This window comes from Geomonas limicola, from assembly GCF_014193675.1.
Classification (GTDB): domain Bacteria; phylum Desulfobacterota; class Desulfuromonadia; order Geobacterales; family Geobacteraceae; genus Geomonas; species Geomonas limicola.
This window is the reverse complement of the sequence record NZ_BLXZ01000004.1, coordinates 230,687-288,146: the sequence shown is the minus strand read 5'-3', so window position 1 is coordinate 288,146 and position 57,460 is coordinate 230,687. Positions and strand designations below refer to the sequence as shown.

Sequence of the window (57,460 nt, the reverse complement as noted above, 5' to 3'; positions counted from 1 at the left end):
AGGAAGCTCGAGGCGACGAAGAACAGGGCGAGCTGTACGTGCCACATGCGCGAGAGGTTGTAGGGGAGGTAGTTCCCGAGCGAGAGGCCGTAAAAGCCGGCGCTCTCCACGTGGTAGTGCGCGTTCACCCCGCCCAAAAGCCCCTGCAACAGAAAGAGCCCCGACACCACCAGGAAGTACCAGGCCACGGTGCGCTGCGACGGGGTAAGCGGCACCTCCTCGGGCGGCGGGCCGGCGGCGGAGTACTGGTCCGCGCTGTGCCAGCCGAGCCACTCGTAGCGCCCAAAGACGAAGAGGATGATCCCGGTGCCGCACAAAAGTCCCACCACGCTCAAGACGCTCCACATCAGGGCACCCGGCGTAGGGGTGTTGCCGGCCAGGTCGTCGGGTGGCCAGTTGTTGGTATAGGAGTGGTTGCTGTAGGGGCGCCGGGCCGCGGTTACCCAGGAGGCCCAGGAGAAGTAGGAGGTCAGCTGGCGCACCTCCTCGGGGTTCGAGAGGTAGGGACGCTTGAGCCCCTGCTGTTGCTCTTGCGGGCCGAACCAGCCGCGGTAGTAACCGATCATGTCGCGGTAGGCACTCGCCTGGGCCGGCGTGTAGACCAGGTCCCCCATGGCGGTGTTGTAGCCGTTCTGCTTCGCCTCGCTGCGCACCCGATCGGCTGCCATCGCCCGCGGCATCCCCTGCAGGGAATAGAAGATGAGCGCCTTCTCCCCTGCGATACGCAGGTACTGCGCGGTGAAGTCCGGCCCCAGGTAGGCGCCGTGGCCGAACAGGGTGCCGTACTGCATCAGCCCGTACTTCTGGAACAGCTGCTGCCCTGCCATGATGTCCGCCCCGGTGAAAAGGACGCTTCCGTCGGCGGAGCGCACCTCCCGCGGCACGGGGGGCTTGTCGGTCACGTTGCGTAGCGCCAGGTAGCCCAGGATCGAGAAACCGACCAGGAACGTCACCACGGCCGTGAGTAACCAGCCGGGTGAGAGGATCATGTCACGTCGCGTCGTCTGCATGGCAGCCTCCTTGGGTGCTGAGTTCAGCAGATAAGATAGATTACATTCCACTTATGTCAAAGAGTAACGAGGTTTTTTCCCGGAGGCATCCCTGCAGCTTTCAACCGCAGGCGAGTAGTGCAGCAACAGTTCTTACAGGTTGGCGGTGAACCGGAGGATCGCCGGGTTAAAATTCGACAAAGACCGGTAGATCGCTGGCACAGACAGGGTGAGGACTGACAGTGAGACAGGCGAGCCAAGGTAGCGCGAAGGTTTTTGATAGAGAAAATCACTTGCAATGACTGGGGAGCCGCTTATAATAACTTTATACGTCACTTACTTCCACAAGCGGAGGCACGTCATGAAAGGAATAGCACTTAAAATTACGCTCGTGATCGCAGCTTCCCTGATCGCGGCGCTGCCGGTTTTGGCAGCCGATATGGGAAGCGGGACGATGGGGCAGGATAATCAAAACAGCAAGGACGAGTGCCTGCTGATGGCGAGAAACTGCGGAGACCAATCCGATACCATCCAACAGAGGATCCAGCGGATCAACCGCGAGCTCAATAAGGGGAGCGCCGTCTACAGCACCGACGAGTTGAGGCACCTGCAAAACCAGCTCGACGATGCGAACCACATGATGGAAATCCTTAACGAAAACAGCGGCGCCTGATCCCCCCCAGGGAGAGCCGCTCACCGGGGGCCTGCAAGAAGTGCAGGCCCTCTTTTTTGTCAGGTTCCCTCCCCGGCAGCGTCCCTCCAGAAAATCCCTCATTTTACCAGGATTCCTGCCGATAAGCTCCCCAGTCAGGTCATTCACCCCGAGGGGAGCCATGTCCCAGCCACGCATCCTGGTCGTCGACGACCAGCAAATCATCCTGTTCCTGCTGGAAACCCACCTGCGCCAGGGGGGCTACCAGCCGCTTTTGGCCGCAAGTGGCCGGGAGGCACTCGCCCTTTTGGAAAAGCAGTCGGTGGACCTCATGATCACCGACCTTATCATGCCCGAAATGGGGGGGCTGGAGCTCATGGAGCGGGTGCGCGAGCACTTCCCCGAGCTCCCCATCGTCGTCATCACCACCAACGGCAGCGTGGAAGGCGCCGTCGAGGCGATGCGACGCGGCGCCTACGACTACCTCGAGAAACCGTACAACCCCGACGATTTGCACCTCACCATCAAGCGCGCCCTGGACTACCACCACGTGGTGCGGGAAAACGAGCAGATCCGCGGACTGCTCAAGGAACGTTTCAGCTTCCAGAGCATCGTCACGGTAAACCCGGCCATGAAGGAGGTGCTGCGCCTCGCCTCCAAGGTGGTGCCGGCCCGGCAGACCACGGTGGCGATCTACGGGGAGAGCGGCACGGGTAAGGAGGTGCTGGCCCGGGCCATCCACTTCGCCGGCAAGGGGCTCCCCAACTCCTTCGTGGCGGTGAACTGCGCCGCCATCCCCGACCACCTCCTGGAAAGCGAGCTCTTCGGCCACCTGCGCGGCTCTTTCACCGGCGCAGACCGGGACCGGGAAGGGAAGTTCAGCCTGGCCCGCGGCGGCACCCTGCTCCTGGACGAGATAGGCGACATGCCCCTGGCCCTGCAGACCAAGCTCTTGCGGGTACTGCAGGAGCGGGTGTTCGAAAGGATCGGCTCCAACGAGCAGATCAGCACCACCTGCCGGGTCATCGTGGCGACCAACCGCAACCTCGCGGAACTGGTCGCCGCCGGGAAGTTCCGCGAAGACCTCTACCATCGGATCAACGTGTTCCCCCTGACGCTCCCCCCCCTGCGCGAACGCACCGAAGACATCCCGATCCTGTGCGAACATGTTTTCGAGCAGTTGCGCCAGCACCTGGGCAAGCCCCTGGCCGGCATCTCCCCGGGAGCCATGCGCCTTCTGATGGAATACCCCTGGCCCGGCAACGTGCGTGAGCTGCGCAACTTCCTGGAACGCGCCGCTATCCTCACCGAGGACGGGCAGATCGAGGCGGAGCAGGTCGCCATGGCTGGCCAAACTTCGGTAGCCCCCCTGAAGACGGACGCCCCCTCCCCCGCAGGGGTGCAGCTCGCGGCCGACTCGGTAAGCTACACGCTCACCCTGCCGCTTGCGGAGCTCTCGCTGGAGGCCCTGAACGAGCGGATACTGGCGCTCACCCTGGAGCGCTGCGGCGGGAACAAGTCCAAGGCCTCCCAGATGCTGAAGATCGGACGCAAGGCATTCTACCGCTAGCCTGAGCGTCTCCTCGGCACCCCTTTAGCCGTTCCCCAAAACGTACCTGCAGACGTAAGCCTCGCGCGGTCATCCGACTGCGGGAGCCATCCCTACCCCTGTTCCTCACCCAAAGAGACTGTACCCAACCGGCACACCTGTTTCCAGCTGTCCCAAACCGCAGCGTTTCGTTTCCGCTAACTACCAGATATCACATGGCCCTCGTGTCTGGCACAGCGGATGCTACCTAAGGGCATACGGCACTGACGCCGTACCCAAACGATACAAATGGAGATACCACCATGAAAGCCTTTCATGATCTCAAAGTTGGCACCAAGCTGATCGCCGGTTTCGTACTGGTCGCGCTGGTTGCAACGGCGGTAGGGGCGGTCGGGATCAGCAAAATAAAACAAATAGACGCAGCAGACACCAAACTCTACGAGAAAGTGACGGTACCGCTTGGCGACCTGGCCACCATGGCTGTTTTGTTCCAGCGCATCCGGATCAACGTTCGTGATGCTCTCGAGGCGGAAACCCCGGCAGACCGCGAGGTGTACCAAGCGACCATACTGAAACTGCGCCAGCAGATAACCGAGAAGTCCGAGCACTTCGAGAAGAACATCATCTCCGGCCAGGCCCGCACCACCTTTCAGTCGTACAAAGAGTCCCGTTCCAACTATATTCGGTTAAGTAACCAGATGCTGAATCTCGTCCAGTCCGGGCACAAAGCAGAGGCACAGGCCCTGCTCAAGGGGGACGGTAAAGTCGCAGCCACACAGACTCACGAGCTTCTCGACCAGTTGCTGCGTTCCAAGGAAGAACAGGGGAAATTAACCTCGGATGAAAATACCCGGGTTGCCGACCGTGCCTCCACCGTGATGGCCCTCCTGGTGGTACTGGGTGCCGCCCTGGCGGTAGGACTCGGCATCATCATCGCTCGCACCATCACCGTTCCGCTCAGCCAGGCGGTCCAGGTGGCCAACCGGCTCGCCGCGGGCGACCTGACCGCCCAGGTAGAGGTCCGTTCCAAGGACGAGACCGGTCAACTCATGAACGCCCTGAACGAGATGGTGCACAGCCTCAGAAGCCTGGTCGCCCAGACGGTACAGATCTCGGCCAGCATCGCCTCGGCGTCCACCCAGCTGCACGCCACCAGCGACCAGATCGCCACCGGTGCCGAAGAAGTGGCGGCGCAGGTCGGTTCGGTTGCCACCGCCAGTGAAGAGATGGCCGCAACCAGCGCCGACATCGCCCGCAATTGCACCATGGCCGCCGACGCCTCGAAGAAATCGACCGACTCCGCCACCAGCGGCGCCGGCATCGTCCAGGAAACCATCGCCGGGATGGCCCTGATCGCCGAGCGGGTACGCCAGACCTCGACTACCGTGCAGGCGCTGGGAACCAGTTCGGAGCAGATCGGCGAGATCGTCGGGACCATCGAGGACATCGCCGATCAGACCAACCTCTTGGCACTCAATGCGGCGATCGAAGCGGCCCGTGCCGGCGACCAGGGACGCGGCTTTGCGGTAGTGGCCGACGAGGTGCGCAACCTGGCCGAGCGGACCACGAGGGCCACCAAGGAGATCGCCGGGATGATCAAGTCCATCCAGAAGGAGACCGCCGCGGCCGTCGCCGCCATGGAGGAAGGGGTACACGAGGTAGAGAAGGGGAGCAAAGCCGCCCAGCGCTCCGGCGCAGCCCTGGAGGACATCCTGACCCGGATCAACGAGGCCGCCCTCCAGGTGAGCCAGATCGCCACCGCTGCCGAAGAACAGACAGCGACCACCGGTGAAGTCACCGGCAACATCCAGCAGATCACCGATGTGGTGGTGCAGACCGCCCGGGGAGCCGAAGAAACGGCGGACGCCGCCGCACAGCTTGCGGCCCAGGCCACCGACCTGCAGTCCCTGGTTGGCCGTTTCCGCCTCTCTGCCTGAGGCACCAACCAAGCCGCACCAGTGGGGCCGGCTGCCCGCCGGCCCCGCCTCGATCGCACGCTAACAACGTCCTCCTCTTTTGCACCTGGAGTCCGCCATGACTGGCAACCTCAAGAAAACCATTACTCTGGGCATCACGATCCTGGCACTTTTCGGCCTGGTCGTTGTACTTCTTACGGTGCCCTTCCCGCTGAGCGGGTCCCGGGATCTCGACACGCGAGACCTGGCCCGCACGGACCACGCGGGGGTCAGCATCGCCACCGCCTCGCCAGGCCACCAGTCCCTCGCCACCGTACCTCCAGCGTCCGGCAGCCAGCCCTTCCCGTCGGCAGGCTCTCCGGCCGAAAAAGCCGCTAGCGGTTCCGCGTTGGCACGGCTACCGCTGGCCCTGGGGTGCACCGCGTTACTGTTCCTCGCCCTGCTGCTCGGCTTGTGGCACCTGAAAGTGAGGGTGCTGCGGCGCGCCCAAGCCGATGACGAGCGCGACCAGCTCCGGGAAACGGCGCGCGAGCAAGCTGCCGGCATCGAGCGACGCTACCAAGACGAGCTGCAGCTCAAAGTGGACGAGCACGAGGCCACCAGGCGCCAGCTTCACGAAGTCCTGGAGCAGGTGAGCCAGCTCGCGCAACAGTCAGGACAGGCAAGCGCGGCCCGGAGCCGGTTCCTGGCCAGCGTGGCGCAGGAACTCCACGCGCCGCTCCAGGGGATTCTCGCTTCCTCTCATCAGCTGGAAGGGACCCGCCTGGCCACCAGGCAGGCCGGGTACCTGCAGCACCTCGCTGCCTGCAGCGAAACCCTGATGCGCACCGTTAACGACATCCTCGATTTCTCCCAGCTCGAGGCGGGGCACCTGGGGCTCGCCAGCGAGGAGTTCAGCGTCGCCGACCTGATCAGGGGGCTCAGCGACCGTTTCCAGCCGCAGGCCAAGGAAAAGGGGCTCAAGCTTCAGGTACGCATCGACCCGGCACTTCCCGAGCGGCTTCTGGGGGACCCGCTCAGGCTCGCCCAGGTACTGGGACACCTGCTCTCGAACGCCGTGAAATTTACCCGGCACGGCTCGGTATCCCTGGAGGCGACGCTGGAGCAACCGGGCGCCGACCATCCTGGGTACCTCCTCTTCGCCGTTCGTGACACCGGTCTCGGGATCGCGGACCGGGAACACCCCCTGCGTTCTTCACCCTTCGAGCAACCAGACGACCCGTCGCGCCCCAGCCTGGGCGAGAGCGGCCTCGGGCTCACCATAAGCCGCGAGCTCAGCACACTCATGGGGGGTGAGGTCCGCGGCGAGAGTATCCCCGGAGTCGGCAGCTGCTTCACCCTGCAGCTTCCCCTCACTCCAGCCGACGGCGAGACGCCGGTCGGGGAGTCGCCGGCGCCGGCGTACCGCTTCGACGGCGAACGGGTACTGGTTGTGGAAGATAACCAGGTCAACAGGACCATCATGCAACAGGTGCTGCAGGGAGCAGGTCTTACGGTGACCCTCGCCGTGAACGGCGCCGAGGCGCTGGCCTTGTGGGAGGAGGGGTTCGACCTGGTGCTGATGGACAGCCAGATGCCGGTTCTGGACGGCCTGAGTGCGACCCGGCACATCAGGGGCACCGAGCGGGCCGGCGAGCCTCTGGTCCCGATCATAGCGGTCACCGCCAACGCCCTCGAGCACGAGGTGCAGGCCTGCCTCGCGGCGGGCGCCGACGAGGTATTGGCGAAGCCCTTCACGCCAGCGCAACTGCTCAATCGCGTTAAGTACTGGCTCGGCGAGCGCTGTCTCTGCCAGGCATCCGCCGGACGCACGGCTGCAGCGAACCAGCACCCTGCAGCACTCGACCTGGTCCTGGGGATCCACCAGATAGGTGGCAGCCGGGAGCTCTACACCGATCTTTTGCATCGTTTCGTCGAGGAGTACCGTGACAGTGCCGACCGTTTGCGGGCGGAACGGGAGCGCGGGGACGTAGCCGGAGCGGCACTCATCGCCCACTCGGTTAAGGGGGTGGCAGGCGTCCTGGCAGCAGTGCCGCTGCAGCGTGCCGCCGGCTGCCTCGAGCGGGCCCTGACCCAGGGGACGCCGGAACTCTCCGGCTATCTGGAGCATTTCGAGAGGGAGCTCGAGGAGGTCCTGCTGGAGGTTCCCAAGGTGATTTCCAAAGTGGCCTGAGACAGGACCGGACAAGCGAGGCTGAGTGCAGGAGGGGAAGGAAGGAACCGAGTGTAGACGGGACAGGCGAAGAAGCACCAACCATCTGAAGGCTTCCGCACAGTCAGTGCGGGAGCCTTTTTTTACGGACACTGGCAAAATGAAAGGCCCGCCAGTTTCGGCGGGCCTCTGTTGCTGTTGGTACGGCTTCCCTTTTCAAGGGTGGTTCCGGTGTCCTCAGACACCGGCGCTGGACAGCTCTTAGGTTTTAAGAATCCTGTTCGGTGGAGTTACCTCGATGTTGATTTACCTCCTTTTTCCCAGATTCTTACTCAGCTAGCTAGCTGGTGTAAATATAGCACCTGTCGCACATTTTTACAGGCTGTTGCAAAATTTTTTTTTGAGCTATACTGCAGCGGTTAATCAGGAGTGAATCCCTCGCCTTCCTGTGTCAGTCCTCCCTGGAACCGTCACCAGTTGTCCTCCCTGCTGTGCCTTCTTTGTCAGAAACAGAACTACGGCTCGTGACAGGTCTCACCGTGCCGGGTGCCCCAGTCAGTCCGAAGTTGTCCCCAAAAAAAACGGGACGACACCTGGCCGGTGCGTCCCGCTTCATCTTCATTTCACGATGCGGTTCTAGGACTTTTGCTTCTTCGGGTGGCACTGCAGGCAGGTTGTCGGTCCTTTGTCTTCCAACTCGTGGCAGGCGATGCAAACCTTGTGAGCGGTGTCCTTGCCCCAGCGATCGATCTTGCCGATCTTGGTGTTGTGGCAGTGGTAGCACTCCTGGTTCAGGCTCTTCTGATGCTTCCAATGTTGGAAAGGAAGTTCCATATCACCCATCTTAAGCCGAATGACTTCCGGACCGGGATCTTTCGGAGTAGTGGCCACCGCAGCAGCAGATACGCCTGCGATTGACAGTAATCCCAGTGCCAGTACAAGTCGCTTCATCATTTGCATGCTCCCTTTCAGAATTTTTGCGTACGAATGTAACAGACTTATACTCTTTGTCCAGTGAAAAATGCTCCAGACCCTTGACACAGCAGGGGAAATTGAATAGCCCGCCTGCTTTAACCGCAGCGTGACAAGCTTAACTACCCCGGAAGTTCCTCAAGCTGAGCCATCCCCACCGCTCGTGCGCAATCCCTGCCGCTCCCCGGCCACCCGGCAAGGGGTATCGCCCCCTAAACGGCAGCGTCTCCCCCGGGTTCCCGAGTACCTTTTCTGTGGTCTCCCCGCCGCCAGCACCGGGTGACCACGGCGTCTCCGCAACTGCGCCAAAAACTCACAACTTACTGAAATTAAAGAAGCAATGGTACGGTGGGGGTCACTTTACAACGCAGGGAGGGGTGTTACAATCCGGTGGTGCCGCGAGAAGCGGCCTGCGACACCTGGAGCGGCGCCGAATGCGCCTGCTGCAGGCCTTCCTGAGGGACCGGAGCAAGCCGGTCGACGGGGGTGAACCATGAAAACGTCTGTTATCGTCGCAGTAATCCTGCTGGTGGTACTGCTGGGAGTCGGAGTCTACTATTTCCGGGACCTGAACGGTCCGACCCTGAGCCTGGTGCCGGACCGGGGACCCGTTTCCGCCCACCGCGATATTGCCCTGAGCCTTGGCGACCCGGGCTCGGGGTTGCGCAGCGTAACTATCGAGGCGCTGCAGGGCGACAAGAGTATTCCGGTGCTCACCAAGCAGTATCCAGCCGGGATCCACCAGGCGCGGGAGACCTTCCGGCTCCCCGCAGGGCTCAAGGAGGGGACCTTCCGGCTGCAGGTAAGCGCAACCGACCGCTCCCCCATGCGCTTCGGCGCCGGCAACCTCACCCGGCAGCTGCCGAGCTTCGACCTGCAGAACAAGCCCCCTTCCGTTGCGGTGCTCAGCGTCGCGCACAACATCACCCGTGGCGGTGCGGCGCTGGTGGTCTACACGGTGAACCGGGAGGTAGAGCGTTCCGGGGTCGTCTTTGCCAACCGGTTCTTCCCCGGCTACCGGCAGTCCCGCGACATCTACGCCTGCCTGTTCGCCTTCCCCTTCAACCTCCCCGCCGAGAGTTTCGTCCCCAAGGTCCTGGCGGTCGACCGCGCCGGCAACGAACGGCAGGCAGGGATCTACTTCCACCTGCTTCCCAAGGCGTTTCCGCACGACCGGATCGAGCTGAGCGACGCCTTCCTCGACAAGGTGGCGGCCGAGTTCAAGGACCGTTTTCCCCAGGCGCCGACACCGCTCGAGATATTTTTGAAGGCCAACCGCGAACTGCGCGAGCACGACCTGAAGATCCTCGCCGAGTGCGGCCGCACCACCTCGGCAGTTCCGCTCTGGGAGGGGGCCTTCCTGCGCCTGCCCAACTCGGCGCCGCGCGGCACCTTCGCCCAGCTGCGCAGCTACTACTACCATGGCAAGGAGGTCGACCAGCAAAACCACCTGGGAATCGACCTGGCCGCCCTGGCGCACACCCCGGTACCGGCAGCCAACACCGGCAAGGTAGTCTACGCCGACGACCTGGGAATCTACGGGCAGTGCGTCATCATCGACCACGGCCTGGGCCTGCAGACGCTCTACGGGCACCTGAGCCGGATCGCGGTGAAGGCAGGGGACCAGGTGAAGAAGGGGCAGGCCATCGGCAATACCGGCGACACCGGCCTGGCCGGCGGCGACCACCTGCACTTCGGCGTGGTCGTCTCCGGAGAACAGGTTAACCCCATCGAGTGGTGGGATCCTTCCTGGATCAAGAACAACGTCACCGGCAAGCTCGCCGAGGCAACCTCGCGCGCGGCAAGCCCCTGATGTCGGATATTTCCGTCAATCGCAGCCGATTGACATTCAGGGGGCAGCCAGTAAAGTCAGTCTTGGCATTAAGTCTTTCAAATAAAGCTATCCCGGGAGCACATGTGAGAACGACCCTCAGAGCCATCCTCCTCTTTTTCTGCCTCGCCTGCGGCGCGTCCTCCGGGTGGTGCCGCGAGCCCGACCCCGGCCTCAAGGCGATCGGCGTGCGCGGCGGGTTCAACGCCACCTCGCGAAACGAAGAATTTCACCAGTACGAAGCCTTTGCCACCTTCGGGCTCCCCTGGTCGCTGCGCGGCGATTCGGGATGGGGGGTGGCGATGCAGGCGAACGCCTCGGCGGGGACGCTATATGCCGCCGGCGAGTACGGTTTCATCGGCACCGCCGGCCCCGGGATCATCATCGACCGCCGGGGCAAGGGGTTGGGGCTGCAGCTGGGCGGTGACCTCTGCTTCCTGAGCAAGTACCGGTTCCGCAAGGTGGACTTCAACGGAAACCCGCTGTTTCTCGGGCACATCGGGCTCGTCTACCGGTTCGCCTCGGGACCTGGCATACTGTACCGCTTCCAGCACATGTCCAACGGCGGCCTGGGACGGCACGGCGACATCAACACGGGACTTGACCTGCACATGTTCGGCGTGAGTTGGAACTTCTAAGGAGTACGCGATGCACCAGCTTATTCTGCTGCGCCATGGGGAGAGCGTCTGGAACCAGGAAAACCTGTTCACCGGGTGGACCGACGTGGACCTGTCGGAGCGCGGCCGCGAAGAGAGCCGCCTGGCGGGGCTTGCCCTGAAAGAGCAGGGAATAGCGTTCGACGTCGCCTTCACCTCGGTACTGAAGCGGGCCATCCGCACGCTCTGGATACTGCTCGACGAGATGGACCGCATGTGGGTGCCGGTGCACCACGACTGGCGCCTGAACGAGAGGCACTACGGCGCGCTGCAGGGGCTCAACAAGGCACAGACCGCCGAGAAGTACGGCGTCGACCAGGTCAAGAAATGGCGGCGCAGTTACCAGGTTAAGCCTCCGGCACTCGAGCCGGGGGACCCGCGCCACCCGCAATTCGATCCGCGCTACCGGGAGCTCGAGCCATCCCTTCTGCCGGCGACCGAGTGCCTGAAGGACACCGTTGAGCGGGTGCTCCCCTGCTGGGAGTCCCAGGTGGCACCGCTGCTGCGCCAGGGGAAGCGGGTCCTCGTCGCGGCCCACGGCAACAGCCTGCGCGGCCTCATCAAGTACCTGGACGGCATCTCCGACGACGACATCGTCAACCTGGAGATTCCCACCGGCCAGCCGCTTATCTACGAGCTGGACCAGGAGCTGCGGCCACTCAGGCACCACTACCTGCGCTCCCAAAGCTGAAGGGGGCCGTTGATCCGATCAACAAAGCCCCCTCCCCTTCCTTCCCGGCCTTAGTCCGGCGCGCCTCACTCTTCCACCGGCAGCTCAGCCCGCCACTGGTAGCGCTCCAAAGAGATCCTTCCCAGTTCATCGAAACGAACCCCCTCGGCCTCCAGGCGCACCCGCTGCAGCGGATCGGGCACACCGTCCTCCGAGCGGCAGCTGATGCGTCCCTGGGCGTTCACCACCCGGTGCCAGGGAACCGGCAGTCCCCCCTTGAGCGCGGCGAGCGCATACCCCACCTGCCGCGCCTGGCCGGGCAGCCCCGCCAGGCGGGCGACCTGGCCGTAGGTCGCCACCTTCCCTTCCGGGATCAGTTGGACCACCCGGTAGATCTGCAGGTACTTGGCCGACACCCCCACGCTCGCCTCCGCTTACCTAGAGCATGAAATCGGTGGAGAGGAAGTGGGACTTCCGCTCCCGGACGATGTTGGTGATGATGTCCCGGTTCTCGTCGGTCTCCCGCGCCGCCACCACGATCCGGATCGAGAAAACCCGCAGGGCGTCGGCCACGGACTGGGTTCCCTCGGCGGAGTTCTTGCGACCGTTGAAGGGGAAGCTGTCCGGGCTGCGCTGGCACTGGCTGTTGATGTTGATGCGGCAGACCTGGTTCACCAGGGCGTCTACCAGCTGCGCCAAGGAGTCGCCGTCGCGCCCGAAGATGCTCGCCTGCTGGCCGTAGGGCGAAGCCACCACGTAGTCGATGGTCTCCTTGATGTCGTCGAAGGGGACCACGGGAAGCACCGGGCCGAACTGCTCCTCGTGGTAGACCCGCATCTCATTCGAAACCGGGTAGAGCAGCGCCGGGTAGAAGAACGAGCCGCTGCGGGTGCCGCCGCCGGGGTTCACCACTCGGGCTCCCTTACTCTCCGCGTCGCGCACCAGTTCGGCTAAGAATTCCGGTTTTTCCGGCTCGGGGAGCGCGGTCACCGTCACCCCCTCCTGCCAGGGTACCCCGCAGCTAAGCGAGCCGATTCCGGCAGCGAGCTTTTCCAGGAATTGATCCACGATGCTGCGGTGCACGAAGAGGATTTTCAAGGCCGTGCAGCGCTGGCCGTTGAAGGTGAGGCTTCCCGACAGGCATTCGCGCACCGCCAACTCCAGGTCGGCGTCGGGGAGCACGATGGCGGGGTTCTTGGCGTCGAGCCCCAGGACGCAGCGCAGCCGGTGCGGCCTGGGGTGCACGGCGCGCAGGGCGTCTGCCACCTTGTGGGTGCCGATGAAACCGAGGACATCCACCTGCCCCGAGGCCATCAGCGGGGGGAGCACCACCTCGCCGTCGCCGTACACGGTGTTCACCACCCCTGCCGGGAAGCAGGCGCGGAAGGCCTCGAGCAGCGGAGCAAAGAGGAGGATCCCGAAGCGCGGCGGTTTCATCACGATGGTGTTACCCATGACCAGGGCCGGGATCAGCGTGGTGAAGGTCTCGTAGAGCGGAAAGTTGTAGGGCCCCATGCAGAGCACCACCCCCAGGGGAGCCCGGCGAATCTGGCCGATGATACCCTGTTGGATCACGAAGCGCGAGGAGACCCGGTCCAGCTCCTTCAAGGCCTCCAGCGTCTCGCGCAGGTAGCTTAGGGCACGGTCGAACTCCCGTTCCGCTTCCTTGAGCGACTTGCCGATCTCCCACATGAGGAGCCTGACCACCTCGGTGCGTTTTTCGGTAACCGCCGCCGCAAAGCGGGCCACACAGCGGATCCGCTCACCGACCGACATGGTGGGCCACTCGCCGCGTCCGTTACTGTAGGCGCGGACCGCCACGTCAAGTGCCTCCCGGGCAGCGTCCACGGTCAAAAGAGGTGCCGCACCGACGACCTTGGCGGCAGGCTCGCCGTCACCCCGCAGCTGTACCGGGGAGAGGATCTCCTGGAGCGGACCGTTCCAGCGGCGCAGTTCGCCGTCGATGAGGTAGTAGTCCTGGGTGAGGGGGGTGGGGATGCGGAATGCTTCAGGAATCTCGGCTTCGGCCGGGAACAGTGCTGCAAGGCTCTCTTTCACAGGCGGGTCCCTTCATGAATGGTGTACGAATTTAGAGCTACTGCAAAACGGGGGGGAGGTCAAGCATTAATGGGAGAGTTGCCGGCGGCGTTGGGCACTGGCAGGAGAAGGAAAGGAGGGTGGGTAGGCGGGGCCTGGGGCACCTGATAAGGGGAATGACCTGCAGCAGGGCTTAAGCTTTAGGAGCGGGATCTGCCAGGAGCTTCAGGCGCAACTGCGCCAGCTCGGGGAGTTTCAGGATCTGCTCCGTGCTCAGCCCCTCCTCGAGAGCGTTCGAGATGGCACAGAACTCCGCGAAGGAGAGTTCGGGATCCTGTAAAAGTTCTTCAGCGCTGGGGACTCTCAAGGTACGCCTCCTGGTCCGGGCTGTAACAGCAGCGACTCAGTTTAGCATACTTTAACCTGGTGACGTGACAGCCGGGTCACCCCGAGGCGCCGATCTGGTGAAGAGTGCGAGATTAGCGGTGCCGCAGGAGAGTGCGTGCGGTGAAGGCACAGATGAAGGTGATGAAGTTGATCAGGACGATGGTCGCCCCGGTCGGCAGGTTCATGACAAACGAGACGGAGATGCCGACGACCACGGTGCATACCCCGATAACGGCGGAACTGACGATGGCGGTGCGGAATCCCTTGGAGAGTTGCAGCGCGCTGACCGCGGGGAGGATCAACAGAGCCGAGATGAGCATGATGCCGACCACCTTCATGGCGAGCACCACGGTGAGTGCCGTAAGCAGCACCAGGATGGCGTTGATGCGATCGGTATCGATCCCGGAGGTCTTGGCGAGTTCCTCGTCGAAGGTGCTGGCGAAGAGGTCGTTGTAGAAGACGGCCACGCCGGAGATGACGATGACGAAGAGCACGGCCGCGATGGCGAGTTCGCTCGAGCTTATCGAGAGGATGTTGCCGAACAGGTAGCTGAAGAGGTCGATGTTGAAACCGCCAGCCATGCTGGCCAGCATCACCCCGGTTGCGACCCCCAGCGCCGAGACGATGCCGATGGCGGCGTCGCCGTAGATACGCGCCCGCTGCGCCAGCTTCAGGATCCCGAACGACGAGGCAAGGACCAGCGGTATGATGGCGAGCGTCATGTAAAAGGAGTGCAGGCGAAACAGCAGTGCCAGCGCCACTGAGCCGAAGGTGACGTGGGAGAGCCCGTCGCCGATGAGCGACAGCCGGCGCAGCACCAGGAACACCCCGAGCACCGAGCAGAGGATGGCGATCAGCGACCCACCCACCAGGGCGCGCTGCATGAAGCCGAAACTGAGCATTTCCGATATGTTCATCAAGTCCTCTTAACTGCAGGGACTAGGGGTTAGGGACTGGGGGCTAACTGCAGGAGACTCGGGCCGGGGAATGGCCCTTGCCTTTAAAGCCTTCCCTCGTCCTAGTCCCTAGCCCCAAGTTCCTGATCCCTGCCTATCAGTCCCTAGTCCCCAGCCCCTGATCCCTGTCGTTAGTGCCTATGGCAGACCAGGTGCTGACCGTGTTCGCCGAAGAGACCGGTCATCTCCCGTGAGTTGCAGAAGTCGTCGAAGTCGCCGCAAAAAATCACGGTCTTGTCCAGGTAGAGCAGGTGCGTCGCGTACTTGCCGATGGTCGCAGTGTCGTGGGTCACCAGGAGCACCGTGGTCCCCCGCTCGCGGTTCATCTCGTAGATCAGCTTGTAGAAACTCTCCCTCGTTTCCGGGTCGAGGGCGGTAGTAGGCTCGTCCAGAACGAGGAGTTCCGGCTCGTTTACCAGGGCTCGAGCCAAAAGCACCCGCTGCCTGAGCCCCCCGGAGAGTTCGCCGATCATGCGCCCGCGGATATCCCCGATCCCCATCCAGTCCATGGTCCGTTCCACCGCCTCGGTGTCCTCCCGAGCGAAACGCCGCGGGAAGCTCTTCCCCGACAGCCGCCCCAGGCGGATCACCTCGTCGACCGTGGCCGGGAAATGGGGGTTGAAAAATTGAAGCCCCTGGGGGAGATAGCCGATGCGCCGCCACTCTTTGAACGACTCCCTCGGGGTCCCCAACAGCGAGATCTCTCCCGCCTGAGGCGCCACCAGGCCCAGGATCACCTTGACCAGGGTACTCTTGCCGGACCCGTTCGGGCCGCAGATCCCCAGGTAGTCACCGCGGTTCACGCTGAAGGTCACGTCGCGCAGCGCTTCGCTGCCGTGGTACCCGGCGCGCAGGTTGCGAATCGCCAATGCCGCACCGCTCATCGAGACACCTCGGCAAACCGGGCCGGATAAAGGCCGGAGCAGCGGGCGGACCGACCCGGAAAACAGGAAATCATGGGGTACCTCCCGCGGCAGCGGCACAGACGCCGCACAGACCGTTGAGCTGTAAAATGTGGGAGAGCACCTTGCCGCCGATGCTGCGGCTTACTTCCTGCTCCAGCGCCGACAGACCGCAGGCGGGAAGATCCTCGACCTTGCGGCAGGAAAGACAGACGAAGTGGTGGTGGTGCTCACGGTTGGGACAGAAGAAGTAGTAGAGCTGACGGTTGGGATGGATCACCTTGGTGATCACCCCGCTCGCCGCAAGCTCCTCGAGATTGCGGTAGACCGTCGGCAGGCCGAGCCGGTCGAACCGGTCGCGCAGCCGCTTCCAGAGCTCTTCCGGACTGGCGTAGCCGCTCTCGGCGTACAGCGCCTCAAGGATCGCCAGCCGCTTCGGCGTAGCCTTCATGCCGGCCTCTTTCAGTGCCCGGGCATGCCCCTGCTCCATGACCTCTCCTAAATAGAAATGATTTCGTTTTAGGATAGTCACCGGCCCCTCAAAGTCAAGCACAATTGTGTTGGCATCGCTCGTTGAGATGTGTTAAGGTGCCGCCGTTAACGGTTAAATGGCTTAGCAGATCAGGGGTTTAACGTAGGAAAGTCGGAATTTTCCACGACACGGCCCATGCCAATTGCGGTCATGACGCGTGGTTAGCATCTCCTGACTTTTTTGGTCCTGTTGGCGCCTGGCTTGCATGGTCCTGCACTTGCGATAGATTGCTATTTTGTCGAACTTCTTGATGGTGGACGTGACATGCAGAAAGAACCCAGTAACTATAGGGAATACTTCCACCCCGGACAGCGCGCCAGGGTGGAGCTCGCGGTCGAGGGAGACGGGGTCTTCAAAGACGGCGCGGTGGTGACTGCGGTCGACGACGATCGCATCGACCTGCGCCTGTCCCGCGACATCCTCCCCGAGGGAACCCTGCTGCACTACGAGGCTCCCCTTGTGGTGCGCGTCGGCGCAAGCGGCAACGGGTATCGCTGCCGTGGCATCATCCTCGACCACCTTCCGGGCGACGCCCTTCAGGTCCGTTTCACCAGCCAGGTCATGTCCGAAGACCTGCGCGAATATTTCCGTCTCAACACCGACATCCCCGTCACCCTGTTCAACGTCACCGCCGGCACCGCCGAAGAGAGCGGCACGGGCGGGCTCAGGATTGCCAGCGAAGGTAACCTGCCGCGCATCGTCAACATAAGCGGTGGCGGGCTGCGCACCGAAACCGAGATGGCGATGACGGTGGACGACATCATCTACGCCACCTTCCACCTGCCGCTTCCCGAACCCAAGGTGATTCCGGTCGTGACCCAGGTAGTACACAGCGACGTGGTAGCGCGCCAGGAAGGGAGCTGCGTGGGCGCCGGACTTCGCTTCATGCACATAAACGAGCGCGACCGCGACGCCATCGTACGCTTTGTCTGCAACGAAGAGATCAGGAGGATCCGCCAGCGCCGCAAGGAGTTTTTTTCGCTGCCGGACCAGTAGATCGGCCGCATATCAGCAACGAGAAAGGGCGAACCAAACGGTTCGCCCTTTCTTATTTCTACTCCCGCAGGGGACCAGTCTTGCCAGCCTCCCGGTGACGTTGCACTACGGCGCTCAGCCTATCAGTTGTTTCAACAGCTCAACCAACCGGTCATTTTCCTCGCCCCGGCGCACCGCCACCCGGAAAAAGCCGGCATCGAGCCCGACGAAATTGCCGCAATCCCGGATCAGCACACCCGCCTCGAGGAGCTTCACCCGAAGTTCAGCCGCAGTCATCCCGTTGTCCAACCGAAGCAGCAGGTAGTTCGCAGCAGAGGGGAACACGGTGAGGGGCGCGAGTACGCCCAACCGGGCAGCCAGGCGCTCACGTTCCCGGACCACGTACTCCCGGGTGCTTCGCACATAGTCGAGGTCCCGCAGCGAAGCGATCCCCGCCACCTGGGCGGCAGTATTCACGCTCCAGGGGTCCTGCAGGGGAGCGATGCGGGCAATAGTGACGGCCGCCCCCATAGCGTAGCCCAGACGCAGCCCGGGAATGGCAAAGAACTTGGTCATGGAGCGGAGCACCAGTGCCCCCTCGGCCGCCACCACCAGATCCTTCGCGGAATCCTCCTCGCAGAAATCGATGAAGGCTTCGTCCAACACCAGGAAGGTTCGACTCGCCTCGCACAAGGCCAGAACCCGGGCTAATTCTTTGCGGTGCAGTAATGTCCCGGAGGGATTGGCGGGGTTGCAGAGAAACAACAGGTCGAACCCTTCACCCAGCTTTTCCAGCAGGCTAGGCAAGGGCAGCTGGAAACCGTTCTCCGGCTTCAGGAAGAAGTAATCGATCTCCCAGCCGCAGCGCTCCAGCGCACTGGCATATTCGGCAAAGGCCGGGGCTACGATAAGGGCGCGTCGCCCGCCGAAGGCGCGCGGTACCAGGTGGATGAGCTCAGTGGAACCGTTGGCCACGCAGAGCTGATCCGAGGTCACCCCGTGGTAGGCGGCGAGCGCCTCCTTCAACTCGAAGCAGTTCTTGTCCGGGTAGTGCAGCAGGCGATCCAGGTTCTCGGCAAGCGCCCGCCCTACCCCCGGCGCCATCCCCAGCGGATTGATGCTGGCGGAGAAGTCGATGACGTTTTCCGGTGCTACGCCGAGCGTACGCGCGACCGCAAAAACGTTACCGCCATGTTCGTGACTGCTGGACATTGTGGCTCCAAAGTAAAGTCCTCTCCTAAAATTCCGGAGAGGCTCTTGTCCCCCCTACCTTGACGGGAGGGGGTTAAGGGGTGGGTGAAGCTGCCAGCTGCGGCGAAGTGGCATATCCCCCCTCACCCTGTCCCTCTCCCGCAAGGGGAGAGGGGACTTAGCGCAAGGCATCCTGGAGTAGGGGCAAATGATTACCTTCGCCACTACCATTCTTGGTCGAGATTCTGATCCCTCTCTTATCCGGCAAGCTTAGCGGCGTAGCGCACCCCCGACCAGGCAACCACCAGCAACAGCTCCGAGGTGTACATCAGCCGTACCACGCCGTGGTAGGCCTCCAGGGAGAGCGATTTGCTCGCATCACCGATGGTCGGTTTCTCGACGATCTTGCCAAAGTAGCGGTTCGCTCCGCCCAGTTGCACGCCGAGCGCACCGGCCGCGGCGGCCTCGGGGAAACCGCTGTTCGGCGACGAGTGGTTGCGGCCGTCGCGACGCATGATGCGCCAGGCATTTTTGCCGCTCAACCCACAAAGCGGAGCGGCGAGCACCATGAGCAGCCCGGTCAGCCGGGCCGGAAGGTAGTTGGCAAGATCGTCGAAGCGGGCCGAGGCCCAGCCGAACTCGAGGTAGCGCTCGTTCTTGTAACCGACCATCGAGTCGAGCGTGTTCACCGCCTTGTAGGCGAGGGCAAGCGCGGGACCACCAAGCACCAGGTAAAAAAGCGGCGCGACCACCCCGTCACCGGTATTCTCGGCAACGGTTTCCACCGCTCCCCGGACGATCTCAGGCTCCTCGAGATCCGCGGTCTCTCTCCCGACGATATAGGAAAGCGCGACTCGCGCCGCCGGCAGATCGCCACGTTCCAGGGCGTAGGCCACCTTGGCAGATTCCTGGTGCAGCGAGCGCGCTGCCAGAGAAACCCACCCCAGGTACATGCCGACCACAAGTGCTGCGCCCGGCGTAGTCAGGTAGGCAAGCACCAGCATCAACGAAGTAACTGAGTAGGTAACACCGACCGTGACGAGCAACAAGAGGCACCCGGCTGCACGCTCGCTGGCGACGTTGCGGCGCAGGCGCGGTTCCAGAAAGGAGATGAACCGCCCGATCGCGACGATGGGATGCGGCAGCGCCCGCGGGTCTCCGAGCACCAGGTCGAGCAGCACCGCTCCCAGCACTACGGTTATGTCGGTTGGCAAAGAAAGCGTAACGGCACCTCGCCAGGAAACTTCAGGTGAATACCTGTGAAGGGCTTTCGTAGGGGCGAATCACTGTTCGCCCGGCGCGCCGGCAGGCGCGTAACCTGCGTCGCCCCACCTGGTACTCTGTTTCGGCCTTCGGCCGCCTCTCCTTGCCGGAGAGGTTGGGCGAATAGGATTCGCCCCTACCAGGTCGAAAACAATCACTACTCCTACCGGGAACAGTCCACCCCGCAGATAGCCAGAATCCGCTCCAGGTCCAGATGCCGCTCCATGTGGTCGGCCAAACGATCGAAGGGATCCTGCTGCGCTGCAACCGTTGCCCGCTCGGGAAGCCCCTTCTTGCGCCGCAGCCGGTTCAGGTACGCGGTCCGGAAGTCGTGATTGTCGAAAATGCCGTGCAGGTAGGTCCCGAAGACCCGGCCGTCAGCCGACACGGCCCCATCGGTCACCTCCGCCGCGGCACCCGAGCGTGCATCCAGCCGCGCGAAAGGCCGCGCCCCAGCGCCCAGCGAGGTCTCTCCCATGTGGATCTCGTAGCCGCTGAGAGCCGGCGCACAACCGGGGACCAGTTCCCGGGCGGCAGGCAGCAGCTCGGCCTCGACCAGGTGCGTCTCCTTGACGCCCAGCATCACCGTTTCGACATCCAGGAGCTCCAGCCCAGCAACGCGCGTCAAGGTCCCCTCGACGTGGTCCGGATCGCGCACCAGGTTCCCGAGCATCTGGAACCCGCCGCAGATGCCGGCGATCGGACCGCGGAAGGCGCGGATCGCCTCGGCAAACCCCTTACAGTGCAGGAACTCCAGGTCGACCAGCGTCGACTTGGTTCCCGGAAGCACCAGCAGGTCCATGGAGAACACCTCGGAAGGATCCTCCAGGTAGAAGAGCGCCAGGTCCGGTTCCGCTTCCAGTGCCGCAAAATCGGTGTAGTTCGAAATGCGCGGCAGCTTGATAACGCCGACCTTCAGTTTTCCCTCGGCTGCCGCGCTGGAGGAGGGGTTTTCTCGCCGCTGCAGGGCGACGCTGTCCTCCTCGGCGATACCGAGTCCCTTGACCCAGGGGAGCACGCCGAGCACCGGAACGCCGGTCCGCTCCTCGACCTGGCGGATCCCCGGCGCCAGCAGGCTCGCGTCGCCGCGGAACTTGTTGATGATGACCCCTTTGACGAGAGCCTTCTCTTCCGGGGTGAGCAGTTCCAGGGTCCCCACGATCTGGGCGAACACGCCGCCGCGATCGATGTCGGCAATCAGAATGGCGGGTGCCTTGGCCATGGCGGCGACTTTCAGGTTGGCGATGTCGTGGGCCCGCAGGTTGATCTCGGCGATGCTTCCCGCGCCTTCCATGACGATGAACGAGAAGCGGGATTTGAGCCGTTCGAAGCTCTCGCGCACCTTTTCGAAGGCCTGCGGTTTGTAGGCGTTGTACTCCTTCACCACCATGTTGCCGACCGGTTTCCCCTGCACGACGACCTGGCTGCCGGTGTCCGAGTTCGGCTTCAAAAGGATCGGGTTCATATCGGTGTGCGGAGCGATGCCGCAGGCCTCGGCCTGCACCGCCTGGGCCCGACCGATCTCGCCCCCCTCCGGGGTGACCGCGGAATTGAGCGCCATGTTCTGCGACTTGAAGGGGGCGACCGAGATACCGCGGCGCTTGAGGATGCGGCAGAACCCCGCACTCAAGACCGACTTGCCGACGTCGGAGCCCGTGCCGCAGAACATCACGGCCCCCTCCCCCTCCCCCTCACCCCTACCCTCTCCCGCAAGAGGAGAGGGAGAGTTCGCGAGGGGCGAATGGGTGGGGGCTGGCTCCGCAGGTCCCTGTCCCCCTTCTTCAGCAGCGGCGGGCGTTCTGCGCCTGTTCCGGCTCCCTTCGGGCTCATAGCCGCGTGGCGTGACGATGCGACCGTCGGCGCTGATGCGGGTGGCGGCGTTGCCGATGATAACGATGGAGAACATGTCGATAGGATGGTTCAGCATCTCGCCGAGCGTGGTGACGATGCGGGACTCACCGGAGCGGCAGGCGTTGCGTACGATGCCGACGGGTACCTGCGGCCCGCGTGCCTCGATGAGGATGGCTGCAGCCTCCTCGATCTGGGTCACCCGCCCCTTGCTGCGCGGGTTGTAGAGCGCCACCACGAAGTCGGCTTCGGCGGCCGCGCGCAGGCGCTTGCGGATCAGGTCGAGCGGGGTCATCAGGTCCGAGAGGGAGATCACCGCAAAGTCGTGCATGAGCGGCGCGCCCAAGACCGAGGCCGCAGCCTGCACCGCAGAGACTCCCGGTACCACGACGATTTCCACGTCCCGGTAGGCGGTGGGGGGCGCGTCGAGCTTCGGCTCGGCGAGTTCCAGCGCAAGACCCGCCATCCCGTAGATGCCCGCATCGCCGCTGGAAACCAGGGCGACCTTTTTCCCCTCGGCTGCGATGGCAAGTGCCTGCTGACAGCGCTCGACCTCGCGCATCATCCCCGAGGAGACCACCTCTTTGCCAGCCAAAAGCGGCTCGATGAATTCCAGGTAGGTCTGGTAACCGACCACCACGTCGGCCTGCTCGATCGCCTGGTGCGCCTCGAAGGTCATATGGTTCAGGCCGCCGGGACCGATACCTACCACGAAAAGTTTCGACATCAAAAGACCTCGTTAGTTCCTAAACCCGGCCAGAGCCGGGGAGTTCGCATCATTGGGCATAATGTGCGACTGAATTGCAGCTGCCCGCCCCCTCACCCCCGCACCTCTCCCGAAGGGCGAGGGGAGCACGGCGGTACTCGGAAGCGGAAGGCCTAGTTCCAACCAGCAGCTTCCGTCTGCCTCAGTCAGCCTCTCTCTTTTTCTACACTCACGCCAGCTCTCCCTCGCCCCCCGGGAGAGGGTCGGGGTGAGGGATGTGCCACTTCGATGCTCCCGGCAGCGTGGCCCTGTTAACCTCCCACGCGCCGTCCGTTCGCAGCCCAGCCCCTCCTAGCCCACGCTCTGCGCGATGGCCAGGGTCACGTTACCGCTTTTCACCTTGTGCAGCAGGAGCCTGCCGCCGCCCGAGGCGATGAGGGCCGCCGGCTCGGCGACACCGCGCGCCCCGATGGCAGCCAGCGCATGTTCGGAAGCGGGACTGGGGGTGTCGACACCGTTTAACTGCTCGTTCTCGTAGAGCAAAAGCGGCAGCCCGGAGCTCCCCGCGAACTGCAGCAATCCAACCTCGTCGCTCTTGGCCTGCGCGCTGGCGAGACACCTTACACTGCGGAAGGAGAGTTCCAGGCGCTCCAGGTTCTCCCGCACCACCGACTCGATCTCCTTGGCTGCCGTGCCGCGGTTGCAGCCGATCCCCAGGCAGAGGTTCACCGGCCGCAGCACCAGCATGCACTCGAAATCGAGCTGCGGCGGGATGACCCGGTTGGTGACGATCACCTGCCCCTGCGCCCCGCTTCCCAGCACCTCGCTCAGGTCGTCGTAGAAGACGAGCTTCCCCTTTCCGGCGCAGTAGCGCTTGACGGCGGAGCCCTGATCCAGCACCGCGATCTCTTCCCCCTCCAAAAGCAGGGCGTTCAAACGCTTCACCCGGGAGAGATCCTCGATCAGCCAGCCGTGCTCCTTGGCCAGCATGTCGAAGGAGGGGAGCTGGTTCACGTCGGTGGCCGTGGTGATGACCGGGATGCCGCCGGTCAACTCGGCGCAACTCGTGGCGAGCGCGTTGGCGCCGCCGATGTGCCCGGAGAGGAGCGAGACCGCGAACTGCCCCGCATCGTCCAGCACCACCACCGCAGGGTCCCGGTCCTTCGAGGTCAAAAGCGGCGCGATGGTGCGTACCACGATCCCGGTTGCCATGATGAAGACAAACCCGCCGTAGTCCGGCCAGAGCCGGTCCACCAACGGCTGCACCCCGTTTGAGAAGGGATGTGCCTCGCCCTCGGCGTGTTTCTCGATGACGAAGAGCCTGCTCTTGGGGAGCTTCGCATGCAGCTCCGCGCCCAGCCGCGCCCCGTTTTTCGTTATGGCGATGATGGCTATCTGCATCCGTTCCGTCAGGTGACGATCCCCTCCCGGCAGCCGTGGCTGAAACCCTTGTCGTAGAGAAGCGACTTGGCGCGCATCCCCTCGCTGCGGGCGCGCAGCACGTCCCCCACCAGGATGAGTGCCTGCTTGCCGATGCCGGCCTCCTTGACCTTGCCGGCGATGTCGGCGAGCGTCCCCTCGACCATCTGCTCGTCCGGCCAGGAGGCCTTGGCCACCACCGCCACCGGGGTCGCCGGGGTGTAGGCACCCTGCAGCAGCTCAGCCACGACCTTTTCGATCATGGAAACGGAGAGGTAGATGACCAGGGTGGCGCCGATGCGGGCGATCTCGCTCAGCCGTTCGCGGTCCGGCACCGGCGTGCGGCCGGCAAGACGCGTGATGACCACGGTTTGGGAAACCTCCGGAAGGGTGAGCTCCTGCTTCAGCGTGGCCGCGGCCGCAAAGGCGCTGGTCACCCCTGGCACCACCTGGTAGCCGATCCCCAGCCGGTCCAGTTCCGCCATCTGTTCCTGGATCGCGCCGTAGATGCTGGGATCGCCGGTGTGCAGCCGTACCACCTTCCGATCGTCCACTGCGGCCTGGGCCAGGACCCGGGTGGTCTCCTCCAGGTTCATCCCGGCGGAATCGTGGACCTCGGCGTCGGGCGCATAGCTGCGCACCAGCTCGCGGTCCACCAGGCTCCCGGCGTAGACGATCACCTCCGCCTCCTTGAGCAGCCGGGCGCCCTTCACGGTAATGAGTTCGGCATCGCCGGGACCGGCGCCGACAAAGAAGACTTGAGTCACGTAAGGTTCCTTTTCATGGACTGGATATCCCTCCAGGTGTGGAGAGCCGATGGGTGCAGGGAGCCAGGGGGCGGTTAGAGGGCGCCCTTCTTGACGATCAGCATGGAGAGGTAGTCGAGCTTCTGCCCCACCAGGGCCTCAAGGTCGAAGTAGACCTCTTCCTCTTGGGACCCCACCCGCCGCACGAAAACCCCCTGCCGCTCGCGCCCCAGTTCCTTCAAGAGCGCGTAGACCCGGTCGAAGACCCGGCTCACCTTCATCAGGATCACGGTATCGAACTCCTCGAGGGTGCGCTTCAGCTCGGCATCCTCGTAGGCGGCCGGCAGTATGGCTATTTTCTCGGCGGCGAGCCCCAAGGGGACGCCGGAGACCGCCGAGGCAGCCAGGATGCTGGAGATCCCGGGTACTATCTCGATCCTGATTTCGGGGTACTTGGCGAGGAAAATCCGGTGGATGTAGAGATAGGTGGAATAGAGGAAGGGATCCCCGATGGTGATGAAGGCGACGTCCTTGCCCTGGGCGATGCGCTCCGCCACCTGGTCGGCGGCCTCTTCCCAGAACGGATCGAGCCCCTTTTGGTCCTTCACCATGGGAAAGAGCTGGACCAGGACCTCCTGGCGGCTGCGGTCCAGAAACGGCTCCACGATGGAGAGCGCGTAGCTCCCCGCCTCGGCGGCGCCGGTCGGCGCGCAGATCACGTCGACGCTTTTAAGGATGCGCTCCGCCTTGCGGGTCAGAAGTTCCGGATCGCCGGGCCCCACACCAACAGCATAGACTACCGCCACTACTCCTCCCCTTTCCAGGCGGCGATCACGTAAACCGGGTTGTGGGCCGCGAACATCTTGTACTCGGTGAGGGTGCGGGTCTTGGAGATGTTGACGCAGGTAACCTCGACGTTGTAGCCGTGGTCTTCCAGAAACTCCACCGACTTGGTGAGGGTATCCAGGGTGACCGCGTTGAGGACGATGAAGCCGTCCGGCTTCAGGCGCCGGTCCACCGCCTCGATGATCTCCTCGAGCATCCCGCCGGAGCCGCCGATGAAGACGCGGTCCGGATCGGGAAGGTCGTCGAGCCCCTCGGGGGCGAAGGCCTCGATGAGCAGCACGTTGCGGGCGGCGAACTTCTTCAGGTTGTCCCTCAAAAAGCCGACGTACTGGGGGTTCTTCTCCAGGGCGAAGATGCGCCCGTTGGGCATCAGGTTGCTCGCCTCGATGGAAACCGATCCGGACCCGGCACCGATGTCCCACATCACCAGGTCGTCCTGCAGTTGCAGTTTCCCCAGGGTGATGGCACGCACCTCTTCCTTGGTGATCAGCTTCTTCGCGGTGGCGAACTCGTCGTCCCGGATGCCGATCACCGGGTAGTTCTCCAGGTTCGGTTCCCAGGTCTTGATCAGGATGAGGATGTTCAAGGGCGACGAGCTGATCTCGGCCAGACCGCGCACGTCGGTCTTGGTGAACTTCTCGGTGGGGAGTCCCAGGTCCTCGCAGAGCCAGGCCTCGTACCCCTCGGCGCCGCGGTTGATGAGCTCGCGCGCGATGACCGCCGGGGTGTTGTTGGCGTCGGTGAGCACCGCGGTTTTCTCGGAGGCGATGATCCTGTCCAGTGCGGGTTTCAGGCCGCGGCCGTGCACCGAGACGAAGGTGGCATCGTCCCAGGGCTCCTTGATCCGGGCAAAGGCGTACTGCACGCTCGTCACGTTGGGGTAGATCTCGACGCGGTCCTTGGGGAGGTTACGCAACAGGAACCTGCCGACACCGAAGAAGTTCGGGTCGCCGGAGCCGAGCACCACGGTCCGCTTGTTGGTGGTCTTCAGGTACTCCAGCATGATGGAGAGGTCTTCCAGGAGCCGCTTCTCACCCTTGAAGTTGGGGAAGATGTCCAGAAGGCGCTTGTGGCCGATGAGCACCTCGGCCTGGTCGATCACCTCGAGGGCCTGTTTCCCGAAACCTTCCCATCCTTCGATTCCCGCACCAACCAGGTAGATCATCTGCTGTTCCATGGCCGCTCCCCTTCTCCTTCTTCAAACACCAGTCGTCAAAAAGCGAGGAAACCGGGGGGGCCCCCGGCCTCGTCAATGAATTCAATCGCTATAGAGGGTCTCGCCCTGGTAGCCGGCCAGGAAAACCCGGACCTGCAGCCCCGGTGCCGCGGTCTCGCAGGCCTCGTGCACCTTCCGGCAGACCAGCTCGATGAGTCCCCGGTGATACCCCGAGGCCTCCAGCAGGTGACGTGCCGTATTCGCCTGCCGCGCCAACGGTTCGAGCTGCGCCAGGGTCGGCTCTGCCTCGAGCCAGCCCGCCACGGCAGCGAGGTCGAGCTCCGAGGAGGAAACGTGGGTCTGCAGGTGTCCGCAGGCGATCTTCACCAGCTTGGCGAACTGCCCGGCAACCACCACCTGCTCCACCCCCTTGGCCGCGCAGCTCTTGATGGCGTAGCCGAAGTGGTCCCCCATCATCACGAAGGCCTCTTCGTGCACCTCGCTTTTGGCGACCAGCTCCCGCTGTACGGCCATTTCAGAACTGCGCCCGGTGGAGAGCACCACGGTCCGGTTTCCGCAGGCGAGCGCCACGTCGATCGAGGCGTCCACCGTATCGGTCCAGGCCTTGGTGGAGATCGGCTTTACCACACCGGTGGTCCCCAGGATGGAGAGCCCCCCCACGATCCCCAGCCGCTCGTTGAGGGTCTTCTTGGCCAACTCCTCACCGTTGGGGATGCTGATGGTGAAGGTGAGGGTCCAGGGTACGCAGCGTACCGCGAAGACCTCCTTCACCACCTCCATGATCATCCGGCGCGGCACGGGGTTGATGGCCCACTCGCCGACCGGGACCGCGAGCCCCGGCTTGGTGACCTTGCCGATCCCCACCCCCCCCTTGATGATCAGCCGACGCCTGGTGAAGTAGTCCACCCGGGCGGTCGCGTGGATCTCCGCGCCGTTGGTGATGTCCGGGTCGTCCCCGGCATCCTTCACCACGTAGCAGGTTGCGGTGTTGTCCTCGAGCTTGGCGCCCTTGAGCGTGAAGCGCGCGGTCTCGCCGCAGGGGAGCGTCAGCTCCACCTCGCTGACCAGCGCCTGGTCGCGCAGCATCTGCGCGGCCCCCTTCACTGCCGCGGCAGCGCAGGAACCCGTGGTGTAGCCGTATCTGAGCTTTTTACCGTTCATAGGTGTGGGTCCAGTGAGACGGGATTGAGCCAAAAAGTCTGCCGCAGACTACTGTTCAGCCTGGATCAAGAGCGCGTTCATCACCGCTGCGGCCACGTTGGAGCCGCCTTTGCGCCCGGTGTTGGTGATGAAGGGAAGCTCCGGGATTTCCCGGGCCAGTTCCTTCAGCGCTTCCTTGCTCTCGGCCGCACCGACGAAGCCGACCGGCAACCCGACGATGAGCCTGGGACGCAGGTTCTCCTCCCGGACCAGCCGGATCAGCTCGAAGAGCGCGGTAGGCGCGTTACCGATCAGGAAGATGCCGTTTCCGGACTCGCGGCCGGCCCGGCGCATCGCCAGGATCGAGCGGGTGATCTTGAGTTCCTTCGCCTCGCGTGCCACCTCGGCATCGGCCACGTAACAGGCGGCGCTGATCCCGAACGGCTTGAGGCGCAGCTTGCTGACCCCCGAGAGGATCATGGTGGTATCGCTCACCACGCCGCACCCTTTTTTAATGGCGGCCAGGGCGCTGTCGATGGCGTTGGGCGAAAAGCACATGGTCTGCGCCCACTCGAAATCGGCGCTGGTGTGGATGGCGCGGCGCACCACCGGCCACTCGCGCTCCGACCAGTGATGTGCCCCCAGCTCCGCCTCGATGATGCGGAAGGATTCCGCCTCGATCTCCTCGGGGCGCAGGTGCACCGACATCAGTGCCACCCCTCTTCGCTCAGGCTCTCGGCGACCCGCTCAACCACAATTTCGGCGAGCTTGTTGTGCACCCCCAGGTGCTTGCCGAGCACCATCTCGACGTCCGGATAGCGCTGGCGTGCCTGCTCCAGCTCCTCCGGGAGGTCCTCAAGGACGTGGGCACCCAGGTACAGGAAGTAGGGAACCAGGAGGATGCGCTGGGCACCCTGGGCCACGCAGGCGTCGACACCCTGCTGGATGTTGGGAAGGTGCTGCTCCCGGAAGGAAACCTCGACGATATCGAAAAGGGTAAGTTTCTTAACCCGCTGGGCGATCTCGCGCACCGCGTCGTTGGCCTCGGCGATCCGGCTGCCGTGCGCCATGAGTAGTATTGCCGTCTTCATCGTTTCTCCTGCGTGATAGTTCCAGTCTGAGGACATGGCCCCCTTACGGGCGTTGCTGCGATGCGTCATGATTCTTCCAACCTCTGTGGTACTCCTTGACCAGTTTTTCGACCGCGCGGCGCGACGGCGCCTTCCAGGGTCCCACCGCGACAAGGTTCAGGTTCTCCGGGTTGAAGAGCGCCCGCGAACTCTCCCTGATCTCGGCGGCCGTGATCCGACCCGCCTCAGTCCGGTCCTCCCCGATGGAGCGCACCAGGCTCATCAGTTCACCCCAGCCGTAGCGCACCTGCATCTCGTAGGTCGAGTCGGCGCTGTACTCCAGGTCGTAGAAATAGCCGGCCTTCACCCGCTCAAGCTCCACGTCGCCGATATCCTCAAAGGCCAGGCTCTTCACCTCCCTGAGCACCTCGGATACCGCCAGGAGGAGGTTCTCGGGTGCGGTGGCGAGCTCGATGGCGAAGGCACCGGTCTCCTCGTAGGCGGACAGCGAGGCGTCCACCGAGTAGACGATGCCGAGCCTTTCGCGCAAGGCCAGGTGCAGACGGGAGCTACCTCCGCCGCACAGGATGCGCCGGATCAGCCTGAGCCCCATGATGCGCGGGTCGCGCCGGGCAAAGCCGCGGAAGGCGATCTGCAGGTTCACCTGGCTGTCCGAGTCCTTGACGAACAGCGAACGTGGCGCGTCCTGCACCTCGGCCACCGGTACGGGCTCCTTCGCAGGGGCTCCGCTCCAGCCGGCGAAGTGCTCTTCGCAGGCGCCGAAGAAGCGCTCGCTGTCCAGTTTCCCCGCCGCCACGATAAGCGCGTTGCAGGGGACGTAGTTCTCGGCGAGGTAGGCGCGCAGGTCCGCCTCGGTAAAACCCTTGATGGTGTCGAGGTAGCCGATGGTCGGCATCCCGAGCGGGTGACCAGGCCAGAGCAGGCGGCTTGCCAGGTTACTGGGGTTGGTCTCCTCGCCGCGCTCGTTGATATCCTCCAGCGCCTCCTCGGTGATGATCCGCTTCTCGATCTCGATCCCTTCCAGGCTCGGGGTGAGCAGCATGGACGAGAAAAGGCGCACCCCTTCCGGGATCTGGTCCGGGTGGACGCGCGAGAAATAGCAGGTAGTCTCCTCGTCGGTCGCCGCGTTCACGCTGCCGCCGATTGCCTCGAACGCTATCTCCAGCTCCAGGTTGGAGGCGAACTCGCGCGAGCCGCGAAAGAGCATGTGCTCCAGGAAGTGGGAGATCCCGGCTTTTTCCGGCGGATCGTTACGGCCGCCGGCCTTGAGGTAGACGGCCAATTCGGCGCTGTGCAGGTGCGGCATGTCGACGGCCACCAGGCGCAGCCCGTTGGCCAGGGTCTTGGTACTGCACGAAAGCATAAAACTCCTAGAACCGGAAGGCCGCCACCGTGCAGGCGCCAGGCGCTGCGGGTACGGTCGGTCCGGAGGATCAAGTTAGCGAACCGTCTGAACGGTAAGCCAGGCGACGGCGGCGTAGCGGGCCAGTTTACCCGCAAAAACCAGGACCGAAAAGCGCAAAAAGCCTATTCGAAGCACCCCTCCCACCAGGCAGAGCGGATCACCGACCACCGGAAGCCAGGAAAGAAGCAGCGAATAGGACCCGAACTTCCCGTAGATCCTCTCGGCCCGCTGGGTGGCGCGCTCGTCCATGCGCAGCACCTTCACCCTGAGGAACTCGCCACCATACAGGCCGATGGCGTAGCTGGTCAAGGCACCCAGGTAATTGCCCACCGTGGCAACGGCGACCACCGGCACCGGATCGTACTTGGCGAGGAGCATGGCAATCAGGAGCCACTCCGAGCCCAAGGGGATCAGGGTCGAGGCGAGAAAACTCAAAAGAAACAATGAGCCGTAACCGTAGCTGGTAAGCCAGTCGTGCATTGCAGCCAAATTAGCGGAAACCATGTGGATTGTCAAACAACTTGGTGCACTGGAACTGCAGTTTTTTCCGGGTCGGCTCAAAGAGAAACCCTGCGTTTGTCACTGTCTCAGCACAAGAAATTGAGCACCACCCGAAACGGGAACGGTGCTCCCTGTGAGGGAGTCTCACCCAACCGGTACGGCTCAATGCAGAACCTGTAAACACTTTTCCCTTGACATAGACAAGGCAAACTGGCAGATACTAGCGCCATGATCAACACTGGCTACTTTACCTTTAGCAACTTTTACTTTTGGTACGGCTTTTATTTTAGGCCGTCGCCCCGGGTAGAGTTGTAATTTGAGGTAGCCGCAACCGAAAATTACGAACCGAAAGCCGGGGTGGGACAGGATCCTCCCCCCTTCTTTCCGGTTCTCAGAAGCCGAAATAGCAGAAACAGAAACAGGGCCGGGGGGCAATCCTTCCGGCCTTGTTGCTTTTGGGGACCACACGGAGGAGGGAGCATGATCGTCGTCATGAAGTCGGGAGCAGCACGGAAGGACCGGGACGAAGTAACCAAGAGGATCAAGGCACTGGGCTACACGCCCCACATCATTCACGGCACCACCCGCGACGTCATCGGGGCGGTCGGAGACGAGCGCGGCAAGAGCGTTTTACAGGCCCTGGAGTCGATGCCGGGCGTGGAGAGCGTGGTCCCCATCCTGCAGCCCTACAAGCTCGCGTCCAAGGAAGTGAAGAAAGAGGCGAGCGTGGTGCGCATTTCGGAGAACCTCGCCATCGGGGGGAGCGAACTCGTGGTGATGGCCGGCCCCTGTTCCGTGGAGAACGAGACCCAGATCATCGAGAGCGCGCTCGCCGTCAAGGCGGCCGGCGCCCAGATGCTGAGGGGCGGCGCCTTCAAGCCGCGCACCTCCCCCTACTCCTTCCAGGGTCTCGAGGAGGAAGGACTGAAGCTCCTCGCCAAGGCGCGCGAACTTACCGGGCTCCCCTTCGTGACCGAGGTGATCGATCCCGAGTCCGTGGACCTCGTCGCCTCCTACGCCGACATGCTGCAGATCGGTGCCCGCAACTCGCAGAACTTCGCCCTGCTTAAGAAGGTCGGCCAGATCAACAAGCCGATCCTTTTGAAGCGCGGCATGTCGATGACCATCCAGGAGTTCCTGATGAGCGCCGAGTACATCATGAGCGAGGGGAACCAGTCCGTCATCCTGTGCGAACGCGGCATCCGCACCTTCGAGACCGCGACCCGCAACACCCTCGATCTCTCGGCGATTCCCGTCCTGAAGGCGAAGACCCACCTTCCGATTGTCATCGACCCTTCGCACGGGACCGGCAACTACCACTACATCGCGCCCATGTCCTACGCTGCGGTGGCCGCCGGTGCCGACGGCCTGATCATCGAGGTGCACCCGGACCCGGAGAGGGCCTCTTCCGACGGGCCGCAGTCCTTAAAGCCCAAGAAGTTCGCCGCCCTCATGGACAAGCTGAAACTGTTCGCGGCAGCCGCGGACAAGACCCTGTAGCCTAGGAACACCGGGAAAAGATCGAAACTGAGACGAGGGTATCGCAACCAACCGTCAAAAACCGGCGCCCACCCCCCCTCGCCCTCCGAGAGAGGGGCGGGGTGAGGGCGCCGGCAGTTCCGCAACGCTTCACCGTGAGGATTCGCAGCCTCACTCCGTGGCATCCCCCTCACCCGGCCTGCGGCCACCCTCTCCCGGAGGGCGAAAGGGTAATGCCAACGTAACTTGTTCCCACGCTCCGGCGTCCCCGGTTTTAGAGCCGCCGGCAGTTCGCCCGCTCCTCCTTTTGCGGTATCATTGGTGCGATCCAACTCCGCAGGAGGTGCCCCATGACCAGAACGTTTCTCCTCATGTTTCTCTTCCTCTCGGTGATCGCCCTCCCCGCCGAGGCGCGTCGCAAGGGCGAGCCGCGCCCCCCGACCTCGGACGAACAGGCCGTGCTGCAGGACCTGGAAAAGATCCTCGACCTGTGGCGCGACGGCCGCTTCGCCGAACTCTACGACCGCACCTCCGGCGGCAGGGACGGCAAAGAGCGCTTCGCCAGGAAGCTTGCCGCCGCTCCGCGCAAGCCCGCCTGCTGCTGGGAGAAGATGCAGGAGGCCCGCGTCTCCTTCAACGGTGACCGTGCGGCGACGGTGCATGCGAAACTCGGCTTCGAGGGGAGCGTTCCCGGCACCGAGTACGTCACCAAGGGGGTCAAACTGAAGCGCGAAGACAGCGTCTGGGTAATCTCCCAATCCGACCTCTTCTCATTGGCCGACCTCTCCAAGAAGCGCACCCGCTACAAGTACCTGCCGATCCAGCCCAAATAGCAGGGGGCCGGCTCCGCCAGGTGCCTGTCTCTTTCTGACGTCCTGTTACCTGAACGCCCTGTTGGCGGGAGCATCTCCCCCCTCCCTTGACGGTAGGGGGTTAGGGGGTGGGTGAAGCTGCCAGCTGTGCTAAAGTGCCACCTTCCCCCTCCCCCTGTCCCTCTCCCGCAAGGGGAGAGGGGACCCCGTCGGAAGAATGTCGTAGCTTCCTCGGAACACTCTTTTGAAGGTCATTCGAGGGAAATGCGTCTAACGGTTTCCGTATCAGTGGAACCCGTAGCAATCATCTACGAAGCACAGTCCTTGCCCCCGCGTCCCTCCTTTGCAAAAGGAGGGACAGGGAGGATTCGCCTTTGTGCAGTGGATGCCCCCTTCCGTGCAGCAATCCCCCGCCCTTCAATGAGCTTGACCCTTCTCCCCCCTTCCGGTACTCTAAGCCACATGTCTATAATGAAAAAAACTGTCCCCACGAAGCCGGAACTCCTCTCTCCCGCAGGTTCCCTGGAAGCCTTTTTCGCCGCCATGGAAAAAGGCGCCGATGCCGTCTATGCAGGGCTCAAAGACTTCTCCGCCCGCGCCAAAGCCAAGAACTTCACCCTCTCCCAGATGGAGCGCATGAGCGCCTATGCCCGCGGTACTGGCAAGAAGGTGTACGTGACGCTCAACACGCTGGTAAAGGAAAATGAGCTGCCGCAACTGGTCGACACCCTGGCCGCCCTGGAAGCGATGCGGATAGACGGTGTCATCCTGCAGGACCTCGCGGTGGCCCGCCTGGCCCGCGAATACTTCCCCGGCATCCCGCTGCACGCCTCGACCCAGATGACCATCCACAACTCGCTCGGCGTGCGCCAGCTCGAGGAGCTCGGCTTCGAGCGCGTGGTCCTCGCCCGCGAGCTGCACATCGACGAGATCAAGACCATCGTCGAGGCGAGCCGTGCCGAGATCGAGTGCTTCATCCACGGCGCGCTCTGCTTCTCCATCTCGGGCCAGTGCTACTTCTCCTCCTTTCTGGGCGGGCACAGCGGCAACCGCGGGCGCTGCGCGCAGCCCTGCCGGCGCCAGTACAAGCACAAGGGGAAGGAAGGGTACTACCTCTCCACCAACGATTTCTCCAGCATCGAGATGATCCCGGCGCTCATGGAGGCCGGCGTGCACTCGCTCAAGATCGAAGGGCGCATGAAGTCCGCCGAGTACGTGGCGAGCGTCATCGCGGCCTACCGGCTGGTACTCGACTCCGCCCCCGAGAACTACGCCGCCGCGGTCACCGAGGCCAAGAGCCTGCTCAAGCAGTCCTTCGGCCGGGTCCCCACCAAGGGATTCCTCGCCTCGCACCAGCCGACCGACATCTCCACCCCGTCCATCAAGGGGGCCACCGGGCGCTACCTGGGGGACATCCGCGAGATCCGCGGCAACCGGATCAGCTTCGACACCCGGGACCGCCTCTTCGTGGGGGACCGGATCCGGGTGCAGCCCAAATCCGACATGGCGGGGCGCGCCTTCACCATCAAGGAGCTCTTCGTCGTCGGCAAACCGGTGAAGCAGGTGAAGGAAAACACCCTGGTCAGCACCCCCTCCCCCTTCCCGTTCAAGCTGGGTGACTCGGTGTTCAAGGTCTCCTCGGAAACCGCCTTCACCATGAGCGAGAACGCCTGCCTGAAGCGGCTCGACTCGGTGAAAGGGGACAGCATCCCCTGCGTCCTGGACATCTCCTATGTCGACCGGGCGATGCAGATCGACGCGGAGGTGTTCCGCACCAGGTTCAGCACCCGGTACGAGCTGGGCGAGCTGGAGGAGGCGCGCACCAGCGACATGGAGGGGGTACTCAGGGGGCAGTTCTCCAAAACCGGCGACACCCAGTTCACCCTCGCCAAGCTGAGCGCCCCGGAGTTCCCCGCGCTGCTCATCCCGGCCGCCAAGCTCAAGGATATTAGGCGTTCCTTCTACGCCTGGCTCGCCGAGGCCACCGTGGGTTCCTTGAAGCAGAAAAGCGGTGAGGGGCGCAAGCGGGCGCTCGCCTCCCTGGTACGCCAGCGTCCCTCCGTCGCCCACAAAGGGAAGGATGCCTTGAGCGTGAGGCTCGAGCAGCTCAAGGACTGGCACGAACTGCACCGCGACCTGGTGGACGAGATCATCCTCCCGGTGTCGCGCGCCAACCTGCACCAGATCCCGCAGTACCTGCGCAAGCTCAAGGAATACGAGGCCCGCATCGTCTGGCAGCTCCCCTTCATGATCTTCGAGGCGGATGTCGCCTTTTACCAGGAGGCGGTCCAGTACCTGCTCCGTTCCGGCATGAAGCGCTTCGAGCTCACCAACCTGTCCCAGTTCCAGTTCTTCAAGGGAACCGACGCCGAGCTCACTACCGATTACCGGCTCTACTCGCTGAACACCCAGGCACTTTTGAGCTGGCAGGAACTGGGCGCCAACCGGGCGACGCTCTACATCGAAGACGACCGTGAGAACCTCGCGCAACTCCTCGGTGCCGACCTGAAGATCAGGCGCGGCACGCTCCTTTTTGCGCCCGTGCCGGTGATCACCTCCAAGATCGCCATCAAGGAGGTAAAGGGTGATGCCGGGCTGGTCTCCGACCGGGGCGACCAGTATGCGGTCAAGGTGAAAGACCGGCTCACCGTGGTCAGTGCCGAGACGCCGTTCGCGCTCACCCAGTACCGCAGCGAGCTGCGCCAGTTAGGCTGCGGCAGTTTTCTCCTCGACGTCTCCCAGCTTGCTCCCGAGCAGCGCGAGCGCGTCCTCGAGGCCTACCGCAAGGGGCAGCCACTCCCCGGTGCCTCTGAATTTAATTACACGGCGGGTTTGGTCTAAAGAGTAAAATGGGCAGGTGGAGTTTCTTCGAGGCGCGTTCATCTGGTCTGTAAAGGTCCCTTGAGTCCCACGAGTCCTGTACGCCCATGAGGTTCCTGAAAGGCAGGTAGCAAGTATGACTCTTTTTGACCGCATCACCCAGAAGCTCCAGGAGAAGATCAACAACCCGGCCTTGGCCGAGCTGATGAAGGAGCAGAAACTCCAGGACCTGTTCACCAAGCGCGAGTTCCGCATCACGCAGGCCTACCTGCAACGCGAGTTTTTGAGCCGGGCCCAGGACGACGAACTGGTCGAGCTTTCCATCGAGCTCTGTAACGGCTACGGCGAGGTCTCCGGGAAGATGAAGAAACGGCTCCTGCCGGCCATCCCCTTCTCGGCCACCTTCACCATCCAGGGGATGGAGTTCAGCCCGGCACGCAAATACGTGCTCTTGAAGCTGGAGCAGGTGGCACCGCTCGACATCGAGTGGCTGACCCGCAAGGTGGTCGAGCACATTCCGTTTTTGACCTGCAGCGGCGACCTGGTCACCTGCGATCTGAACCGGGTCCCCAGGCTGGCGGAGCTCTTCGCCCGCAGGGTACGCCTGGGCTCTCGCGAGCTGAACGGCTGGGACCTGATCACGCTGAAGGAACTTACCCTGAAACAGGGGGAAATCGTAGGAAGAGTGGGGGTAGTACTTTAATGGATTATCTGGTGCGCATCATAACCAAGAGCGGCAACGTGCGGGCGCTCGCCTGCCTCACCACCGATCTCGTGGAAGATATCTGCAAACGGCACGGCACGCTGCCGACCGCCTCGGCGGCCTTGGGGCGGGCACTCACCGCCGGAACGCTCATGGGGGCGTTTTTGAAGACGGGGCAGCGGGTGGCGCTGCGCTTCGAGGGGAACGGCCCGCTCAAAAAGATCATCGTGGAGGCCGACAGTAACGGCAGCGTGCGCGGCTACGTAGGAAACCCCGAGGTGAACCTGCAAAAGCCCGACGGTTCTCTCGACGTGCCCGGCGCCATCGGCCGAGCCGGTTTTCTCACCGTCGCGAAGGATCTCGGCATGCGCGAGCCCTACAGCGGCACGGTACAGCTCTACACGAGCCAGGTTGCCCAAGACCTGGCGCTCTACCTGGTCGAGTCGGAGCAGATCCCTTCCGCGGTGGGACTCGCCGAATACGTGGAGCCGACCGGCGAGGTCGCGGTATCGGGGGGGGTCCTGATCCAGGCGGTACCGCCGGTGGACACGGACGTGGTCGAGAAACTGATGGCGCGCATCGAACAGCTGCCGCAACTGAGCGTGCTGTTGCGCGAGGGGAAGACGCCGGAAGAGATCCTGGAACTCCTCTTTGCCGGAATTCCCTACGACGTCCTGGAAAAGAGGGAGCTCGGTTTCGCATGCAGTTGCAGCAGGGAGCGGATCGAACGGGTACTGATCTCGATGGGGAGGGAGGAGCTGGCCTCGCTACGGGAAGAGCAGCACGGAGCAGAAGTCACCTGCGAGTTCTGCGGACAGCGCTACAGCTTCAGCGAGGCCGATCTGGTAGGTCTCATTGCGGGGATGGCCGAGGGAGAGGCTCAGGCGTAGACGGAGAAGCCGGCCTGCGGTTTCGCCTGTTGCGCCACCTGGGCGACCATCGTGGCCATCTGCATTTGGGCGTCGGCCGCCTTCTTCATCATCTCGGTCGACTGGTTCAGCTGCAGCAACTGTGTGGCACCTGCCACCGCACTGATTTCCATGGTTCACCTCCGTTAGTTTTTATGCAGCCTGAGCTGTCCGATGCATACCGGACGTTGCAACGACGTTAGAGGAACCCAAACGCACCTCGCGCTTTGGGAGAAGGGTGGGGGTGAGGGGGCTACGCGTCTCTCGCTCAGCTGGTTTTCATCTCCCAGCCCCTAATCCCCAGTCCCTAATCCCTGCCTTCCAAGCCCCTGCCCTTAACCTATCGGCACCTCACCCCTCTTACTTGAGCTTTTTCTGCTGCACAGTCGCGCCACGGGCACCGCGCGCTATAATGACCCAGTCCCCCAGCACCAGCTTTCGGAGAAACCCATGCGCATCTACGACATCACCGTTCCGCTCTCGGCGCAGCTTCCGGTCTACCCCGGGGACTGCGGCTTCGAACTCTCCCCCTGGAACCGGATCGCCAACGGCGACGAGGCCAACGTCTCCCGTCTGAGCTTCTGCAGCCATGCCGGGACGCACCTCGACCCGCCGCGCCACTTCGACGACGCGGGGGCGAGCATCGACGAGATACCCCTGGACCGCCTGGTGGGCCGGGCCCTGGTGCTGGAACTCGAGGAGGTCCAGACGATCGGGCGCGAGGAACTGCACCGGCTGCCGGTGCGCGGCGTGGAACGCGTTTTGTTCAAGACCAGGAACTCCCGGCTCTGGCACCAACCTGACTTCTCGCCGGATTTCACCGCGCTTTCCCCGGACGGTGCGCAGTACCTGGTCGAGTCAGGGGTGAAACTCGTGGGAATCGATTATCTCTCGATCGAAGGGATGGACGGCGACGGAACGGTGCACCGGACGCTTCTGGAAAACGACGTGCTGGTCATCGAGGGGCTGAACCTGGAGGGGATCGATCCGGGGGAGTATGAACTGATCTGCCTGCCGATCAAGGTCAAGGGGGGAGACGGGGCGCCCGTGCGGGCTCTCTTGCGGGGTCCTGCCGCTGGCGGCGGGCTGTCCTTCGACCCGCACACTACGAAGTGGCCGGTCTCCTGACCGGCCACCTCGCGTCATCGGCTACTCTTTCTTGTCCTTCTTGTCGCAGCAAGGCTGAGCCTGTTTCTTTTGCATCTTGGCGCACTTGTCGCAGCCAGCTTTGGCAGCTCCCTCTTTCATCTTGGCACACTTCTCACATCCCGCACCGGCAGCCTTGGCCCCTTTGTCGCAGCACGGCTTCCCTTCGGCGCCTTTCATCTTCGGGCAGTTCTCGCAACCCGCCGCAGCCTTGGCTTCCTTGTCGCAGCAGGGCTTACCGGCAGCCGCCTTCATCTTCGGGCAGTTCTCGCAGCCGGCCGCAGCCATTTTGTCGCACCCCTTCTCTGCGCACGGTTTTCCCGCCTGCATTTTGGGGCAGTGCTCGCACCCGGCACCCTTCGCATCCTGGGCCGGAGCGGCAGCAGCCTGCTGCGCCTTCGGGCACTTGTCGCAGCCAGCAGGAGCACCGGCCGGTTCATTGGCCCAGACCGAGAACGCACAGGCAACGGCGAACACCACGGGGAACACGATCCTCAACATTTTCTTCATAAGACCCTCCTGCAGCTGAATGCTATGGCAGTAATTCACCTATTGTGACAGTACATGTACGACAATCCGGCGTGATAGTCAAAGATTTCCGCACAACCCGTGAGGTTATGCGTCGCCGCCGGTGGCACCCTCAACCACCTGCTCCAGTTCGGGGGCCAGCGCTGCGAAATCGGCGTCGATGGGGGCCACCGCCTCGATGAGCCTCCCCCTCGGGCCGGTAAAGCGCATGCTGCGGCAGTGCAGCATCATCCGGGGCGCGGGAATTCCCCCGTAGCTCTCGTCCCCGATGATCGGGAAGCCGCTGTGCTTCAAATGGACCCGGATCTGGTGGGTCCGCCCGGTGAGCGGCTTCGCCTCAAGGGCCGTCACCCCCCCCGCCTCGGCGAGTACCGTGAAGACGGTGCACGCCGGTCGGCCGGACGGGGAAACGCCGTAGCGGAACTTGCTCAGCTTGTCGATCGGGGCGTCCACCTTCCACTGGGGCAGGTCGGGGGAGCCCGAGACCAGTGCCCAGTAGGTTTTCTGCACTTTCCCTTCTTTCAGAAGTCGCGAGATGAGGGTCGCTGCCTGCTTGTTCTTGGGGAAGAACATCACCCCGCTGGTGCCGCGGTCCAGGCGGTGCACCACCCGCGCCGGCTCCTTGAGCCCGATGCTCTTCAGGTACATATCCACGGCGTACTCGACGGTCCCCTTGAGCTGGTAGGGGGTGCGCTGGCTGTTGAAGCCGACCGCCTTGTGCACCGCCAGAAAATCCTTGTCCTCGTAGAGCAGGTCCCCCTTCTGGTAGGCCAGATCGATACAGCGCTCCGGCTCCATGACCCCGAAGGCAATCTCGTCACCCTCCTTCAGGGTCCGCGAGGCGACCCGCACCGTAAGCTGGCCGAGGCTGCACCCCCCCCAGTCGATCACCCGCCTGATCTCCCCTTTGGAGTACTGGGGAAAAAGCTGCTTCACCCCGTCGTCCAGCCTCAGCCCCGCCAGTTCCGCACCCACTCGCGCCACCAGGATCATGGCAGGTACCTCCGCGCCCGCAAAAGTGCGGTGATGGTCTTGCCGTCGGTGATGGCGCCCTCTTCGGCCATCTTGAGGGCTTCTTCAAGCGGCAGCCGGACGCAGGAGATCTCCTCGTAGTCCTCGGGTTCCGCCTCCCCCTGGGTGAGACCGGTGGCCAGGTACAGGTGGATCACCTCGTCGAAGACCCCGGGCGAGGAGTGCAGGACTCCCAGTGACTCGAGCGTGCCGGCGCTCAATCCGGTCTCCTCGACCAGTTCGCGCCCCGCGGCCAGTTGGGGATCCTCACCCGGCGCCAGCCGCCCCGCGGGGAGTTCCAGCAGGAACTCGCCCACGGCCGGGCGCAGCTGCCTGATCAGCGTCACGCTGCCGTCCTCGTGCAACGGGAGCACCGCGGCCCCTCCGGGATGGCGCACGATCTGGTAGGTGTACCACCCCTGGCTCCCGATCAACACGTCCATCTGCTCTATATCCACTACAAGACCGCTGAACACGGTCGAATGGTTTCTGGTTTCCATGACAACCTCCTCCCCGATACATACCATTTCGCCCGGCGTAAGTGAAGCGATTGTGCTTCTCCCGTTAGTTCGGGTAAAGTAGTTTCAGGGGCAAAGGGCGGAGCGCTACCCACTTTAGGTATGGCAACCTGCCCGGCAATCTGGTATTCTCGTCAAAATTAGCAATAAAACATAAAAAGGTGGTGCACAATGGCAAAGGCTAAAGAAGGGGACCGCGTAAAGGTCCATTATACCGGCAGGCTCGATGACGGCACCGTGTTCGATTCCTCCGAGTGCTCGGAAGACGATTGCGGCTGCAGCCACGGCCCGATGGAATTCACCATCGGCGGCGGCGAGGTCATCCCCGGATTTGAAAAAGGGGTCGTGGGGCTCGAGGTCGGCGAGGCCAAGACCATCCACATCCCGGTAGACGAGGCCTACGGCGAGCGGATCGAAGAAATGGTGGCCCAGGTGCCGCGCAGTGAGCTTCCCGCGGAACTCAAGCCGGAACTCGGTCAGCAGCTCGAAGTGACCCAGGAGGATGGCCAGGTTTTCCAGGTGCTGATCACCGACATGGATGACACCACGATCACCATCGACGCGAACCATCCGCTGGCCGGCCAGGCGCTCAACTTCGACATCAAACTGGTTGAAATCGCCTAACCGTACCAACATACATTGAAAAAAGCCCCACCACCGGTTCCGTTCCGGGGTGGGGCTTTTTGTATTCTTCTCGTCGGTCAAGGCAAAAGCCCCCCGTGCGACGCTGCACAGGGGGAGCTTCGACCCGACCGTCAAGCCGGGTCTTCAAGCCCAAACGACGCTGTTTGATCGGTGGGAGCTGCTAGTTTTCCGCCATGAAGTGGCACTCGTAGAGGTCTTCCAGCGACTGCAGGTGACGGGTCTCGTCGGCCAGCATCTGCCTGAAGAGTGCGGCCATCGGGGCACCCTCGCAGCCACGGGACATCTTCTGGTAGAACTCGATGGACCCCTTCTCCAGGTGGATGGCGTAGGCCAGCGCCTCGCGGGCATCGGAGTCCGGACGCAGCTCGCGCTTGGCCAGGACGTAGTCCAGGTTCATGGTGGGTACCGGCTGCTGCAGCTCGCCCCCCCCTTTCATCTGTCCCTCGACCAGCCACTTCTCCAACTGGTGCTTGTGCTCCAGTTCGTCCAGCGCCGCATCTTTGAAGATCTCGCGGGCAGCCTTGTCCTTCACCAGGCGCAACGCGGCGAGGTAGCTTCTGAACCCTTCGTTTTCCATCTGGGCAGCCATCTCAATTGCAGCTTCGAATGTGTAACAAACGTCACCCTGCTCTATCTCGGCCATGGAGGTTCTCCTCTAGCTGTTTATTAGCAGCCTTTTTTTAACACAGTACGCGGCCAAGCACAAGGCACTTTGTATACAAATAATAGTGAGCCGCTGGCGAATCGCCGCGCCGCTGGTAGACTGTTGCCTGCGACTGAGACCGACAAGGAGGGTGTATGAGGATATTTTTGGCCGGCGGGACAGGTTTTGTGGGCGGACATCTGCGCCGGGAGCTTGTGGCCCGGGGGCACAGCGTGCGCCTGCTGGTGCACCGCAGAAGCGGCACGCAGGAACCCGGCATCGAACAGCTGGAAGGCGACGCCACCGTCCCCTCGAGCCTCTTCGCTGCAGCCCGCGGCTGCGACGCCACCATCAACCTGATCGGCATCATCCGCGAGTTCCCGCAGCGCGGCACCACCTTCGAACGGCTCCACGTCGAGGCGACCCGCAACCTGATACACGCGAGCCGCGAAGCGGGGATTTCCCGTTACCTGCAGATGTCCGCCCTGGGGACCGGGCCCAACGCCCGCACCGGCTACTTCGCGACCAAGTACCGCGCCGAAGAAGAGCTGCGCAACTCCGGCCTCGACTGGACCATCTTCCGTCCCTCGGTGGTGTACGGCCCGAACGACGAGTTCGTCAACATGCTCGCCGGGATGATCAAGGCCCTCCCCGCCATGCCGGTGATCGGCGACGGCAGTTACCAGCTGCAACCCATCGCCGCCGACGACGTGGCACGCTGCTTCGCCGGCGCCCTGGAAATCCCCGAGACCATTGGCCAGACCTACGCGCTGTGCGGCCCGGACCGCTTAAGCTACAACGAGCTTCTGGACAGCATCGCCCGGGTCCTGGGGATGAAGGGGGTCTTCAAGGTGAGAAACCCGCTCGCCCTGATGCGCCTGGTGGTCCCGGTGCTGCAGCGCATCCCGTTGTTCCCGCTGACCAGCGATCAGTTGGAGATGCTCGTGCAGGGAAGCACCTGCGACGGCAGCTGGAGCGCCACCTTCGGCTTCACACCGCAGGGCTTCGAATCGGGAATCCGCGCCTATCTCAAGCGCTAGCGGGTCACCCGGACTGAAAAATAACCAAAAAGCTTACATTTGTATTACCGGCCCGGCAAAATTCGTGTATGATCGGAAAGTCCACTTGAGTTTTAATATTCCAGCGATTTATCCGATACCCCTCAGGGGTCCGCCGGCGACCCCAGAATCCCCTCGAGGAGATACCGCTCTCATGACCGTACGGATTCTCATTGCCGATGACCACGCCCTGGTGCGTGACGGACTGAGGATGAACCTGGAAGCCCGCGAGGGTTTCTCGGTGATCGGCAGCGCGACGACCGGTCGAGAGGCCGTCGCCAAGACCATCGAACTGGTCCCCGACGTGGTGATCATGGACATCGCCATGCCCGAGTTGAACGGCATCGAGGCCACCCGGCTCATCTGCGAGCAACTCCCCGAAGTGAAGATCCTGGTCCTTTCCATGTACAACTCCAGCGAGCACTGCTACCGTGCGCTGCGCTCCGGCGCCCGGGGCTACCTGCTCAAGGAGTCGGCCGGTGAAGAAGTGGTGACCGCGGTAAGCACGGTGATGCGGGGGCGCCAGTACTTCGGCGCAGGTGTCGTGAACCCGCTCGAGGGGCAGGGACAGCATCAGCAAAATTCCCACAAGAGCCCCCTGGAAAGTCTCAGCCGCCGCGAGCTGGAAATTTTCCAACTGGTCGTCGAGGGGAAGTCCAGCTCCGAGATCGCCACGTTACTTGCACTCTCCTCCAAAAGCGTAGATACCTATCGTTCCCGCCTTATGCAAAAATTAGGGGTGCACAACATCCCGTCCCTGGTAAGTTTCGCTATCCAACACGGCATAACTCCCGCCCGTTAAGCGCCTTTTCCCCTTAGTATCAAAAAAATAGCCATTTAGCCATCACTGTTGAGAACTCCTGACAGACAGGGGCACTAATAATCTGGTAATTCTGAGACACTACCCGGCTCCGGGTGTGCCTTAGCCGTTTGTTAGTCCGACAGCTAAAGCAGCACAACCGTGCTGCGGATCCCCCGAGGATCCGCTCAGGGAGCGGCACGACAGACCCTGCCAAGTCAGCCGGTAGAGTGTTAACCGGCTGCCACGCAAGCGCCAGCGGCAGCCGCAACGGGTAGTGCATCAAAACCGTCGGAGTGAACCGCACGTGGCATCAGACCAGCTAGCTTTAACCTACACGATGCTGATCGTCGAGGACGACATCGATGCCCTCGATGCCTTGCGGGCCGCCCTGGCCAGACGGTACCCGGAACTGAACCTGGTGGTGGCGACCAGCGGCGAGCAGGGACTTGAGCTGTTCCGGCAACTGCGGCCGCAGATCGTCATGTCCGATATCCAGATGCCCGGCATGAGCGGCATCGACATGGTACGGGAGCTGCGCCTCCTGGCCCCGGAGACCCGGGTCGTCATCATCACGGCGCACCTGGAATCCCGGCTGCTCCTGGACTGCCTGAACCTCAACGTCAGCCGGTACCTGGTGAAGCCGGTAGAAAACGCCCTGCTCTTCCAGGCGGTGGACGACAGCCTGGAGCGGATCGAGCTGGAGCACCAGCTCAAGGCACAGAATGCAGCTCTTTGGCAAAGTCGCGAACAGCTCCGTCTCGCACTCGACGCGGCGGCACTGGGAACCTGGGATTACCGCCCCGGCACCGGGAAGGTCATCTGGGACGAGCGGAGCCAGGTCATGTTTGGCCTGGAAGGGGTCCAGACCGACTACCGCAACGTCCTGAGCCGGATTCATCCCGAAGACCGCAACCGGGTTGACCTCGCGGTACAGCGTGCCAGCGGCGAGTCGATCCATGGCGATTACCACCAGGAGTTCCGGGTGGTCTGGCCGGACGGCTCCATCCACTGGATCTCTTCGCAGGGGAAGGTGTTCCGCGATGCGGCAGGGGAGACGCGCTTCATCGGCGCGAACCTCGACATCAGCGCCCGGGTGCAGGCGACCGAGCAGCTGCAGTTGAGCGAGAGCCGCTACCGTGGTCTGTTCAGCTCGCTGCAGGAAGGGTTCTCGCTGCTGGAGGGGGTGATCGGTCCCGACGGCATCGACTACCGGTTCCTCGAGGTGAACCCCGCCTTCGAGCGGCTGACCGGGCTGCGCCGTGAGCAGTTGATCGGCAAGCAGTTGAGCCTGGTGTTCCCCGATCTGGAGGAGCGCTGGCTGGCATGCCTCGCCACCGTGGCCATCACGGGGCAGCCGGCTCGCCTGGAACACCGGTCCCAGACCTCGGATCGCTACTACGAGGTGCAGGTGTACTCGCCGGAGAAGGGACAGGTTGCGGCACTCTACCTCGACTTGAGCGAGCGCAGGAAACTGCAGATGGAGCGCGAGAAGAACGAGCGCCTGGAGTCGCTCGGGGTTCTCGCCGGAGGGATCGCCCACGACTTCAACAACATCCTGATGGCGATCACGGGAAACATCTCGCTGGCCCGTCTGCAACTGGATAAGGACAGTCAGGTGGATGCACGCCTCGAGGACAGCGAGAAGGCGGTAGCGAAGGCCACGGCGCTGACCCGGCAATTGCTCACCTTCGCACGCGGCGGCGAACCAGTCCGCAAAAGCGTCTGTACCCAGGCCCTGATCTGCGAGGCGGCATCGCTCTTTTTAAGCGGCGGCAACTGCAAGGCCGAACTCAATCTCCCCGAGGACCTCTGGCAGCTCAACGCCGACCCGGGGCAGATTCACCAGGCGCTCAACAACCTGATTCTCAACGGGGTGCAGGCGATGCCGGGTGGCGGCACCCTCACCCTGTCGGCAGCGAACCAGGTTATCGATACCGGGTACGGGCGCGGGCTGGTCCCGGGACGCTACCTGAAGATCGTGATCTCCGACCAGGGGTGCGGCATCTCTCCCGAGCTGCTCACCAAGATCTTCGACCCTTACTTCACCACCAAGCCCAAGGGGTCGGGGCTCGGCCTTGCCTCGGTGTTCTCGATCGTGAAGCGGCACGAGGGCGCCATCAGCGTCTGGTCCACCCCCGGCTCGGGAACCAGCTTCGAGCTGTTATTGCCGGCTGCAAACCAGGGCGAAACGGCACTCGCGGAACCCGTAGTGGAAACGGCACCCGCACCCGAGCAGAGCTTCGCCCAGGGGCAGGCTATCCTGGTCATGGACGACGAGGAGATGATCCGCAACCTCGCCTCCCAGATGCTGACGCGCCTTGGGTACCGGACCACGACCTGCAGCGACGGGGCCCAGGCGGTGGACCTCTACCGGCAAAACCTCGAGAAGGATCCTTTTGCCGCGGTCATCCTGGACATGACGGTCCCCGGCGGCATGGGGGGGCAAGGAAGCGGCCTACCAGATCCGCTCCCTGGACAGCGACGCGGTGCTCATCATTTCCAGCGGCTACACCGCTGACCCCTTTTTGGACGAGAAGCGAGAGATGCAGGTGAACGGCTTGGTGGCCAAGCCCTATAACCTGAAACAGTTGTCAGACGAGTTGTGCCGGGCCATGGGAACCGCCTGAATCAAAGGTTCTTCGGATGCAGATGCAGCGCGCAGGCGGACGGGCCTGCACGCGATTCCAGTTTACGACACAGTAGGAGGGTAACATGAGCATCAAAGTTATGTTGGTCGACGATCACCGGATCCTGCGCGAGGGGCTCAAGGCCTTGCTCAAGAACTCCCCCGACATCGAAGTGGTAGCCGAAGCCTCGGACGGCCGCGAGGCCATCGAGAAGGCCGGCGAGGCGCGTCCCGAGGTCATCGTCATGGACCTGGTGATGCCGGTATTGAACGGTATCGAGGCTACCCAGCGCATCCTCGCGGATTTCCCCAGCACCAACGTGCTGATCCTCTCCTCGAGCCAGGAGCGGGCCAACGTTACCGCGGCCCTCAAGGCGGGAGCCAAGGGGTACCTGGGTAAGGAGTGCGTGATCGCCGAACTGGAGAAGGGGATCCGGGCGGTCGCTACCGGGAAGTCCTACCTGGACCCGAGGATCACGGACCTCCTGATCAACATGTACACCCAGAAGAATACCCAGGATGCCCTGGGGAACTTCGTGGTGCTCTCCAAGCGTGAGCAGGACGTGCTCCGGCACACCGCCGATGGCCGCAACACCAAGGACATCGCCTTCACCTTGAACATCTCCGTGAAGACCGTCGAGACCCACCGTCTCAACATCATGAAGAAGCTCAACGTGAACAGCATAGCGGCCCTCACCAAGTACGCGGTCCGCGAAGGCCTCACCTCGCTCTGGTAGCCGCCAGTCAAACAGCTTCCCAAAAGGCCGGGCAGGATATCTCTGTCCGGCCCCTCCGTATTTTTCTGTTAACTTTCCCGTAGATCAACCGATAAGTCCCCTAAAGCATTGCCGCGCAGGGCGTACTACTGCGTCATGGAATTTTGTTGGCGGAAGTCTCTCGACTTCGCGACCAGGAGGGGCGTAGATGAGAGTAGTGAAGGCCGTCGGGCGTACCGAGCCGGGTGAAGAACGGCGTTCGGTACACAGGGGTCAGTCGACGCACGGCAGAGGTGGAGTTCTCCCCCAGCGCCTGCGCGAGGCACGTTTCACGGTCGAGTTCTGCCGCGCCGTGTACGCCCATCTCGACCCTGCCGAAGTCTGCGCCACCGCGGCCGCCCTGCTCCAGGAGCACTTCGAGTACGGGCTCGCCATCTTCTCCTTTGCCCCGGAAAGCGACCTCGACTGCCTTGCCTTCGTCCCCACCCGCAGGCCGAGCGGTAAAACCGAATTGCAATGCCTGGTACTCGATCGTCTGCACGCCGCCCAGGTGCAAGGCGGAGCCTCCCGCAATGCCTCCGGCGTACTGGGTGCCGAGGTGAGTTTCGGACTTCCCGGGGTTCCCGGAGAGCTGCGCCTGTTCCAGGTGGCGGAGACCTTCCACCCCCTGTCCCGCTCGTTTCTGGGCGGCGTTGCCGAGTGTCTCAGCGCCGCTCTCATCAAGGCGCGGGACCACAACCGGCTGCGCGAGCTCGCCCTCAGGGACGCCATGACCGGTCTTTTCAACCGGCGCGCCTTTCGCGAGCTGCTGAGCATCGAGGCGGGGCGCCGCGGCGCCGGACCGCTCTCCGTGCTGATGATCGACATCGACAATTTCAAGGCCATCAACGACCGTTTCGGACATCCTGCCGGCGACGAGGTCATCATGGCAGTCGGCAGGGCCATCGGCGCCGAGTGTCGCGGTGGCGACCTGGCGGCGCGTTACGGAGGCGAGGAGTTCGCGGTGCTGCTCCCCGGAGCCGAGGCCGCGAACGCGGCGGGAGTCGCCGAGCGGATCCGCAACCGCATCGCCGGCCTCGATTTCAGCTTCGTCTACCCCGACTTCACCGTCACCGGGAGTCTCGGAGTCGCCTGCCGGCGCGATCCCAACGGGAGCGTCGACGAGTTGCTGCGTGAAGCCGACGACGCGCTCTACGTCGCCAAGCGCAGCGGCAAGAACCGGGTCTCGGTGCACGAAGCTGCCCTGCACGACTTCAGCACCTTAAACCACTGATCGAGCCCGACCGGCCAGGCATTCCCCTAACCGCCTACTTGTGCAGCCCGCAGGCACAGCGGCTCAAATGACGCTCTCCCTTTGCCTCTTCCCTGTTGTCCCGTCCTTTCCTGCACCACATTTTGACTCCCGAAGCGCTTTAAGGTATAGTGGCGCGCAATTTCAATGCATTGCAGTGTCATGGGAGGCAGGATGGGTGAGACGGTAAGGTTCGGCATCTCCATGGACGACAAACTCCTGGAGAGTTTCGACAGGTTGATCGAACGCAAGGGGTACGCGAACCGTTCCGAGGCGATCCGCGATCTGATCCGTGCCGCACAGATCGAGCTCGACTGGGAAGAAGGTGAGAAGGATGCCGTGGGGACCGTGACCCTGGTGTACAACCACCACGTGCGCGACCTCTCGGACAAGCTCACCGAGCAGCAGCACTCGCATCACGACCAGATCGTTTCCGCATTGCACGTCCACCTGGACGCCCACAACTGTCTCGAGGTGCTGGTGGTCCGGGGCAAGGGACACGAGGTGCGGCGCATCGCCGACGAGCTGATCGGCGTCAAAGGGGTAAAGCACGGCAAACTGGTGATGACCTCCACCGGCGAAGGACTGCACTGAGCTGCACTTAAATTAAGGCCTCTCCACGCCACGACCAATCCTCCCCTCGCCCTTTGGGAGAGGGGCAGGGGGTGAGGGCGCCACCAGGCTGAAGAGGCGACTTCGAAAAAAAACAATGTCCCCGATACTAAAAGACGACAACTACTGGATGGGTAAGGCGATAGCCCAGGCTAAAAAAGCCGAGGCGATCGGCGAGGTTCCCATCGGCGCGGTGCTGGTGAAGGACGGCGTGGTGATCGCCCGGGGTCACAACCTGCGTGAGAGCAGGCAGGATCCAGCCGCGCATGCCGAGCTCATCGCCATCCGTAAGGCCGCCGCGAAACTGAAGAGCTGGCGGCTCACCGGTGCCACCCTCTACGTGACCCTCGAGCCCTGCACCATGTGCATGGGAGCCATCATCCTGGCGCGGCTGAACCGCGTGGTGTTCGGCAGTTTCGATCCCAAGGGGGGCGCTGCGGGTTCCCTGTACGATTTCTCCAACGACGCCCGGTTGAACCACAGCGTCGTCCTCACTTCCGGGGTGCGCGGAGATGAAACCTCCGCCCTGCTCAGCAACTTCTTCAGTGCGCTCAGGGCTGAGAAGAGGCGGGCCAAGTTACAGAGTAAGGATAGCGAGGTAGACGCAGCGAGATCGGTGTCACAGGCGAAGGGGCTGTAGTCTCAGCTGCAGAGGCAACTGACAGGCAGGAAAACCTTGCATAACGAGGAAAAATTTGGTACACAACGTGGTACACTTTTCCTCGGCGTTCAAAGCAGAACGAAGCCGCACCGGAAAATGTCAGAGTCATAAACGGAGAGATGTCCGAGTGGTCGATGGTGCCTGACTCGAAATCAGGTGTACCGAAAGGTACCTAGGGTTCGAATCCCTATCTCTCCGCCAACTTACGAAAAGGCCAGTCCATGCGACTGGCCTTTTCGTCTTTTTATGTAGCAAATATGTAGCAAATGAACCCCGGCGGCACCCACTTGACATTCTCGGTCATGCCCACGATCTTACCCGGTCTACAGAGGGGGTGCTGGTCTCAGTTGCGATGCACTTGCGCTGACAGGAATCACCCACGACTGACAGTGCCTCCTCAAAGTCTTCAACTCCCACTGGAAGCGCAGATACCAGCCCCAGAAACCCACCCGGCCCCGCCCTACACTTCAGTATTGACAAAATCCCATCATTTTACGATGGTATGGCTTTCAATATAAGCCCTAAAGCCCATGAGGAACGAGGTGCGTATGTCCGTACTGCACTTATCAAGAGAAAACCATATCGAAGTAGACAGTAGTGACATTTTTAAAAATGACATATTGGGCTTCCAAGAATCTGTTTCTAGGCTTGCCAAACTGATTACCAACGTTGAAACTCCTTTTACGTTAGGAATATGCGGTAGATGGGGATCGGGAAAAACCTCATTTATGATGCTATTGCAAGCTCTACTATGTAATGAGTATTCAAGAAAAACCTTCTGGTTCAATGCTTGGGAATATGAAAATGAAACGAGTTTGCTTCTTCCGTTACTTTCTAACCTTTCAAATGATTTTCCGCTCGAAACCGAGTTATGGAAAAACACAAAGAAATACGCTTCGGTAGCAGCATACATAGGTGCTTCTGCTATTTTAAAATCTGTCACAAGCAAAATAATTGAGATAAATGACGTTGAAAAGGCTTTTAAACTTGTTGAGGAGAATTCTGCTATATATGAAAGATGGGTCAGCGAATCACAGAAATTAAAAGTTGCCTTTCAGAGTATAGTAAGCTCTATTGACGAAAATGGTATTATAATATTTGTTGATGATTTAGATCGATGCTTACCAGAGACAGTAGTTAAGTTAATCGAAAACATAAAACATTTTCTGTCAGTCAAAAAATGCATATTTATTCTTGGAATTGATGATTTTGTCTTAAAGAGGATTATTTCTAGCAAATACAACAACGTAATAGACGGTAGCGAATACTTAGAGAAAATAATAAATTATTCATTTCACATCCCAACTAACCAGACAATCGATATAAAAAAATTTGTGATAAATTATATTGATTCTGTTACTGAAAACGGTTTTTCTGCCAACCATACTGAAAAGATTGATTATCTAATAGATACTTTAGTTGCAACTGATTTTGTAAATCCAAGAAGGGTTAAACACATACTTGCCAGGTACACAATATATCTATCACTTGACAATTGTGACAAATACATAAACGAACTAGTAGTTAAACTGTTACTATATAGATGTTTTTTGGAAGATGTATATTTTTTCAAAAGGAAGAAAAATGACGTCACATTCTCACCTGCGCAGCTTGGAAGAAGTATTGGTTACAACGAAGTAGAAAGTGAGACCTGCAAAGGATTCGCAGAGTTAATATTCAATCCAAGGTACGCTGCTATTAGTACTTTCTCCAATAAAGCATACACATGCGCATCATTTTTCGATCGGACTATCACACGAGAATATTTAGAAGGAGAGCAATTCAACAGCACTGAAACTAGAACTTTCGCAATTGAACATTTTCAAAATGATGGTTTTTTTTCGAATAAGGAGTATTTCGGCTTAATAGATTTCTTGTTTTCATTTAGTTAATGCTAACTAATTTTGCGGCTGGCAATCTTGGATTATCTCTGCGATGTCTTCCCGAATTGGTCTCAGCGGATATGTTTGGCCATGGTCTACTTGGCTAAAGCCCTAATGACACCATCTCGCGATTCTCACCTTTCTTCCCTCCTCGCCCACTGTATAGCGGATCTACACCTGATCCTCAAATCAGGCCCCCGAACCTCGCCCTATAAGAAAGGAAGATATAAGCACAACTGGCATTGTCAGGAGCAGCAACGGTATTTACCAGTAAGAGGCGGTAGGAACTCGAGCGGAATTGTGGTATGAAATGGACGGGCGCGCTGTCGATCGGCCCCCCAGAAATCCAGGCGATATGACTGACGCAACCACCGTTGATATCGCATAAATAGAGGGTCATATGGTAGGAGTACTATCCCGTAGTCTGCAAGTAAGAGACGACGGCACTGGTAACAGCAGGGAGTTAAAAGGTTCCTATGGCGAATTTGCGACAGAGGACGCCATAATCCTACTGGGCGATCCGGGGATGGGAAAGACTACCTTTTTCAAAGAAGCTGCGGTGGGTGGATTTACAACCGTCCGCAAGTTTCTGGTTGATCCTCAATGTGCTGAGGGTGAGCCCCTTTTCTTGGATGCGCTTGACGAGTTCCGGGCCGTCGCCAGCGGTTCGGATATCGCTTCGGAGATCGCAAAAGCGCTTTGCGCTTTGAAGAAGCCAAAATTCCGGCTGTCCTGCAGGTCAGCCGATTGGTTCGGATCAACGGACCAAGAGGTGATCAGAGCAGCCAGTGCATCCGGTCGCATTGTGGTTCTTGAGCTCTGTCCGCTTTGCCGTGATGAAGTACTGTCCGCCGTGCAGGGAGTGGTTGCCGATCCAGCCAAATTTGTGGAGGAAGCAGAAGCGGCCGGGCTCGCCGGGTTACTTGGTAATCCCCAAACCCTGGAGCTGCTGGCACGTGCGTGGGCAACCACCCGGAAACCGCGCAACAAGTTTGAAGCCTACCAGACAGGGGTTTCCGAACTGCTCAAGGAAGCAAATCCCCTGCACCAAGCACGCGGGGCGACTAGCGTCGCTCTCGATGATTTGCGGAAAGCTGCGGGAGCAGCCTGCTCGATTCTGCTTCTCTCCAATACCGTCGGGGTTTCCCGATTGGAGATGGCAGACGACGACTTTTTCGCCCTCCATATCGTGCCGGACGGTAGCAGACGGTTCCTCGACTTGGCCTTGAAGCGGCGGCTCTTTACCTCCCCAGGCGTGGATCGTTTTGAACCACTTCATCGGACCATTGCGGAGTTCTTAGCGGCGGAGGACCTCGCCACCCGAATCGACGATGGCCTGCCGATTGATCGAGTCCTGGCACTCATCTGCGGAACGGACGGTAATCCCATTTCTTCACTCCGCGGCCTGTTTGCTTGGCTGATGTGCTGGCTGGGCCCCCTTGCCGAGGGTTACGTAGAACGTGACCCCTACGGGGTGGCAACCTACGGAGACGCTAGTGCACTCTCTCCGGGTGTTCAGTGTGCTATCTGGCGCGGGCTTCGAGGGCTGCGTGACCCCTGGTTTCTTTCTCATCGCGACGAGCGCGCCTCCTTTCGCGAACTAGCCAATCTAAATACGTCCAAGCTGGTGCGGGGAATCCTCGAGGACCCGGCTGCGGGGGCGCACCTCAAAACCGCCGCGCTTGAGGCAATCTCGAACAGCACCGCTGGCGGTGGGTATGGAGAAATTTTACGTGACATGGTCTTGTCCACGGAAAATTACGTCTCGCTCAGATCCACGGCTTTGACTGCTTTCGCGAAAACCATTGATAACGATGTAGCCCAACTTGCGGCGCTGGACTGTGATCTAGCACAGGCATCCTATGACCAGTTCGCACCAGACGTGAGGGCAGGCATCCTCTCTTTCACTCGCTCCGCGGGATGCTTTGCTCAGCAGATGCTGGCCGTCTTGAAGCAGGCCGCTTCGGTCAAGAGAGCGAGACATACCTTCGGCCGATTCTATAATCTGGTTTATCTGCCGGCCGATTCCGACCTCGAGGAGCTTCTTGACGGCGGATCACTTGTGCTGACTGCAGGAACCGGAGTCTATTACGAACTTCGGTCGATGTTCGATGCATGGCTGGAGCGACGCTTGAGGCATCCAGCTCCGGTATCCATTGAGCGATTATCCGGGTGGCTTAGTAATCGCCGCCCCGGCAATGATCGGTATTCAGCGGGCGTGCTCGCGTCCCTAAACGAGCGCTTCCAAAAAGAACCCTCACTATTCGGCGAATTGTTTCAGAGGCTCCTTTCCACAGTGCCCCATAAGGAGCGATCCCTCGAATCATTTTTGTGCTTTGGCCTTTTTAAGCTGCTTCCGGCGGAAGTGTGGCCGGTTTCGCCATGCGCATTTTTCCTAGACTGCGCTGCGAAGGAGGACGATCCATTTCGAGCCGGGGTGCTTTTCGAAAGGTACCTTTGGCATATTCCGGAAGAAGGGGCGTCCGTTATTTTTGTCGAGGCGGGCTTTGAATTCATGAGCCGCCGCCCTGATGTCGGAAAGACCCTTGGAAATTGGCGGAGCTGCAAGATCGACGGATCGCGAAAAAAACAGCAAAAAAGAGCGCTGAAGGCAGGGCGCAAGGAGAAGGCTGTTCGCGCCTACAACGTTGCGGCGTTTCATCCTCACCTAGCATCGATCCGCACTGGGACAGCAGAAGAGTTCCTTGTCGAGGCGTTAGAGGTCTACCTAGGTTATAGTAATGACGAAGGAATCCCAGATTTGCGAGAACGCCTAGTATCCTTCGCAAATCCAGAAATCGCTGACGCCTGCATTGAAGGATTCCTTTCCTATGCCGAAAATCCTTCGATCCCAACTAAACAAGAAATCATTGAGAGCTGGCAGACCGGAAGCATCCCTAACGCACACATTCTTCTGGCCCTCTCCGTTTTTATGCGGCTGGATGCTGGCATAACGGTGCCAGTAGAGTCGCTACCACACTGTCTCGCGGCGGTAATCACTGAGTATAATGCCTACTCCGAAATCCATGGTTTTAGCGAGACGCTGTGCAGCTGGGTTCTCGAGACGGTTGCCCAGCATCCGAGCGAAGTGAGCTCTGTTCTAAAGGAGCTTTGGCTTCGCTGTTCGGCGGCTAAAAAAGGTGAACTCCCTATATTTTACGAACTTAGCAAAGATCCTGGCTCCCTGCCCTTCTTGGTCAAGCTATCAACAGAGGTTCTCGAATCTGGGATAGTCGAGGATAATGACACCGTCCGCAGTCTGGCGTTGGTTCTCCTGCACAATGATCGGCAGGCCGCTCGCGCAGTCGCGGAGAGCGAACTGAGCCGGAAAGAGCTGTCGATAGAGGTACGTGCCACCTGGTGCACGGTGCTATTTGTAATTGATCCCACAAGCTGCTCCGACACCTGGAGGGCCATTATGTTACAGTCGTCCACCGCGCGCTGGAGTGGGATCGAAATTATTCAAGAAGGGGGGAGGTTGGCCCCGATGCAACTCGCGGAGGCGATCGCAACGTTCGGGGGGCAATTTCCTCCAGCAGAGCTCCCAACAGGCACTTTTGTCGGCAGACAAAATGCGTGGGACGCTTCGCGGTTCGTTTCACACCTGATTGAGGTCCTAGCTTCTGACAGTTCTCCAGAATCTGGCGTTATCCTGGAAAGTTTGGAGACTCACACCGACCTGGAAAGGTATCGCGACTCGATCAGGCACCACAGGGCACAACAGGCAAAAAAGCTCCGCGAAGCCGGCTTCAGCTTTGCCTCACCCGAGCAAGTGGTGGAAGCGCTCAGCAACGGAGCGCCCGCTACCTCAAGAGATCTTGCTGCCTTAGTCGTGGACCACCTGCGCGTCCTTACGCGTGAATTGAGGTTGACACAAAGGGAAAGGTTCAGGGCCTACTGGAACGAGGAAGGTAAAACGCTGCTTAAACCCAAATGCGAGGAGAACTGCTCGGGACTGCTGGCAGAGGACCTCCAAAACAGGGTAAAACCGCAAAAGCTGATCGTTACCGTCGAACACCACATGGTTGCAGACAAGGAGTGCGACCTAGTGGTTCTGCAGGGACCCGAAAGGCTACTACCGATAGAAGTCAAGCATCATTACCACAGCGAGCTCTGGACCGCATGGCGATCCCAGCTTGACCACCTTTATGCGCGCGATGCGAAGGCTGAAGGGCTTGGAGTCTACCTCGTCCTCTGGTCAGGCGAAGCGAAGGGCCGCAAGATGCCCAAGCTGCCGGTCGGCATTTCCCGTCCGACAACCGCTGCAGAGCTTGAGAGCTCTTTGGTGTCGCTTGTGCCGGACGCGGACCGATGTCGGCTCCTTGTCGTCGTAGTGGACATTTCGGAGCCGTGAAAAAGGATCAGGGAAGCGCAGAGGCGCTCCGGTAGGCGCCGTGTGTGCTAACTTGCTTTGGGATGCCCTGTTGTTCCAGACGCTCTCAAATCCTCACTCCAATGGTTGAGTTGACACCGTATTCATACCGCCCTTCGATCCACGCCCGGTCCCTGATGGAGCCCCCTACCCCCACCTACCCCGTGACCCCCTTTCGACCCTCCCCCTTCAAATTTATCTGGGACCGCCTTCAAATAAACTGCCGGACTTCCAAAACTAGTACGCCATCCGATACAGCAAACGATACAGCTAGACCCGCATGGATACCGGGCTTCTGATGTGCTCGCGATACAACAAACGATACATCTGTCGCCCAAGTCACCTCATGGAGGGCTCAGTGAATGCTCAGTGAGTGCTCGCATGGTGTAGGCACCAAAGTGGTCGGGTTCCTTGGGTTCGTGACGCGGGAGAACTGCATCCTGCAGACGGAGACCCTGTCACGAGATAGAATCCCTTGCGTTAATTTCTGAATTTCTAAATCACGCCTAGGCCGAATCGCAATTAAATCTTCGTAAAATTGAAACAATGCGAGGCAAGGTCAAGCAAAACTGTGTTGCAACAGCTAGTTACACTATATGGGTAACTAGGGAGGTTTAAATAGGGGAACTATCACTAGGGAGGTGGAGTGCTGCCTGTTAAAGGAAAGCTCCCCCGGCACGTTGAGGTGTGACAGTTCCTCCATGTATGCGGGGCAGCATTTGCACTGACCAGCCTGAGGGGTGCCGGTCAACTGTCGAATTCGCATCCTCCCTTGCGGGTGTATTCATTCTCATCCGACAGGGCGTTAACCGTGGGATTTCTGCGTCATGAGGCTTTTCCCTGCACCGCTTCCAACCGCTTTGCGCGAATGAGGCTGGCAAAGGGTCCATCATGGCACCAGTATTAGTTCTGAGGGCATATCGCTCCGATCTATATCCCTCCATTTGGGGGACGTTGCTATTGATTGCCACCTGCGCTCCTAAGTCGGCGCGGGGAGGGTGCCGTTGCCGTGGCTAGAATCCATATTCCCATCTGATGCTTCAGACGGGACCTATCTGCCCCGCCAGACAGGCGCCCCCAGCTTATCGGCTCGGAAACCTGCTTTTCTATCTGGTCCATCAGACAGGCTTTAGAGATCCCCCATCTGATCCATCAGACACTTCTAGATTCTTGCCATACATCAGCGTCTCACATAGGAGATGAACAGGCTCTCTTCCTTGCACGCGCCTCTCGCGCCTTCGAAGTATCCCGCTTAGTTTTTGTTTCGGCTTGGTAAATTCTCCATCCGGCACTCAGTCGAAAAGTGGAAGGCTTCCCCTGCGAATCACTCCCTAAGCTCAAGACGCCACCATGCTCGACCCACTCGAGAAAACCCTTCAGTACCAACTCAGCTTTCGCGCGGCTAAAGGCATCCGAGTTCAAGCCCGCCCGTTCCTTTGCCTCCCGGGCTGTAAAGGTGAACACCGGACGCCCGTGACTGTCTTTAGACCCACGTGCCGCCGCTGCACCGTTTGCCATCAGAATATGAGGCAACAACCTCAAAGCAGATGCTGATAAATCATTGTACGCCTCGGATGAGGCGAGTTCTTTGGTGATCTTCGCGAACTGTTCTTTGGCGGGTACTGCGTTTCTCCCATTCGGGAGTGGCTTCTGCTTCATCGCCGCCCCCTTTGTGCGGAAACGCTTGCACGTAAAAAGGCCAGCAGGTAGTATTCAA

At 61.5% G+C, this 57,460-nt stretch carries 50 protein-coding genes and 1 tRNA gene (1 of these 51 only partly in view); 25 read left to right on the top strand and 26 right to left on the bottom strand.

Going from position 1 to position 57,460, the window contains the following annotated elements; all coding sequences use genetic code 11:
* Positions 1-1,010, bottom strand: the start of a protein-coding gene (locus tag H7688_RS11695; protein WP_183361297.1) for a nitric-oxide reductase large subunit. The gene continues 1,291 nt to the left of window position 1, outside the view; the window shows 1,010 of its 2,301 coding nt (coding positions 1-1,010); it begins with the start codon at positions 1,008-1,010; the stop codon falls past the left edge of the window.
* A gap of 340 nt (positions 1,011-1,350) precedes the next feature.
* Between H7688_RS11695 and H7688_RS11690 the strand changes: the two genes are divergently transcribed.
* The 4 genes from H7688_RS11690 (at position 1,351) to H7688_RS11675 (ending at position 7,279) form a co-directional block, all read left to right on the top strand.
* On the top strand, positions 1,351-1,662 hold the full coding sequence (locus H7688_RS11690; protein WP_183361296.1) for a hypothetical protein: 312 nt from the start codon (positions 1,351-1,353) through the stop codon (positions 1,660-1,662).
* Between the two features lie 160 nt (positions 1,663-1,822).
* A complete protein-coding gene (locus H7688_RS11685; protein ID WP_183361295.1) occupies positions 1,823-3,211 on the top strand; it encodes a sigma-54-dependent transcriptional regulator in 1,389 nt (462 codons plus the stop codon).
* Between the two features lie 281 nt (positions 3,212-3,492).
* Positions 3,493-5,127, top strand: a complete 1,635-nt coding sequence (locus tag H7688_RS11680; protein WP_183361294.1) for a methyl-accepting chemotaxis protein — start codon at positions 3,493-3,495, stop codon at positions 5,125-5,127.
* A 97-nt stretch (positions 5,128-5,224) separates the two neighbouring features.
* Complete coding sequence (locus H7688_RS11675; RefSeq protein WP_183361293.1) at positions 5,225-7,279, top strand: response regulator; 2,055 nt, start codon at positions 5,225-5,227, stop codon at positions 7,277-7,279.
* Between the two features lie 615 nt (positions 7,280-7,894).
* On the opposite strand, the gene H7688_RS11670 is transcribed toward H7688_RS11675, so the two are convergent.
* Positions 7,895-8,092, bottom strand: coding sequence for a cytochrome c3 family protein (locus tag H7688_RS11670; protein ID WP_183361292.1), 198 nt, complete (start codon positions 8,090-8,092; stop codon positions 7,895-7,897).
* Positions 8,093-8,723: 631 nt separating this feature from the next.
* On the opposite strand from H7688_RS11670, the gene H7688_RS11665 reads away from it, so the two are divergent.
* From H7688_RS11665 to gpmA, 3 genes are all read left to right on the top strand, one after another.
* Positions 8,724-10,043 carry a M23 family metallopeptidase gene (locus tag H7688_RS11665; RefSeq protein WP_183361291.1) on the top strand — a complete coding sequence of 440 codons (1,320 nt, stop codon included), beginning with the start codon at positions 8,724-8,726 and terminating at the stop codon, positions 10,041-10,043.
* 104 nt (positions 10,044-10,147) lie between these two features.
* Positions 10,148-10,699 (top strand): acyloxyacyl hydrolase, encoded by a 552-nt coding sequence (locus H7688_RS11660; RefSeq protein WP_183361290.1) that lies wholly within the window; start codon positions 10,148-10,150, stop codon positions 10,697-10,699.
* A gap of 10 nt (positions 10,700-10,709) precedes the next feature.
* Positions 10,710-11,408 (top strand): 2,3-diphosphoglycerate-dependent phosphoglycerate mutase, encoded by a 699-nt coding sequence (gene gpmA, locus H7688_RS11655; RefSeq protein ID WP_183361289.1) that lies wholly within the window; start codon positions 10,710-10,712, stop codon positions 11,406-11,408.
* A gap of 65 nt (positions 11,409-11,473) precedes the next feature.
* Here gpmA and H7688_RS11650 read toward each other — a convergent pair whose 3' ends face one another.
* The 6 genes from H7688_RS11650 to H7688_RS11625 all read right to left on the bottom strand — a co-directional run bounded on the left by H7688_RS11650 (position 11,474) and on the right by H7688_RS11625 (position 16,159).
* The gene (locus H7688_RS11650; protein ID WP_183361288.1) at positions 11,474-11,809 is read right to left on the bottom strand and encodes an MGMT family protein; all 336 of its coding nucleotides are present in this window, start codon (positions 11,807-11,809) and stop codon (positions 11,474-11,476) included.
* A 16-nt stretch (positions 11,810-11,825) separates the two neighbouring features.
* Positions 11,826-13,445, bottom strand: coding sequence for an NADP-dependent glyceraldehyde-3-phosphate dehydrogenase (locus tag H7688_RS11645; protein WP_183361287.1), 1,620 nt, complete (start codon positions 13,443-13,445; stop codon positions 11,826-11,828).
* Positions 13,446-13,617: 172 nt separating this feature from the next.
* Positions 13,618-13,791: a hypothetical protein gene (locus tag H7688_RS11640; RefSeq protein ID WP_183361286.1), complete on the bottom strand. Its 174-nt coding sequence runs from the start codon at positions 13,789-13,791 to the stop codon at positions 13,618-13,620.
* Positions 13,792-13,903: 112 nt separating this feature from the next.
* The gene (locus tag H7688_RS11635; protein WP_183361285.1) at positions 13,904-14,728 is read right to left on the bottom strand and encodes a metal ABC transporter permease; all 825 of its coding nucleotides are present in this window, start codon (positions 14,726-14,728) and stop codon (positions 13,904-13,906) included.
* A gap of 170 nt (positions 14,729-14,898) precedes the next feature.
* Complete coding sequence (locus tag H7688_RS11630; RefSeq protein ID WP_183361284.1) at positions 14,899-15,651, bottom strand: metal ABC transporter ATP-binding protein; 753 nt, start codon at positions 15,649-15,651, stop codon at positions 14,899-14,901.
* A 70-nt stretch (positions 15,652-15,721) separates the two neighbouring features.
* Positions 15,722-16,159, bottom strand: coding sequence for a Fur family transcriptional regulator (locus tag H7688_RS11625; RefSeq protein ID WP_183361283.1), 438 nt, complete (start codon positions 16,157-16,159; stop codon positions 15,722-15,724).
* Between the two features lie 306 nt (positions 16,160-16,465).
* On the opposite strand from H7688_RS11625, the gene H7688_RS11620 reads away from it, so the two are divergent.
* The gene (locus H7688_RS11620; protein WP_183361282.1) at positions 16,466-17,197 is read left to right on the top strand and encodes a PilZ-like domain-containing protein; all 732 of its coding nucleotides are present in this window, start codon (positions 16,466-16,468) and stop codon (positions 17,195-17,197) included.
* 114 nt (positions 17,198-17,311) lie between these two features.
* Here H7688_RS11620 and cobD read toward each other — a convergent pair whose 3' ends face one another.
* The 12 genes from cobD to H7688_RS11560 all read right to left on the bottom strand — a co-directional run bounded on the left by cobD (position 17,312) and on the right by H7688_RS11560 (position 30,488).
* Positions 17,312-18,388: a threonine-phosphate decarboxylase CobD gene (cobD, locus tag H7688_RS11615; protein WP_183361281.1), complete on the bottom strand. Its 1,077-nt coding sequence runs from the start codon at positions 18,386-18,388 to the stop codon at positions 17,312-17,314.
* 236 nt (positions 18,389-18,624) lie between these two features.
* On the bottom strand, positions 18,625-19,581 hold the full coding sequence (gene cbiB / locus H7688_RS11610) for an adenosylcobinamide-phosphate synthase CbiB (protein ID WP_183361280.1): 957 nt from the start codon (positions 19,579-19,581) through the stop codon (positions 18,625-18,627).
* Between the two features lie 212 nt (positions 19,582-19,793).
* Positions 19,794-22,205, bottom strand: a complete 2,412-nt coding sequence (locus tag H7688_RS11605) for a cobyric acid synthase (RefSeq protein ID WP_183361279.1) — start codon at positions 22,203-22,205, stop codon at positions 19,794-19,796.
* A gap of 330 nt (positions 22,206-22,535) precedes the next feature.
* The gene (locus H7688_RS11600; protein ID WP_183361278.1) at positions 22,536-23,585 is read right to left on the bottom strand and encodes a cobalt-precorrin 5A hydrolase; all 1,050 of its coding nucleotides are present in this window, start codon (positions 23,583-23,585) and stop codon (positions 22,536-22,538) included.
* 8 nt (positions 23,586-23,593) lie between these two features.
* Positions 23,594-24,370, bottom strand: coding sequence for a precorrin-4 C(11)-methyltransferase (cobM, locus tag H7688_RS11595; protein WP_183361277.1), 777 nt, complete (start codon positions 24,368-24,370; stop codon positions 23,594-23,596).
* A gap of 74 nt (positions 24,371-24,444) precedes the next feature.
* A complete protein-coding gene (gene cobI, locus H7688_RS11590; RefSeq protein ID WP_183361276.1) occupies positions 24,445-25,155 on the bottom strand; it encodes a precorrin-2 C(20)-methyltransferase in 711 nt (236 codons plus the stop codon).
* Positions 25,155-26,372, bottom strand: coding sequence for a precorrin-6y C5,15-methyltransferase (decarboxylating) subunit CbiE (gene cbiE, locus H7688_RS11585; RefSeq protein ID WP_183361275.1), 1,218 nt, complete (start codon positions 26,370-26,372; stop codon positions 25,155-25,157). The genes cobI and cbiE overlap by 1 nt, the downstream gene beginning before the upstream one ends.
* 81 nt (positions 26,373-26,453) lie before the next feature.
* A complete protein-coding gene (locus H7688_RS11580) occupies positions 26,454-27,533 on the bottom strand; it encodes a cobalt-precorrin-5B (C(1))-methyltransferase (RefSeq protein ID WP_183361274.1) in 1,080 nt (359 codons plus the stop codon).
* Positions 27,534-27,581: 48 nt separating this feature from the next.
* Positions 27,582-28,220, bottom strand: a complete 639-nt coding sequence (locus H7688_RS11575) for a precorrin-8X methylmutase (RefSeq protein ID WP_183361273.1) — start codon at positions 28,218-28,220, stop codon at positions 27,582-27,584.
* The gene (locus tag H7688_RS11570; RefSeq protein ID WP_183361272.1) at positions 28,220-28,603 is read right to left on the bottom strand and encodes a sirohydrochlorin chelatase; all 384 of its coding nucleotides are present in this window, start codon (positions 28,601-28,603) and stop codon (positions 28,220-28,222) included. Before H7688_RS11570 ends, H7688_RS11575 begins: the two co-directional genes overlap by 1 nt.
* Before the next feature lie 43 nt (positions 28,604-28,646).
* Positions 28,647-29,966 (bottom strand): M16 family metallopeptidase, encoded by a 1,320-nt coding sequence (locus H7688_RS11565; RefSeq protein ID WP_183361271.1) that lies wholly within the window; start codon positions 29,964-29,966, stop codon positions 28,647-28,649.
* A gap of 75 nt (positions 29,967-30,041) precedes the next feature.
* On the bottom strand, positions 30,042-30,488 hold the full coding sequence (locus H7688_RS11560; RefSeq protein ID WP_183361270.1) for a YqaA family protein: 447 nt from the start codon (positions 30,486-30,488) through the stop codon (positions 30,042-30,044).
* A 501-nt stretch (positions 30,489-30,989) separates the two neighbouring features.
* On the opposite strand from H7688_RS11560, the gene aroF reads away from it, so the two are divergent.
* The 5 genes from aroF (at position 30,990) to hslO (ending at position 37,213) form a co-directional block, all read left to right on the top strand.
* The gene (gene aroF / locus H7688_RS11555; RefSeq protein ID WP_183361269.1) at positions 30,990-32,009 is read left to right on the top strand and encodes a 3-deoxy-7-phosphoheptulonate synthase; all 1,020 of its coding nucleotides are present in this window, start codon (positions 30,990-30,992) and stop codon (positions 32,007-32,009) included.
* Between the two features lie 329 nt (positions 32,010-32,338).
* A complete protein-coding gene (locus H7688_RS11550) occupies positions 32,339-32,821 on the top strand; it encodes a hypothetical protein (RefSeq protein ID WP_183361268.1) in 483 nt (160 codons plus the stop codon).
* A gap of 450 nt (positions 32,822-33,271) precedes the next feature.
* Positions 33,272-35,641, top strand: coding sequence for a peptidase U32 family protein (locus H7688_RS11545; protein WP_308470307.1), 2,370 nt, complete (start codon positions 33,272-33,274; stop codon positions 35,639-35,641).
* A 115-nt stretch (positions 35,642-35,756) separates the two neighbouring features.
* Positions 35,757-36,323, top strand: coding sequence for a hypothetical protein (locus H7688_RS11540; protein WP_183361265.1), 567 nt, complete (start codon positions 35,757-35,759; stop codon positions 36,321-36,323).
* Entirely contained in the window at positions 36,323-37,213 is an 891-nt protein-coding gene (gene hslO / locus H7688_RS11535) for an Hsp33 family molecular chaperone HslO (protein ID WP_183361264.1), read from the top strand. The genes H7688_RS11540 and hslO overlap by 1 nt, the downstream gene beginning before the upstream one ends.
* Here the strand turns inward: hslO and H7688_RS11530 are convergent.
* On the bottom strand, positions 37,204-37,365 hold the full coding sequence (locus H7688_RS11530; RefSeq protein ID WP_183361263.1) for a hypothetical protein: 162 nt from the start codon (positions 37,363-37,365) through the stop codon (positions 37,204-37,206). The genes hslO and H7688_RS11530 overlap by 10 nt on opposite strands.
* A 316-nt stretch (positions 37,366-37,681) precedes the next feature.
* Between H7688_RS11530 and H7688_RS11525 the strand changes: the two genes are divergently transcribed.
* Positions 37,682-38,359: a cyclase family protein gene (locus tag H7688_RS11525; protein WP_183361262.1), complete on the top strand. Its 678-nt coding sequence runs from the start codon at positions 37,682-37,684 to the stop codon at positions 38,357-38,359.
* A 21-nt stretch (positions 38,360-38,380) separates the two neighbouring features.
* Here H7688_RS11525 and H7688_RS11520 read toward each other — a convergent pair whose 3' ends face one another.
* The 3 genes from H7688_RS11520 to H7688_RS11510 form a co-directional block, all read right to left on the bottom strand.
* A complete protein-coding gene (locus H7688_RS11520; protein ID WP_183361261.1) occupies positions 38,381-38,887 on the bottom strand; it encodes a hypothetical protein in 507 nt (168 codons plus the stop codon).
* A 105-nt stretch (positions 38,888-38,992) separates the two neighbouring features.
* On the bottom strand, positions 38,993-39,898 hold the full coding sequence (locus H7688_RS11515) for an RluA family pseudouridine synthase (protein ID WP_183361260.1): 906 nt from the start codon (positions 39,896-39,898) through the stop codon (positions 38,993-38,995).
* Positions 39,895-40,416 (bottom strand): NUDIX hydrolase, encoded by a 522-nt coding sequence (locus H7688_RS11510; protein WP_183361259.1) that lies wholly within the window; start codon positions 40,414-40,416, stop codon positions 39,895-39,897. Before H7688_RS11510 ends, H7688_RS11515 begins: the two co-directional genes overlap by 4 nt.
* Before the next feature lie 189 nt (positions 40,417-40,605).
* Here H7688_RS11510 and H7688_RS11505 point away from each other — a divergent pair, with 189 nt between their 5' ends.
* On the top strand, positions 40,606-41,058 hold the full coding sequence (locus tag H7688_RS11505) for an FKBP-type peptidyl-prolyl cis-trans isomerase (RefSeq protein WP_183361258.1): 453 nt from the start codon (positions 40,606-40,608) through the stop codon (positions 41,056-41,058).
* Between the two features lie 181 nt (positions 41,059-41,239).
* Here the strand turns inward: H7688_RS11505 and H7688_RS11500 are convergent, their stop codons facing one another.
* A complete protein-coding gene (locus H7688_RS11500; protein WP_183361257.1) occupies positions 41,240-41,722 on the bottom strand; it encodes a ferritin family protein in 483 nt (160 codons plus the stop codon).
* 155 nt (positions 41,723-41,877) lie between these two features.
* On the opposite strand from H7688_RS11500, the gene H7688_RS11495 reads away from it, so the two are divergent.
* The 10 genes from H7688_RS11495 to H7688_RS11450 all read left to right on the top strand — a co-directional run bounded on the left by H7688_RS11495 (position 41,878) and on the right by H7688_RS11450 (position 55,725).
* Positions 41,878-42,762, top strand: coding sequence for a complex I NDUFA9 subunit family protein (locus H7688_RS11495; protein ID WP_183361256.1), 885 nt, complete (start codon positions 41,878-41,880; stop codon positions 42,760-42,762).
* A gap of 172 nt (positions 42,763-42,934) precedes the next feature.
* Entirely contained in the window at positions 42,935-43,582 is a 648-nt protein-coding gene (locus tag H7688_RS11490; protein ID WP_183361255.1) for a response regulator transcription factor, read from the top strand.
* A 337-nt stretch (positions 43,583-43,919) separates the two neighbouring features.
* Positions 43,920-46,100 carry a response regulator gene (locus H7688_RS11485; protein WP_183361254.1) on the top strand — a complete coding sequence of 727 codons (2,181 nt, stop codon included), beginning with the start codon at positions 43,920-43,922 and terminating at the stop codon, positions 46,098-46,100.
* Positions 46,101-46,294: 194 nt separating this feature from the next.
* Positions 46,295-46,945 (top strand): response regulator transcription factor, encoded by a 651-nt coding sequence (locus tag H7688_RS11480; RefSeq protein ID WP_183361253.1) that lies wholly within the window; start codon positions 46,295-46,297, stop codon positions 46,943-46,945.
* A 187-nt stretch (positions 46,946-47,132) separates the two neighbouring features.
* A complete protein-coding gene (locus H7688_RS11475) occupies positions 47,133-48,197 on the top strand; it encodes a GGDEF domain-containing protein (protein WP_183361252.1) in 1,065 nt (354 codons plus the stop codon).
* A gap of 192 nt (positions 48,198-48,389) precedes the next feature.
* The gene (gene nikR, locus H7688_RS11470; RefSeq protein ID WP_183361251.1) at positions 48,390-48,809 is read left to right on the top strand and encodes a nickel-responsive transcriptional regulator NikR; all 420 of its coding nucleotides are present in this window, start codon (positions 48,390-48,392) and stop codon (positions 48,807-48,809) included.
* A 115-nt stretch (positions 48,810-48,924) separates the two neighbouring features.
* Entirely contained in the window at positions 48,925-49,467 is a 543-nt protein-coding gene (gene tadA, locus H7688_RS11465) for a tRNA adenosine(34) deaminase TadA (protein ID WP_183361250.1), read from the top strand.
* A 134-nt stretch (positions 49,468-49,601) separates the two neighbouring features.
* Positions 49,602-49,689, top strand: a tRNA-Ser gene (locus tag H7688_RS11460).
* Positions 49,690-50,036: 347 nt separating this feature from the next.
* Positions 50,037-51,380 carry a KAP family P-loop NTPase fold protein gene (locus H7688_RS11455; RefSeq protein WP_183361249.1) on the top strand — a complete coding sequence of 448 codons (1,344 nt, stop codon included), beginning with the start codon at positions 50,037-50,039 and terminating at the stop codon, positions 51,378-51,380.
* A gap of 517 nt (positions 51,381-51,897) precedes the next feature.
* Positions 51,898-55,725 carry an NACHT domain-containing protein gene (locus H7688_RS11450; RefSeq protein ID WP_183361248.1) on the top strand — a complete coding sequence of 1,276 codons (3,828 nt, stop codon included), beginning with the start codon at positions 51,898-51,900 and terminating at the stop codon, positions 55,723-55,725.
* A 1,206-nt stretch (positions 55,726-56,931) separates the two neighbouring features.
* Here H7688_RS11450 and H7688_RS11445 read toward each other — a convergent pair.
* Complete coding sequence (locus H7688_RS11445; protein WP_183361247.1) at positions 56,932-57,402, bottom strand: hypothetical protein; 471 nt, start codon at positions 57,400-57,402, stop codon at positions 56,932-56,934.
* Positions 57,403-57,460 lie beyond the last annotated feature (58 nt).

Bases quoted from the DNA above. Each gene is read 5' to 3' on its own strand.
- H7688_RS11495 (WP_183361256.1), top strand. From the start codon at position 41,878: ATGAGGATATTTTTGGCCGGCGGGACAGGTTTTGTGGGCGGACATCTG.
- H7688_RS11565 (WP_183361271.1), bottom strand. From the start codon at position 29,966: ATGCTTTCGTGCAGTACCAAGACCCTGGCCAACGGGCTGCGCCTGGTG.
- aroF (WP_183361269.1), top strand. From the start codon at position 30,990: ATGATCGTCGTCATGAAGTCGGGAGCAGCACGGAAGGACCGGGACGAA.
- tadA (WP_183361250.1), top strand. From the start codon at position 48,925: ATGTCCCCGATACTAAAAGACGACAACTACTGGATGGGTAAGGCGATA.
- H7688_RS11690 (WP_183361296.1), top strand. From the start codon at position 1,351: ATGAAAGGAATAGCACTTAAAATTACGCTCGTGATCGCAGCTTCCCTG.
- H7688_RS11455 (WP_183361249.1), top strand. From the start codon at position 50,037: ATGTCCGTACTGCACTTATCAAGAGAAAACCATATCGAAGTAGACAGT.
- H7688_RS11445 (WP_183361247.1), bottom strand. From the start codon at position 57,402: ATGAAGCAGAAGCCACTCCCGAATGGGAGAAACGCAGTACCCGCCAAA.
- H7688_RS11600 (WP_183361278.1), bottom strand. From the start codon at position 23,585: ATGCAGATAGCCATCATCGCCATAACGAAAAACGGGGCGCGGCTGGGC.
- H7688_RS11510 (WP_183361259.1), bottom strand. From the start codon at position 40,416: ATGGAAACCAGAAACCATTCGACCGTGTTCAGCGGTCTTGTAGTGGAT.
- H7688_RS11520 (WP_183361261.1), bottom strand. From the start codon at position 38,887: ATGAAGAAAATGTTGAGGATCGTGTTCCCCGTGGTGTTCGCCGTTGCC.
- H7688_RS11540 (WP_183361265.1), top strand. From the start codon at position 35,757: ATGACTCTTTTTGACCGCATCACCCAGAAGCTCCAGGAGAAGATCAAC.
- nikR (WP_183361251.1), top strand. From the start codon at position 48,390: ATGGGTGAGACGGTAAGGTTCGGCATCTCCATGGACGACAAACTCCTG.
- H7688_RS11625 (WP_183361283.1), bottom strand. From the start codon at position 16,159: ATGGAGCAGGGGCATGCCCGGGCACTGAAAGAGGCCGGCATGAAGGCT.
- H7688_RS11630 (WP_183361284.1), bottom strand. From the start codon at position 15,651: ATGAGCGGTGCGGCATTGGCGATTCGCAACCTGCGCGCCGGGTACCAC.
- H7688_RS11605 (WP_183361279.1), bottom strand. From the start codon at position 22,205: ATGTCGAAACTTTTCGTGGTAGGTATCGGTCCCGGCGGCCTGAACCAT.
- H7688_RS11560 (WP_183361270.1), bottom strand. From the start codon at position 30,488: ATGCACGACTGGCTTACCAGCTACGGTTACGGCTCATTGTTTCTTTTG.
- H7688_RS11480 (WP_183361253.1), top strand. From the start codon at position 46,295: ATGAGCATCAAAGTTATGTTGGTCGACGATCACCGGATCCTGCGCGAG.
- H7688_RS11530 (WP_183361263.1), bottom strand. From the start codon at position 37,365: ATGGAAATCAGTGCGGTGGCAGGTGCCACACAGTTGCTGCAGCTGAAC.
- H7688_RS11580 (WP_183361274.1), bottom strand. From the start codon at position 27,533: ATGAACGGTAAAAAGCTCAGATACGGCTACACCACGGGTTCCTGCGCT.
- H7688_RS11685 (WP_183361295.1), top strand. From the start codon at position 1,823: ATGTCCCAGCCACGCATCCTGGTCGTCGACGACCAGCAAATCATCCTG.
- H7688_RS11665 (WP_183361291.1), top strand. From the start codon at position 8,724: ATGAAAACGTCTGTTATCGTCGCAGTAATCCTGCTGGTGGTACTGCTG.
- H7688_RS11545 (WP_308470307.1), top strand. From the start codon at position 33,272: ATGAAAAAAACTGTCCCCACGAAGCCGGAACTCCTCTCTCCCGCAGGT.
- H7688_RS11550 (WP_183361268.1), top strand. From the start codon at position 32,339: ATGACCAGAACGTTTCTCCTCATGTTTCTCTTCCTCTCGGTGATCGCC.
- H7688_RS11515 (WP_183361260.1), bottom strand. From the start codon at position 39,898: ATGATCCTGGTGGCGCGAGTGGGTGCGGAACTGGCGGGGCTGAGGCTG.
- H7688_RS11490 (WP_183361255.1), top strand. From the start codon at position 42,935: ATGACCGTACGGATTCTCATTGCCGATGACCACGCCCTGGTGCGTGAC.
- H7688_RS11620 (WP_183361282.1), top strand. From the start codon at position 16,466: ATGCAGAAAGAACCCAGTAACTATAGGGAATACTTCCACCCCGGACAG.
- H7688_RS11635 (WP_183361285.1), bottom strand. From the start codon at position 14,728: ATGAACATATCGGAAATGCTCAGTTTCGGCTTCATGCAGCGCGCCCTG.
- H7688_RS11575 (WP_183361273.1), bottom strand. From the start codon at position 28,220: ATGTCGGTGCACCTGCGCCCCGAGGAGATCGAGGCGGAATCCTTCCGC.
- H7688_RS11505 (WP_183361258.1), top strand. From the start codon at position 40,606: ATGGCAAAGGCTAAAGAAGGGGACCGCGTAAAGGTCCATTATACCGGC.
- H7688_RS11570 (WP_183361272.1), bottom strand. From the start codon at position 28,603: ATGAAGACGGCAATACTACTCATGGCGCACGGCAGCCGGATCGCCGAG.
- H7688_RS11525 (WP_183361262.1), top strand. From the start codon at position 37,682: ATGCGCATCTACGACATCACCGTTCCGCTCTCGGCGCAGCTTCCGGTC.
- hslO (WP_183361264.1), top strand. From the start codon at position 36,323: ATGGATTATCTGGTGCGCATCATAACCAAGAGCGGCAACGTGCGGGCG.
- H7688_RS11485 (WP_183361254.1), top strand. From the start codon at position 43,920: ATGCTGATCGTCGAGGACGACATCGATGCCCTCGATGCCTTGCGGGCC.
- cbiE (WP_183361275.1), bottom strand. From the start codon at position 26,372: ATGGAACAGCAGATGATCTACCTGGTTGGTGCGGGAATCGAAGGATGG.
- H7688_RS11450 (WP_183361248.1), top strand. From the start codon at position 51,898: ATGGGAAAGACTACCTTTTTCAAAGAAGCTGCGGTGGGTGGATTTACA.
- H7688_RS11500 (WP_183361257.1), bottom strand. From the start codon at position 41,722: ATGGCCGAGATAGAGCAGGGTGACGTTTGTTACACATTCGAAGCTGCA.
- cobD (WP_183361281.1), bottom strand. From the start codon at position 18,388: ATGTCCAGCAGTCACGAACATGGCGGTAACGTTTTTGCGGTCGCGCGT.
- H7688_RS11675 (WP_183361293.1), top strand. From the start codon at position 5,225: ATGACTGGCAACCTCAAGAAAACCATTACTCTGGGCATCACGATCCTG.
- H7688_RS11680 (WP_183361294.1), top strand. From the start codon at position 3,493: ATGAAAGCCTTTCATGATCTCAAAGTTGGCACCAAGCTGATCGCCGGT.
- H7688_RS11670 (WP_183361292.1), bottom strand. From the start codon at position 8,092: ATGGAACTTCCTTTCCAACATTGGAAGCATCAGAAGAGCCTGAACCAG.
- H7688_RS11475 (WP_183361252.1), top strand. From the start codon at position 47,133: ATGAGAGTAGTGAAGGCCGTCGGGCGTACCGAGCCGGGTGAAGAACGG.
- gpmA (WP_183361289.1), top strand. From the start codon at position 10,710: ATGCACCAGCTTATTCTGCTGCGCCATGGGGAGAGCGTCTGGAACCAG.